This is a genomic window from Acinetobacter bereziniae LMG 1003 = CIP 70.12 (assembly GCF_000368925.1).
In the GTDB taxonomy this organism is placed as follows: Bacteria; Pseudomonadota; Gammaproteobacteria; order Pseudomonadales; family Moraxellaceae; genus Acinetobacter; species Acinetobacter bereziniae.
Window position 1 is genome coordinate 855,770 of record NZ_KB849755.1, and the last position, 42,722, is coordinate 898,491.

The window sequence follows — 42,722 nt, forward strand, 5'->3', positions numbered from 1 at the left end:
AAGATCTAACAAGAGATAAAAATGGTCAGCCTCAAAAATATTTACTAATTTTAGATAATGCTTCTATTCACAAAGGTCGAAAAATTGAGGAATTGGCTCGCCAGTACAATGCTAGGCTGATGTATTTGCCTGCTTATAGTCCAGACCTCAATCCAATTGAAAAAGCTTGGTCTATACTAAAAAGAAAAGTCAGACATATTGTTAGCCAACAACAGAAAACTATTCTTGAGGCTTTAGATATTGGGTTTAATCAAATGTAGCATAGTTTATTTAACTAGCTATATAACCCAACTAGAGGCATTGTGGTATGATTTCTTTCACCTTTTGGTATAGATCAAGTGCTAATCGAAGGAAAGAATGTTCTTATCTATCAACGAACTTAAACACTCTTTATAAAGAAAATTTATGAAATTAAATATTAGTTTTGATTGGGCTGTTCTAACATCCATATTTACCTTTTTGCTTTATTGGTGTGGCTATTGTTACTACATTGGATATCTTGATTTCTATGGAGTAAATTTAGACTCTTTTGATATCCCTGTAATTAGTCTAATCATTCAAGGCTTTTTATCTGGTTATAAAGCATGGATTACCTTAATTTTTATATTTTTAATTATTTCTTATGTAACTTCAATTTCTCTTAAACAATGGCTATATTGGATTATAAAGACAATTGGACTAACATTTAATTTTTTTATAATTTTATACAACTTGACATTTTACTACCTTGTTAAATTTATAAAAAAACACTCTATGGTTTCTAAAACAATCAATTTTACTAAAAGAAAAACCCCACAAATAGCTAAAAATATACTTTTAACTATATTTTGTTTTTTAAAAAGAACCTTTTCTAAAATTCAGAATAAAAGCACTAAAATTGAAGAATCTAATCATAAAATTTTAACAAGACTAAACCTAACCACCCCACTGATTAAAAGAGAAATTTATGGTGAAAATGATGAAGCAACTATCAATCAAAACTTTAAATTCGACTTATCTTTTTTTATACACTATACAATTTCAATTTTTTTGTTGGTTGGCGCTATGAGCGTTTTGAATATTGGGCAACAAATTATTAATGAAGGGAAAAATAAAGCTGAACAACATTTTATTGAGAGTAAAAGAGCCATCAAAAATAGCAATTTTTCTAATAGCCCTTACCAATTAGTGACTATAAAAGGTAATAAAGGTAATGAAAGGTTATTTCTCACTGATATATGTTTAAAGTCTATGTGCCTAGTAACGGATGAAAATAAGGTTGTTCAAATTTATGATGTTAAAGATTTAAAAATAATAAATCATATAGCATCATCATCACATAATTAGAATTTGATGTTTAACCAATCTTCTCTTTATCCTTATAGTGAACAGTAGCCTTATCTACTGTTCTTAATCGAGCAACTTGGTATTTTATTTAAGTCAAAAATGTATTCTTTTGAAAGTACTTCAAACCGTCCCCTTCACATATTCAATAAACGGATATTTAACATGGAGTACCGCTAGTCCACAACGGACATCATATTTTGCATCCATCACTGTACGAGTGGGTGTTTGGAGTTCAGACCACGAACGATTATGGAAATACCGACTAATTAAGACATTCATCCAGTCTACTAGTGCTTCGCTGTCTGTGCCATTTAACACATCTAGAATTAAACGCTGTACTGCACGTGCTTCATCATTTGTGATTTCACAGCAAATATTTCGATCAATCTTTGGTTTTTCTTCAAAGTTTTCATCACACATGTAGTAAGCAATCAGCTTTTCTTTGTTTTGTTTGCTCATTCGTACTTTTGCTTTACTCATTGCTACGGCTATAGGATTACTTGAGCGATATCCTCCTTTCGCAGTATTCTGCCAAGCCCCAAATTGTCTTAACCAGCCTTGTAATTCATACTTTGACCAGTCAACTGTTTGCATAATATGTACGGCTGTATTCACTGCTTTCTCCAAGTTTTCAAAGTATTCTTAAGTCATGTTTTGTGATGTCGAAATGATTCATAGTCCAGCCACCCTAGACTTAAATTTTGGATTTTTATCAATGTTCAACAATTGATTTTGAAAATATTCCAAGTTTTCATTTGAAACATTTGAAAAGCGACTGTATTGCAATTCTGAAAAAAGAAAGGTTTCCCCTGTTTCACCATCACGGACCTTGGAAGCAATGACTTCAAGCATCCCTTTAAATTGAGATTTTTCTTTGTTGTAATACTCATCCCGATAAAGAAATAGGATTACATCTGCATCTTGTTCTATGGCACCAGATCCACGTAAATCGGACATGAGGGGCCTTTTATTTGGTCTCTTCTCAACATCACGACTTAATTGGCTGAGAGCAAATACTGGACAATCAAACTCCATTGCGATTTCCTTTAATCCTTTAGAAATCACTGTTAATCGCTCATGCTCTGCAATATTAGAATTTAAGTGCGGGGTGGAAATTTTTTGTAGATAGTCAATAAAGATCGCACCAAGAAAGCCATACTTAGCCTTAACTTTTCTTGCATGTCGTCGAATATCAACTAAGGTGACAACCCCATCTTTGATTTCAAATGGTGCCCGCTCAATGAGTTTCACAGCCTCTGTAAAACCTGTCCAATCATCTGGTTTCATATCGGAGTCTTGGATACGTTTGAGATCAATATTTCCAACTGCTGCAGCAATTCGTCTTGAGATCTTGCCTGTTTTCATCTCAATTGATTCAAACAAAATAGGCTTAACGAGGTTTGTTGCAATATGGGTAGAAATATTCTGAGCAAATGCGGTTTTACCCATACTTGGTCGAGCTGCAATAATGACTAAATCGCCTTTTTGGATTTCACCAATTTTGTTATCAAGTGCGATAAATCCTGTATTTACTCCACGTACAGCATAAGTTCCATCTAACTTCTCAGATTGAATCTTATTGATCTCATCAAACAGGTCTATCATCGAGTTAATTAACGGTTCTGGATCCTCATCGCTGTTACCAGTGCTGATATCGCTCAAAGCGCTGCTCGCTCTTGCAATTGCATCATCTGCCTCACCATTGCTTAAATCATTGGCGATTTTCTGAATACGATTACCAGCATCTCGTAACTGCCTACGAAGCGTTAAATCTTGAAGTTTTTTAAGGTAGGTATGTACGTTACTGCTCAGTGTAACTGGTGCATTTTGAAATAAGTCCAGAATATATTTTTCATTGACTCCCTGTTTTTCTGAACCTAACGTTTTGAGTGAGCTAATGACTGTAACCTCATCAATTGGATCACCCTTTTCGTGAAGCTTTTTCATTGCGCGAAATAAAACAACATGAGTCTGAACAGTAAATATTGACTCATTTGCTATAGAAATCAACTCACAGCATTCTTGGTAAGTGAACATTGAAATCAAGAAAGCCAACTCACAAGATGGATCTGACAATTGATCGTCAATCACTCCTGAAATATTAAATTGAGCCTTCAATGGACACCTCCTAGACCCTGCCCGTATTTCACAGGTATTGGTTTTATATCAGGGGGCCGTGTGATGCTCTCCCCCTCATGCTGTTGATCATCAGAGCTTTGCTGATACAGCCTAGGATCTCGCTTTACCCATTTCACAAAATTTGAATACATCTGATTTGACCTAATTGACCCATTCTCAAGTTTTGTTTGGTAGTAAGCGTTTATCTCAGGCAAGATTTGATTAATCAATTCAGAAGTCATGGGCATCAAACCAGATTGTTTTAACCAAGCATTGAGCTGCTTAACATCTGGTATCCAAACTTTTAAAACTTGCTCAAGAGTATTTTCTTGATTTTCATTTTTTTGATTTTTTTCGTGCGTGGGGTTTTCTCTCCCACAATCAGGATTCAGGATTCCACATTCAGGAATCAGGTTAAGGGAATCAGGAATCAGGGCGTTTCTTACTGGTATAAAAACAGTTTCATAACTGTTTTTATCCTGTTTGATAACATTGTTAGAACCGTGTACATCAGTTTCATAACTGTTATTTGTGTTTGAATTAGTTGCTTGCTCAGTTAGGTTTATAGGATTTTCACCATAAAAATCATTAAGTTGATCTTTGGTAAGCAAAATCGGCTTACCAGTTACAAGCTTGTTTTTTGGGTTGCGTTTGTAGACGGTATACATGCCATTTTGATCAGGAAGGTCACTATCTTTTTCCAATCCATGTGGTTTTTGATGTTTTGAAAAGTTTATTATCTGGATAACATCTGTTCCATTACAGTTATATAACGCTATAAAACCTAGTTTAGAAATGTTCAATAACTGTTCTGAAACGTTTATTTCATCCGCTGGGAAAAGTGACATTTTGATTTTTTTGGCACGATTCTCTAAACGCCCCTCACGATCTGCTAATGTCCAAAGACCAACAAACAAAAGTCGAGCCTCGAAAGGCAACTCAACAAGTAGATCATTTGAGAAAAACGAGGGTTTAATATTTCTTGATCTAGCCATTACAATCTACCTTTTGTCTCAATGACTTTTTTTACGGCGCTTTCAAAACGATTAATCAAAGCGTATTGCATTTTATTGAGTCGCAGATCCTCAACAGACTCTTCAGCGGACCAGCTAGATTTTTCAAAATCTTTCTGAACACCTAAAGCTTTTTCCAACTCGGTCATTGCTTGTTTGTATTTCACTAATGCATCAGAATAGTTATCTTCAAGTTGTTGCACTTTTGAAGATTGATAGTCTTCTCGATCATCAAAACTTGTAGATGGTCTATAGTTGTGGTTTAATTGATCTGTATTCATTGTTGATCTCCTGGATTAACAGTAACTAAAAGCCTGAACCACGAACTCAGGCTTTTTTTTCATCTACACATAAATGAATCTTTTGGTTTAATTCCGCCAGTACGGTGTGAAGTAATTGAATGACTTTTGACATATCAATTGCTTCCCCTCGAGTAATTCGACCGTCAGCCATCATTTCTTTAAAGAGCGCGCATACATCTCCACCGCCCATACCAATACTTAAAACTAGGTCTGTAAGTTCTGTATCTCTGCATTCAGGGATGTCAGGTAACTTTATTGCGACTTTTCCGTGTTCAGCACACAATGCTTGAAGGATTCGGTAATCACCCGTAATCGCCATCATGGCGGAGGCTTCCATAAGTGTCAGGTGATGTGTTTCAGTATTTGGGTTCACCTTGCTATTAAGTACCGCAACGCTACGGACACCCATTCGTGTAGCAAGTGCAGATGCCCCACCTTTAAACTGACGTACTGTGTGATAAGCAGCGTCCAATATGTTCATAATCGGTTCCTTTGAACGTGTTTATTAGGCGATAGCTTTATTACTATTTTGGTTATCAGTTTTACTTAAAGTGTATGAAGCAAAATGACGCATCAATTCAAGTTCAGAAACCTTTCCACCACTATTTTTAACCAATGCTTTACGCAGCGCTCTACGTGGTTCTTTATACCCATAAAGTAAATGTGTCTTTAGATAACCTACTGTTGTTCCTGAATCTTTTGCATACTTTTCAAGTTCAATGTTGGTTAACTCAAGGACAAATGCACGAAATTCCATAGATTGATCCTCATTAATCAATCTAAATATTATCTTTTTGGTAATGTAAATACAACCTTTTTTATTGTTTACCTTTTTGGTGATTTAAGTAAACTTAGATGAAAATTAAGAAATCACCTTTAAAGTGATTTTTTATTAAATAAAGTAGAGTTTTTATGGATAGTAAAAGTATTCGTTATCAAAATACTCGCATACTTGTAGATTCAGTTGGCGGTATTTCGAGTTTTGCCGAGAAAATAGGCAAAGGTCAGTCACAAACAAGTCAATTCGCTGGAACCAATCCAATTAAAGGTATTGGTAATAAAGTTGCTCGTGAAATTGAAGAAACTTTTGGAAAGCCTCATGGATGGTTAGATGTACTGCATCAAGCAGATAACAATTCACTTTCTAACAATTTGAATCAGTCATATACCGATGGGAATAATGACAATTTAAGAGATTTGATTAACTCTTTAAATCATCTAGACGCTAAAGGTAAGCTCACACCAGAATTAATAATGGCTCTTAAAACAATTGTGAATTTAGCAAATTAAAACTTTTAGATGAAAATTTAAAAACTGTGAACCCGACACAGATAAATAACTGAATGGGTGGAGAAGTTATGATTGAAGTTTCTTTAATAGAGTTTGAAGAAGGGGCTGAAAAACCTTTGTTCGCACATCAATTTGAAAACCATCCGAGAATAGGTGAGTGGATAATTTTAGCAAACGATAAGACTTACCAAGTTTTAATGATTGTGAATTATGAAAACCCTGAAGCTGGCACTGTTGTATATGTAAAGTATCTAGGCAATGTTTTAGATTGTATTGATCGTCTTGGCTCTGGAACCTACATTTAATACTATTAAACTCACTTGGCAGCTCATCTGGATCAGTGATAAGTAAAGCCACCAACCCCCTTCCAACCATTGGGCCATTTTGAGTAATTTCTAAAACCCTTCCATCTTTGGTTACGCCAATCATTCCAATCAACTCCATTCACCCCACCCTGTGTGGGTTTTCTTTTGTCTATTAAATCATAAAACACAAAAAAGGTAATTTTTATCTTGCAATTTATTACCAATTAGGTAATATTTATCTCACGGACAACAAAAAGCCCCGGAACTTTGGACGGCTACGGGGCTTTGCAAAACTACGAGATAAGTATGAACATTAAACCAAACCAATTCAACTTTACGACTGTAACACTATTTACAGCTTGCACGATAGCTAGTATGACACTCGCCTGTCACCCTGCTGCAACACCTGTTGTACCTAGTCATTACGCTACTGCACCAAACATCTATGGTGTACAACACCTCAATCTCACATCTAAGGATACTGGTAGCACCACAATCCGATTAGATGACACCATTTTAAGAGCAAACTTTCAATTTGAAACTCACCCTGACAGTTACGGCGTAGTGGGCTCAGAATTTACAACGGTCAATATTATCAATCTATATGACATTGAGATCAGTGACCTAAAAGGTAATAAATACCGTGATTTCACCAATTACGATGACCACCGCAACATTAATAATTTAATTGCAACATACATCGAAAAAAACAAACTTACAGAGGTATAAGAATATGAATACTATCCCTAAACTACAAACTCCAGTTTCAACAGATTTCAAAGGTATAAAGCTTTCTGCTGAAGATCAGCTTTCTTTTGATGCTTGGTCCACTCACATACGCTATTGCAGTTACTTTGTCTTATCTATAGAAGGTGATATTCATCCAATGGGTAGTTGGGATGCACCATTTTTCAGTATCGAAGAATTAAATGCATTTGCACGAAACATTCTTACTATTCACCCTGAACTGGAAGATCATCTTTCTTGAACTTTTGGAAATATTACTGTTCGTATTTTAGACAATACTCCACATAATGCACACTGGCAAATTTGGCAAGAAAAGCACCGTGAGCGTATTGCTAAACTAGAACAAATTAACAAAGAGCGTGCTGAGCGTCATGAAAAGCGTAAGGTAGAACTTCTAAAACGATGGGAATATGTAAAATCATCAATGAATGATTGTTATTATTTTTGTGTGTTTAGAAAAGGACATGAAGTTTATCCCTTTGGTTTGAATCAAACGCCTTACTTCACTTATGAAGAGGCTGAACAGGAATATCGTGTAAATCAACTTATACATAGAGGTGAAGAGTTTTATATCGGTTTTGGAGGGTTTGACATCGATTTCATTATGGATGGTGAATGTTCCTCTGAAGCTGAACAAAAATGGATTGATCAACACAAATTACGCATCCAAGCCTTAAAGTCAACGGTGGCGGCATGAATAATATTGTCCAATTCTCAAAGACAAAAACCTTCTCTTCAACAAAAGAATCTGTCCAGCCACTTCTAGATTTGAGCGACCCTCAATTAGTAGCAGATATGGGGAGAGCGGATAAATTGGTGACGTACGATATCAATGCGATGAGTATTGATGAACTTCGTGATCATGTCCGATGTTCGATCATACAGCTCTATAAAGATCGTATGCACCATAAACAGGAATGTAATACGTTCAAAAGTATCTATCGCTTATTTGGTGCATTCCTAGAACGGCGTTGCAAAGAAGAGCTTAAGGTCTACCGTGATTCAAATGGTAAGAATTTAGCTGCTGAAGGTAAGGCACTCGCTTTTGACGAAGCATTAAATACCTTACCAATTACGATCGGCACTACTTATGCGACAGAAATGCGATGAGATTTAAGTATTACTCAATCACCCGGATACCTTATGTGTTCGGGTATCAAATGAAATATATTTTTAAAAATGTTGCTTTGCATGAAAGCTATTGCCCTTTTAATGATGCAATGTGTAAAGAAGCAAACTGATAATTGTTGTAGGAATACTAGAGGAAAGTTAATGACTGCTATTACAAATGTTGGTGATTTTGTTGTTGCATTACCACCACGTGATATTTGGCTAACAGATGAACAAGCAGCAACTTTTCTGAGTTATTCACTTGTTCATTTTAAAAGCCATGTGATTTGTTTGGGTGACTTTCCAGCACCTAGGTACATCATGGCAAATTCGAAAGGTCGTAGATGGAATTTAGAATCTATTTCTAAATGGTTAAGAAATCGTCCAGAAACTACAAAAAAAGTAGTTGGTAGACCTCGCAAAATTTAGCGGGGTTGATACTTAAAAATCTGTGGATAAAAAATAAAATACGCCAATTTTACGCCAAATCACAACTAAGTTATTGATTTTATTGTAAGGTATGGTACGCCCAGCGGACACAGGAATTTAATTATACACTATTGATTTTATTTAATTATATTTTTATAATTTTAAATTATACCCCCAAATATACCCTCATAAATAAATGTGAGTCGGATTCTATTCCCTGATAAACCTATTTTATCACAATATCCATTTAGCACACATATTGATCGTATCAATATCACCTATCAAAACAAAGCGACTTATTTTGACGCGTCCCTGTTTATCCACATCTTTTTAAATTTGAATTCAATCTGTGACAATTCTATCATTATTTTGATTTCGTAACGATTTCAAAAGATGAAAGATAAAATTATTGCACTCATTGATATAAACAATTGCTATGTCTCATGCGAGCGTTTATTTCAGCCAAATCTAAACAACAAGCCTGTCATTGTACTCTCAAACAATGATGGCTGTGCCGTGGCTCGAAGTCAGGAAGCAAAAGACTTGGGAATCAAGATGGGTGTTCCCCTATTCCAAATTAAAGACATTGTTGAAAAGCATAATGTTGTTGTTCTATCGAGCAATTATGCTGTTTACGAAGAAATGTCTAATCGATTCACAAGAACAATCAAAACATTTGTGAGTGAGAAAGATGTTGAAGTGTACTCAATTGATGAAACCTTTGTTGAGCTGACAAGTTACAAGAATCAAGATTTAAACTTACTTGCTCAAAACATTAAAGACGCCCTTTTAAAGTGGCTTGGGTTACCTGTATGTATAGGCATTGGTCGCAGTAAAACAGAAGCTAAAATTGCTAACCACATCGCCAAGAAAAACAAATATTTTAATGGTATCTGTAATTTGCATGAGATGGACCCATGTTCAAAAGAAGAACTATTTCAGCATATAGATGTTAGCGAAGTTTGGGGAGTTGGACGAAAGCACAGTAAAAAGCTTCATTCACTCAATATTAAATCTGTTTTTGATCTCGCTATTGCAGATCCAGCGTTCATACAAAGTCAATTTTCTGTAGTCATGAAGCGCACAGTCTTGGAACTGCAAGGTACAGCATGCATTGAGCTTGAAGAAGTTGCACCCGATAAAAAACAGATAGTTTCGTCTCGTTCATTCGGGCAACGTGTAACTGATAAAGATGCACTTTCAGAAGCAATGAGCAGTTATATTCAGAATGCAGTTAAAAAATTAAGGCGGCAAAGTGGATTGACTGGCTGTGTCATAGCATTTGCACATTCAAACCCTTTTGATACGAAGAAACCTTTCTACAAAGCGAGTGTGAGTGTTTCATTTCCTGAGCCTACTGATAGCGCAGCGCAGATTATTAAGAGCGTATTGAGGCAGATAGATAAAGTATTTAAAGAAGGTGTCGAGTTCAAAAAGTGTGGGGTGATTTTGACTTGTATTGAGTCAAAATCGAGATATGTGCCTGATTTGCTTGCTGACTACGATGCGATTCAAAGGAATGAAAGCTTGCAGTCTGTGTTAGAGCAAGTTGACGAGAAGTTTGGTAAGAAGTTGGCGATTGGACCATGTTTGTTGAAGGATAGGACTTGGAGCATGAGCCGAGAAAAATTGACGCAGAATTATTTTAGTTGGGATGGGCTGTTGACTGTGGGTGATTAATTTTGCATTATTCAAAAACTTCATCATTTCCATAATATTATGAAAATTACATCGCCATATTTTTTAGCATTATTGGCTATAGTTTTGTATGCTGTAAGCATGCTTGTATATGGAACCTTATGCATATTCAAAAATGCAACCGCAAATGATATTTCTGCATTTGGTTCTATTCTTGGAGGTGTTGGTGCATTTTTTGGTGGATTTGTAGCTTTAATTATTTTTTATGGATGGAAGAGGCAACATAATAAATCTATTGTAGCAAATGAGGCAAAACTCGCTTTCAATAAAATTCATAATGAAAGAAGTATTATTCATGGGTTAAAGTTTAAATTAAATAATTTAAGTGATATTTACGAGAGCGATAGAGCTTATTATATTAGGGATTTTTTAACAGAAATAATTAAGTTACAAGAAGAACGAAATAAAAACCTTAGTTCATTAGATGAGTTTATATATCTTGTTGAAGGATCTAAACTTCATCGGCTAATTCTTGAGTACTCTTTGCATCTTGAAAGCTTTCAAAAAATTAAGATTAGGGATTTAGGAGTAAGTCAGACTGTATTCGATGATCTAAAAGATTTTCTAGAAAATGGAAAAAACCACAATAGAAATATTTTAGAGGAACTTAAAACATATATTTTTGCATAAAAACATTAGTTTAGAGCCTTATTTTTCACATCATTCAAAGCGCTACACTCATTGTATTTAGCAACAGTATCAATGATCCATAGCGTAATTTCTTTGCCCTGCCCTGACTCAAGTTTTAAGAGTTTAGGGCAAGGCACAATCAGATTAGCTGGAATCGTCGGTGATAAGTGAGTTGATGTTGCGCAAGCCATCAGCATCAATACAAAGGTTGTTATAAACAGGACGCTCAATGATCTTTTGCACTTCACGTGTAACTGTTTCGACTTTGACACGTTGCTCTGATTTAAGTTGTTCATAATCTGCGCTCACTTTGTTTATTTTGTTTTGCTTGTCTGTTAGGGCTTTCAGGTGTTCCTGTTCAATTGCTTGAATTTGTGCCACACATTTCGCTTGAGCTTTATTGAGTTGACTTACTTTGCTATTCAATAGACCAAGACAAACAATCAATAAAAAAGCGAGAAGTCCGATTAAGATTTCTCGCCATGCTTTTACAGCTAAATATAGGTAGGTCATTTTAAAAATAACTCCATTTCAGCTTTGCGACGTTTAACCAGTCCAGCCAACACACGACCACCAGCTTTGGTCCACTTTGGGAATTCAGCAGCAGCGCCTTTGTAGTCTTTGGCATTTAGCTTTTTAAGCAAAGTTGATTTGCTAAGATTACCTTCGCCCAAGTTGTAGGTGAACGAGGCTAAAGCGTCAAATTGGTTTTGATTAAGAGGCACTTTCACCAAGCGATTGATAGCGTTTTCAAATACAACTAAATCATTTCGAAGATATTGTTCTGCCTGAGATTCGGTGCATACATCGCCTTTTTTAACTCGCACACCATTCGGGTATTTGATTGTGCCAAAGCCAATGGTCCAAACGCCCACACCATCGTCATAAGCTTTCAATCGTAGCCCTTCAAAGCCTTTGATTAGGTTGATTCCTGAGTTACTTGTCTTCATTTGATTTCACCTTATCTTTAACAAATTTTTCAGCTTGAGATTCAACAAATTGACTACCTAAAGTTCCTAAAAACGCCCCTAAGCCAAGAATTGCAAGCATGTTTAAGTCAGATATCCAAATGAGTGCCCCACCTGCGCCAAGTGTTGTGAAGCCGTTCAAGATCGCTCGACCAAGAACAACTCGCAATGTTAGTTTTTCAGTGCTTACGAGTACTTTTGCCATAGCAATTACTACTCCCATTAGAATTAATTGAAGTGCCACTTTTTCATGCTCTTGCATGTAACCCCCTAATTTTTGTCAATAAAAAAGCACCCAACTGGGTGCCTGTATTTGGTTAATTTCATACTTCTATCTGAACAACAGTGCCCTGCGGTGCAGATCTTTTGATTTCATTATTTGAGATAAATACTCGATCACCCGTTTTGTATTCAACTGAACTGGTGCACATCACTAAGCCTGAATTATCAGATACTAAGACTTTGTAATTTGGGTGATTTGATGAGGTGATTACCCCTACAAATTCTGGTGTTTTTGGTATTAAATCCATTAATCGTTTTAGTGCATTACTCATTAACTGTGCGCTCCACATTAATTGATTGGCTCACAATAGAATATGTAAATGAAACACTTACAGCATCAACTATGCCCCACCACTCCCCATTAAATGCCAATATCTCACCTGGTACACACTCGCCAATTTCATGAGTAATTGGAAACTCGAAATCATGAGTTTCAAAATTGCCTGACTTAGCTAGCTTAGATTTACCGAATCCCCCCATACTTACAGCATTGAATAATGGATTACTTACAGGCTCCAATAAAATGTCACCTGCAGTATTGCGTCTACGGATTTGACCAACATTGCCGTTTCTAGGATTTGTTAAAGTGATTGCGTTAAAATCCAGCAACTCATCAAAACTATCACCATGTTGAATCACAATGCTTTCAGGTAAATTTCGATCATAGTCATCTAAATTTAAGGTATCCCAAAAAGTCTTTTTATAAAGTGGTCTGATAGAAAGTGTATTACTTCCCTTTTCACTATAAACAAAGCCACCCCCAGCTTCAGCGATAAGCTTAATCGCATCGATTGGCGCAAGATTCGTATAGCTCAAGCTTTCAGTTTCAACAATCCAGCCAAGCTCATCGATAAGCTGCCAATCCAATACAGTCTCACTACTCACTCGATCTAGTTCAGCTAGAACAAGTTGCACAGAAGTTCGTTCATTCTCTTGTAAGTAAGAGCGTACCGGTGAATATTTACTTTCAAGAAGTGCCGTTTGACTGCGCCCAGATAAGTTGTATGTGGTATCAGCAAATTTTTGAGATTTTGAATACTCTTCATACATCATCATGTGAACATTTCCATTCACATTAATTTTCAGAACATCTCCTTTTTCGAGTTTTGTCATTTCAGGCTCTGTGACAGTAAGACTGTATGACCAACACCATCGGCTACGATCTGTGCTGTAAGAGCCATTAAGCACCTTAATTTCTTCATTAGTGCGCGTATTAACAATCGATACGTCATTCACGATATACCACCAATTTTTATTAACTATTGAAGAGATACAATCATCAACACCAAAATTTAATATGAGATTGTGGGCATCAATTTCAGTACAAGCACAAACAAAATTAAAATCTGTATCACCCTCAAACTGCGGTTTTTCAGGTTCTGGCCAAGGTGTAATAGAGTGCTTTTTATAATGTACTGGTTTGGCTTTATCCCAAGCAAAGTTACATGTCGTAACCAGCTCCAAGCCCTTATCCCAATTGATTTGATATTTCCTTTCAAAGTGCTGTGCCACATTAAAACTATAAGTAAACTGCTTACGTTTACGAACTAGCTCAACCCAATCTATAGACCTTTGAACAAGTAATTTATTGGACTCCTCAAAAACCAAAGATTTCGTTATTTTAATTCGCTCATTGTCTTGCCATGCTATGCATGAATCTGATTTCAATCCTGTAGATTCTTCAAAGATCAATTTAATAGAATGGCTGAGACTCGATGCTTGATCATGCTTTATCTTTGATTCATGAATAATGCTTAAACCATGGTCATAAAAAAAGGCACTATTGAGCGCCTTAAGTATTGGTTTTGAAAACTTGAGTCCTTTATTACTCAAGATTTGCTTAGTGAGTTGATAACTTGCACTAAGTTCAGCAAAGACACCTAGATTGAAGTTAATATCAAATTGTGCATTTAAGTTTGGGATGAAACTTGTATTAAAGTCAGCTTCAATTGTGCAGAACTGATCAATTCTAGTGGCTTCAATTATTGCAAGAAAACGTGTTGAGACTTCACACACCAGATGACTAATCTGACCTTGAAGCACTTCAATTTCAGCACCAAACCCATTCTGTAGTTCAGCATCAAGAAGATTTAAAGTGAAGCTCTCAGCAAATATTTCTGAATTAAATGCTGTGTTGATCTCAGCAATTAATGACGCTTCCTGAATCTCGTCTAAACCGAAATTTAATACAAGATTATGAGCATCAATGCTCTGAAGTTCATCTTTAAAATTAAGGTTAGTTTGCAATGGATCAGGTGGCGTATAGTTTGGCACATCTACACCCCTTTATTTATTGAAGCGTTGGTTTTAAAACAATGGAATTGAGCATTAATGTTGATCCAGCCACTAAAGTTGGATTGTTTAAAGTGATATGAGTGCCCACTTCAAAATCCGCAACCACTTTGCCTGCAGCAGAAAATAATCGAGCAAAAATAGCTGTACCGTTTCTCAGTACGATTGCTGCATCAGTTTGCTGTAGCTCAATACTGTCTGCATTTAATTTCTTCAAACATGGCTTGGGCAATGTCATTGTAACAAGACGCTTTGATTCATCAGCTTCAATTGTTGTATTAGCAGGCTTATCACTACTATAAAAAACAAAGGTAGCATTTTCGCTACCTTGATCAATATAATTTGTCAGAGCTTGAAGTTGAGTTAGCCCAGCTTCAATTGATGGTATTACTGCACTCATTTCGCTTTCACTCCATCAGCAATTACAGCGTTATACTCTCGTTTGGGATCAAAAGCCGTTACAAAGCATTCAATTCCTACAGCTAAGTTTCTAAAAGCATATGAACCATCGGACTTGGATAAAGTGGTCCATAAAAGCTGTTTATTACTACGCTTAAATACACAGACTTCTACACCTGGATAAATCACATTTAGCTTTTTGGTGCTCCCTTTGATTTGTCCGAAACCTTGGTCTGAGTTCAATACGGTTATAATTCGCTTGCTAGGTTTATTGAGGATTTTATAGCCCTTAGATATTAACTTTTGATAGTCAGGATCATAATTTCCAAAGAAAACTCTCATTAATCTAATAGCCAAGTTTTATCTCCTCAATAGGTGAGACTACGTATAGTCGCTGTCCATTACTTGCTGCACAGAATCCATGCAAAACCAGTTCTGATTTTTGCTCCACATCCTTTTGAGTTGTTGGTAAAGTTGTAGGTGAAAATGCTGGATTATTTGAAGATGCATATCTGCAAAAATATAATCCACCAGTTATGTTTCCAATAAATTGTCCATTTGCTCTCAAATATACCAAAGGTAAATTTGCGGTGGTTGTATTAAACGTATCTATTGAATCGGGTAAAAATGAGGATGCTGAATTATTATACTTAGCCAATGTAGTGTCCAATCCATCAGATTGCTCTTGAAAAAGAACACGATAATTCCCTACATAGGCAGCACCAGTTGCGGCGACAATCTGACCATCATTTGATCCAGTTGTATCTATTGATCCATAGGCATCACCAATCAATACAGGATAATTTAAACTTTCGTAGCCAATATTAAAGAAAGGAAGTAAAGCATTGGTTCTAATTCCATATTCACCAATTTGCGACCAAGTAAACATCACTAGATGGTATTTACTACCTACAATATTACCCTTGCCAAAGAAGGGATATCCTTGGGTATAAGTGTAGTCATTTGCAGTGCTGGAGGCATTTCTTGAAAATTCCCAAGCAAATGTATTAGGTGTCGAAATCTCTCTAGATTCTGCTAAAGAATAACTATCTGTTATTTTACCAGTTGTGCTGTCAAACGACTTACCAACACAAGGGGAAATTCGGTTACGGTAATTTGAATTATTTTGAAAGCACAATCTCAAGTATAGGTCAGACTCATCCATAGATTTTAGCTTATATACTTGAATATTTGCTTGCTCATAAACTAGCTGCCAACCTAGAGGTGCAATATATGTTGTAAAGCCCCCTGAGATAGTTGCAGGCGCATTGTCTACCGTTAATGTTATAGTGTTGTTTGTCACACTATCAATCACATATTCGCCAGTTAAATTAACAGCATTTAACTTAAGCACGCGATTAGCGACATATCCATGATTCACCCCATAAGTTAAGGCAACTTGATTGCCTGTAACCACTACACTTGAGACAGTCTGTGTGTTGTACCCTTGAGTAAGTATTTTCTTAAAGCGATCTGGGAAAAGGTTTTTTGAACCCACACAAAAATCCAATCCTACATCTGAAAAGTCAAACATTTTGGTTTGCGTTTGCTTCATAGCCATTTTTATTACTCATAAAAAAGACCGCTTAAAGCGGTCATATTTGAACTAAGTTTAAATTATGCGATCAATGTCACCTCGTAACATAACTTGGAATTGATCTGTAAGCTCAGTTGGTTCTGATTGTTTGACTGTGCGTATTGCCCAGACTGGGTACATTGCTGAGATCGAGTTAAAGCGCAATACATTACTATTCGCCCAACCTGTACCCCACCCCTCTTTTTTAATCACAAAATATGGGACCAAAGTAATCGGATTGATTGGCGCAAAATCAGCATTTGTGCTTCCTGTACCCACTTCACCCGAATATTCACCCACACATTTGAAAGTTGTACCACTAACAAACACAATCGCCCAACGTTCTTGGATTGCACCTTTATTCGTCATTTGGATCGGATAAATCGCATCATTGTAATTTGCTGAAATCGCACCACCCGATGCCTCATCTGACCAAACATTATTCCACGTCTGCTGAACAAATTTTTGAGTGTAACGCGCCTGCATTTCATCAATAACCAAAGCCGATCCTACAATGGTATTTTCTGCATCATAGTTATGTGTAAGTTGCTTAGTGAATGTTAGTTGCCCATTGATCTGAACATCACGCAACAAACCCATATCTTGATAGCGATATTGAGCAATAAAAGGTGGTGTAAGCGCATTTACTGCAAAGTCACCAGATAATGTGAATTTGCCATAATCATAATCAACCACATATTGATCAAATGGAACTTTTACCCCTTTTGAGTCAATCAATTCACACCAGGAGATACGAATATCGGGTAGCTGATACGTTTTACCTGCCACATGATCTGGCATTGCATAATCTTTGTTCGCACTGACAACGCAAATCCCCCCAATTCTGAAAATTGGCACTCGTCCATCAAGCGGTAATCGAGTTGCTGATAATCCTAAAATCTCTGCATCTAAAGGGATGTAGGTGTAAGCTACAGCGTTATACCGAGCAGATGATGCATCAATCCACACGGGTACGTTTAAATACGTCTTTGTTGCTTCCTCATACTCAAGTAGTGGTTCATACCATGGTTTAGCTTCAATCTCAGGTCTATTCGCCACAGTGATTTCTGTTTTAGTATAAAAGTAGATCTCTACAAAGCCAGTATCATAATTAATCTTGCCGTGTGCCCGACTTGTTTCAATCACCCCATTTTCATCTGCTGTTAATGTCAACTGACCAAAATCTAAAGATGAAATTACAACAGTTAAAGATTGTGGTCGAATTGGAATGATTGGTGTTCTGAAACTAAGTTTATTTACAGGTGGCAGATCAGTTGTTGTCGTTAATGATTGAAGTACAACAGTGTTGTCGATGTTCGGCGTCCACGTATCGAGTTCAACAACACCATTGCCGTAATAAATTACTCCCGATGCAATACCACTATTTGTTGCAGGATCTACATTTCGATATAAAGTGCCTGTGCGATCAAGAAAAGTATCACTGCCTATTTTGAAACGTACTGAGCCATTCAAAATTTGCTCATCGTATCCAGATGACAGGTCGAACTTAACTTTTTCTGCAATGATATTTTGCGTTGAAGAATTCACACTTGATGTATCACGATAGCTCACTTGAATATTTGTAGCAGAGTAAGCCCTTAATTCAACTTCTTTGCCTTGAATACTAGAGGCTTGTGGTGAATAAAATGACATATTTCCTCACTTATGCTGTTCCGTATACAGCAGTAGCGGTATAAAGAGTCTCGAAAACTCGTTTAATTAATTTGGGGGTGACTTCACACTGACCACTGGCATATGTGATTGAGCCTTGCACTTGACCTTGGTCATTGACCAAGTTTCCAACACTTGAACTAATTGGCGTATCTGTAAGGTCCACATAATCTGTCGATCCTTCAGGTGCGCTTACAGGGATCTTTAAACTCACACTGTTGGGTTGAATGGCTGATCCGGTACCAATGGTAAATACAAGTTTTTGCCCAGCATCTGGTTCAATATTTGTTCTATTTTGAGTTTGCTGTGGTCCAAAGTTATAGGTCACAACAAAACTAGTATTTTTCTGTGGCAATTTCACAGGGATGATTTCACCAATACCGGTTGTGTAATTAATTGAACCTGTTGCATCCCCTGTAAATTTACCTTGTGCATTGCTGACAGCTTTTTTAGCAACACCCTCAAGCAACCAATCTACAGTTACACCTGGAGCAATCCCCTCTTTTTCTAACTGAAAAGAGAACTTTGCTTTATTCACGGGCAAATCAGAACGTGTGAATGTGACGATTGGCGTTCCCCACAATAACAATATTGGTGAGCCAACATCTGGTAAGGCGCCTGCTGTAAGAGTCCAAGATCCTGTTTCATAATTGATTCGACCTGAACCAAATGAGGTGCTTGAACCTTTTAACTGCCCCGAACCATCATCTTTTAACTCATAGAACTTACCTTGAGCCATATAAGAAATGGACAAACTTCCTGGTGCAGGAATTGGAACTAAAACACCTGTCCAGTTTGTGCTTTGATTATTTTGCGTGACTGGAATGGAATAGCTTTGAAAATATTGGCTAGGTGCTGCAGCAGGTGTAAAGGTAATAGCTAGTGTTGTATTTCCAGTCCCTGCTGATGCTGTCCATTGAATTAAGCCGCGCTGATAATCAATTGTTCCAACCTGAGTGCCCTGTACATTTTTAAGCAATCCGCCCTGATCTATAACCTGCTGACCAAACAGAGCGAATGAAATACTTGAAGGCATTATACTAGAACCAATGTAGAGGTTTTGGCTTGTACTAACTGTTGTCACAAAATTTGCAGAAATTGCGCCTGAATTACCCGGCACTAAAACAACACTCTCACCTGCAGCATTTACATCAACAATTGGTGATTCAGTTTGCGCTGATGGAATAAGCTGAGTAAACACTTCGCCCACATTAACTGTGTATTCACCTAGTTGTGCATCTGTCTTTAGCTTTTTTGATGAATAGTACAGACCTGTATCAGCAACCAGTGTGTCACGTATAATGGTTTGGCTTTTCTCGCCTGAATACCATTGTTTAGCAGAAAGTCCGACATAATCTTGATCAAGCGGATCGTTCAGAGAATAAGTTGCAACTTTATACTCAACCTGTTTACCATCCACAATCATGATTGCAATACGAGTTTCAACTTTGGTAATTCGTACATATTGCTCATGTTGCAGCGCTTTCCCTTCATTCGATACAAGTACAATCGTATCACCCACAGAAGATTCAACCTCTTGCGGAAACATAACCGCTTGAAGGATCTTCATGCCTTGATAGTGTGTGTCCTGTGGAATACCCGCCATTTGACCACCTTTAGCCAAATAGTTTTCAATGCGGTTCTGTGCTGATTTACGCTGATCTGTCCAACTTCTTGTACTGAATAAAAGTGCTGACACATTCGGATCTTTCGGCAATTCAGATACAAAGACTGTGGCACCCATAAGTTTATCAGTATCAGCAGTTGTGACAGCTGGAAAAATCTTTCTTAAAGACACATTACCCATGGTTCGGTCAAGTTCGGATATATCATCAAATAGATTGTTGCTTAGACCGTCAACAATGATTTTTCCATTGTATTTGCCGCCACCATCATCATTATCAGTCATCCGCTCAGGTTCATAAATCACCAAGTCTTTAGTTTCAATCGGCATCGCTTAACTCCAAAAATCGCAAAGTCACGTTATATTCGTCATCATCCGAAATAGATGGATGCTCAAGCACTGGACTCGCCTCAATTGCTTTGTCTTGATGATTGAACAAGACATTAAACTTTCGTTTATCATGAAAATAATTAAATTGAAGTTCGAATTTTTCTTGCAGAACTGACCAATCTTTTAACTTGCTTACAACATGACGTTTAAGCCACGCCATGCTTTTATCAGCAGTCAAAGTGATTGGTCGTCCTGACTTTTTTATGCCCTCTTGAATGATGAGTGCACCGTCTACAGCACGATCCTGCTTTTGTTCAATAGGGTTCCAATCAAACTCATCAGACCATAAAAAGCCGTCAGACAATGTGACGGCTTCAGATGTACTTTTTCGAACTAGTTTCATGATTATGTACTCTTTTTAATAGTTTCCAACTCACTCAAAATTGAATTGAGGTTTGTTTCAGTTGAAGGAGATCCATAAACAGTTGCCTTATTCTTTCCAGTGCTAATTTCATACTTCACTGTCTTACTTGAATCACCAATACCCATTGTTGATGATGAATTTCCAGCATATTGAGTATATTTCTCCAATTGTTCTCGAACATAGTTTGCGTTTGAAGTACCTCCACCGCCTCCTGCAAATGATCCAACAACATCCAAACCATTTTTTGCAAGCCAAGAAGTTGATGCATTTCTATATCCATCACCCAACTTTGAGCCCTGAAGAATATTTTTGGCGATTTCGGCAGCTTTTTTATCGTCGTAACCCATTGCTTTAAGTTCAGCTTCAACTTCAGACTGATTAAATGCCAATCGAGTTTTTTCACCTTGGGTTGTTGAATGCATACCACCTTGCTGAGAATCCAAAGCCTTTGCCCAAGCCTCAGATGAAGAAAGGGCTTCTTCTCGGGCTACTTCACCCATGCGACGATAAGCATTCGTTACACCATTTGATACTCTTGAAGCGTGATTGTCAGCAGCTCTATTCATCTCATCAAACGATTGAACTGTGGCTTTGCCTGTGTTGTCTATTTGCACAGATAAACCAAGCGATGCAGCTTTAGCCTGAGCTATCGCGATTTGCGACTTATCACCAGTTGCAATCACACTATTCAACATTTGTGTGTAGGCTTGCTGAATACCCTCTGCTGTAGCTTGACCGCTTTTTTGAACAACATTGAACTGCGATGTTGCTGTTTCTGCTGCCAAGGTTAATTGCTCTTTCGTTTTTATACCAAGAGCATTAAATGCAGCCAAAACTGGATTTAAAGAACCACCTAATCCATTTGCTTTTTGCTCAATCAAACTTAAACCATAAGCTGCTTGTTCACCAGTGATTAAGCCTTGTTTCGCAAGTTGCTCAAGTTTGCCTTTTGCATAATCAAGCTCTTGACCAGTTTGAGCGGTATTAATCGCTTTATTCACACTCTCCGAAAGCGCTAATCCTGTATCAATACCTTGCTGCTTAAATTCATCAAGATGATCTACAACAACTTGAATATCATTAGATGCTGACTGAAATGTTTTAGAGAATCTGCCTTGCAGTTGTTGAGCATCTAGACCTGTTCTTTCTAAAGCTAAACCCATCACAGCTTTTGTTATTTCAGCACTTTTCTCAGCCTCTTTAGCAGTACCAGCGAATGCTGCTTTAGCATTGGTTTGGAATACAACTAAATCTTCATTAACCAAAGCGTTTCTAAGCACATCCTGAACATCTTTCGCAGTAGCTTTACCTGTTTGTTGTAAATAATTTAAAGCTGATACAGCGTTATTAATACCTGCTGTTGAATCAAATTTCATTGATTCGCTAACTTCTTTCAAAGCTTCTGCTGACTTTTTACCTGCAGTAATCAAGCCATTAAATTGCGTGACTAATTCTTGAGAGGTTTTGCTCAAACCATAAGATTTATTGATGCTCTCTTGTGCAAGTCTATTATTTTCAGCTTGCAATTCAGCTCTAACTTTTGCCTGGATGGCTTCATTCTTTTGCTGTTGCTCTAATTTTTCTATGGCATCACCATAGCCCATTAGTTTTGCAACACCCTCACCAATAGCTGTGCCAAATGGCTCAAAAACTGTTGGAACTAATACGCCGATTGCTGTAATTGCGACACCTAAAGAACCAAGACGCCCAATCATCGTCATAATTCCACCACTAGCACCTGTAGCAGCCTTTGAGATATTGGCTGATGTATTACTTGTAGCAGCATTGTTAGCGAGTTGAGCTTGAGTGTTTGCAATCACTGCTGTTGTTTCCTGAGTGATTGCAAGTGATGCCGCCTTTACAGCAGTTGCTTTGTCTAGGAACACTGATGCGATATTCAGTGCTTTGTATGCAACAAAAGCTTGCGTTGCGAGCTTGAGTGTATTGAAAATACTATCTAGGTTTTCAGCAACCCAGTTTAATGCTTCAGCAACTTTTGCACTTATACCTGTGCTTTGGTCTAGTTCACCTACAAATACCGTCCATGATGTTTTTAAATTCTCAATTGATCTACCAATTGTCACAGGGAATTGAGAAAATTCCTTTTGAATGGTTTCTGACTGACCAAGGATAGCTTTAGTCACAACCTCGGTTGTAAGCTTACCCTCACCAGCCATATTTCGAAGCTGACCAGTTGTTACTTTTAACCCATCAGCTAGTGCTTGTGTTAATCGTGGAGACTGCTCCATCATTGAGTTAAACTCATCACCACGAAGAACACCGCTCGCTAAAGCTTGTTGTAGCTGTGTAATTGATGCTTCTGCACTTTCAGCACTACCGCCTGAAATTTGAATCGCTTGGTTAATTGTAGTTGTTAACCCTAAAACATCCTTTTGCGGTATTTTCATTTCTTGCCCGATTTTCGTTAATCGAGCATACAAATCTCCAGTAGCTGTTAAATTTGAGTTTGTTGTTTTTGCAATATTAATGACATCATTTAATGCTTGCTTTGCATCACCATGACTTCCAACTGCGATTTTGATACGAGTATTTAAGTTATTCCACTCATCAGCGGTTTTTGCAATTTCCATTGCAGAAGTCCCAATCCCCAAAGCAGCAAGTGCACCAGCTACCGCACCGAAACCCGTCTTAAGTCCTGATAACCCGCTATTTAGTTTTTTACTAGCATTATCTGCTTGATTTAACTCAATGCTTGTTTTATTCAGTGAATCATCTAAGGAACTTATTTGGTTCGCTGTTTCTTGAGATTCGTTTCCAAGTTTATCTAATTGCGAGTTAAGCGAGCTAACATCTTGTTGGCTCTTCTTAGCATCATTGCTGAGATCGTCAGAAACAGCATCTGCTGTTGCTTTATTTGTTTCTTCTGAAGTCTTTTTTAGTCGTTCTGCTTCTTTTTTTATTGATTCCAGTACAGAATTAACTGAGCTTTCAGATTGCTTTACAGCACTTACTAGCCCTTTATTATCACCTTCTAGAATCAATTTAAATGTTAAGTTTTGACCAGCCATAACTTTTCCTTGGGTAATAAAAAAGCACCCTAGGGTGCTTTAAATGTACCATCTTTCGAGTTTCTACAAACTTCCATTAAATGTGTCGATGTTTCCGCACCACTTGATAAAACAGGATACTGTCCTAATTTCTGATAATGCTTTAAACCATTAGCTATACATTCTGTTTCATAGTCTTTTGTGGTTTTTTGGGTTTTTGCCCCACCATTGATATAGGTATCAATGAAAGCATATAAAACCAAAATTACAACAGCACCAATAACCCCTAACACACCTAAAAAAATTAAATCCCCAACGTCAGAAGGTTTATTGCTTTTACAGAGGCTAGATGGTTTAACCTGACTGCTTCCGCAATTCTCACAAACCCCAAGTCCTGTTCTGCGCCAAATCTCATAAATGATTGCAGGTATAAAAAAGAAGATAGCTAGAATTAAGGTAATTAAAAAATTACCACGTTTTTTAGCCCAACCAATATGACCGCAGTTGTTGCAGTTAACGCATTTATTTGCCATTGCCCACTCATTATCATATGAAACTTTAACTATAGTTCGCCACCCTAGGGCTCTTTTCAATACTTAAGACGGAATATATCTTGTACCACATCTCAAGCAGATCCATGTTCTTATATAGTTGCTTTCTGCATTTTTATCTTTCGCACTCATTCTTTTGTACAATTTAATTAGACCATAAGTCAACAATGCTAATAATGGTGCAGTAATAACAAATGTTCCCAACCCTTTGAAAAATGTTGGTGCAGAAAATACACTTACTACAGCAGCAAATAGTGGTATCCAAAGCATTAAAAACACTACAAATATAACAAGTTTTGGTACAGAGCTTTTTTTAGGTGGTGCACATGTAGCAGCTAGATTAGATTGTGACGTCGATGATCCTTTACCACCACCTGCAGTTATACGCCCACTACTGGACACCCCAACACCACTAAATCCACTCTTTCTATTTCGAGTGCCACCAGACCAAACCATGCTTAAAGTTTTGGTATTTGATGAATTGCAACTAGGGCAGTTCATAATCAACGCTCCCACTGAATTCTATAGATTTTACCCTCTAAAACAGTGATGGTGTATTTCAAGCCATCAATGCTGTAATAAAAGTCAGTGAAGAATACCAATTTACCTCGAGCATCTCTGCCTGAGTATTCATATTTACCATCTGGGCGTCCAAGTTTAGACATCATTGTCCCAACAGAATCATTATATTCAACAATATCAGTGGTAGTTCTAATGCTTCGAGCATCAACAGCAAAGGCATTCGCTGAACTTAAGAGTGCAAGTGTTAATAATAATTTTTTCATGAATATCCCCTCATTATGAGAACAGGATATATTTCGAATGTTTGTTGTGCAATGTGAATTTTAAATAGATTTCATCTCTTTATTATATTTTTCGAATCTTTTAGCGTCTGCATGATAAGACACTCGCATAGCACCACTAAAACTTAATATTGAATTTCTTTCATTACGTTGTGCAGCTTTTAAATATTCTATAAATGTGCCAAAGCTATAATCCAAAATATCTTTATGTCGATGCCCTTTGCTGATTAAAAACTGAAATGAATCAAACCAAGTATTTTCTGATTTATTATTTTGGCTTTTTGAATCCTCTTGATCAAAATATGCTTTATTTACATTAAGAACATTTCTGAAAATATCCAAAAATACATCAGCTTCATTGTTCATTAAATCTGAAAAATATTTAACATCATAGATCGTGGTAAACGAACAAAGCATTAAAGGCGAAACAATATGCTGTTTTACAATTGATTCAATATTTTCTTTTGAATAATCATTATTTAAATCTTTGCGAATAATTTCAGCAAACTGAGACCATTGATCCAAGTCTTTTACCGTTATTTGTTTTAGCTCTAAGTCATGAACATAAATGGATCTATTGGAAGCAAGAAAAAACTCATTCATTTTAAATTCCTAAATACAGGCACAAAAAAAGACGCATTTGCGCCCTATGTGCCTGTAATTAAATTATGCTGCTGGAATCGTGACTACATGACCATATAAGCCAAGCGTAGGATCTAAGCCTTTTTCAGCATCTGAAAGCGCTTGACCTGAAATTTCATATTGACCAAGTTCTTCGTGAATGAGTGGAAAAGTTGTTTCAGGTGACTTTTTAGTGCGCCACAAACGTACTGCCATATTTTTACCTGTAGCAGTATTAATTCCTTTAAAGAACAATTCATATTCTTTATTGAATTCACTTGCGATTGTGGTATGACTAACAACACCAGTTGTATAGCTAGCTGTAATGGGATCTGCGATCGCTTCATTAAAAATTACAGTTCCAAAGACTGCATCAAGCACATATTTATCGGCTGTAATTGCTGTTGAGCCTGCTTTAAATGAAACCTGAGTCAGACTATAACCATCAAGTTTGATTTCATTACCTGCTTTAACTGTTCCTAATGCCTGATCAGTAACAACCTTGCTTGCAATTTCAGATTTCATACCTGACAAGATGTATTGCATATTGGCTTCATCTACTTCTTCAAGTTGCCCTTTGAAATTAACACCTGTTGTCTTGGTTAATACAAAATCCGTGGTCCGTTGTCCTGATGTGCTTTCCTGGTGTTCAACTTGGTCTGTAGTGATTTCAAGCTCAAATTCAGGTACGTTACCAAGATGACGCATGCCACCAGCAACACCATTTGTAATTTCAGATAAGTAAAATTTACCTTGCAGCGAAATATATTTTTTAGCCATCTGTTTTGACCTCTTTTGGTTTTGGTTGCGCAGATGGCTTCACTTCTTCAATGATCTTATCTGCTTCTAATTGTTTAATCTGGTCATCTGATAGACCGCCCACAATATCGCCTTTTTCAAAGCGACCTACAGGCTGTAATGCTTTATATGTTTTCATAGTCACCATGATTTAATCATTTGTGCTTCAAATAAGAATGGGAAGAATGCACGACCTGACACTGTAGATTTTCCAACAGGCACACCAGCATCAACACGTAGAAAGCGTTTATAGCCCACAATATCTGGTTGATAGCCTTGCATTGCTCTAAGAATTTTTCTGATATACGGATCAGCTAGTTGACGTATAGACATTGTCTCGCTTTGCTGAGCAGATGCATCTGAAACACCAAGTGCAATTAACCATTGTTGGTATATCGCATTTGCCTTGCCATCTCCTGATGTATCAGAGATGCGATCACCCACATAAATAATGCCAATTCCCACATCACTCACAATAGATTCAAAGAGATCATCCACGCTGAATGGCGTAACGATTTCCTCAACCTCTGGTATTTCCGCTTTGATACGCTTCAAAATATCGTCTTCTAGCGCAAAATAATTATCAATGTTTTGCATCAGTTAAAACCTTGTATAAGTATTCCTCAATTTCAAAGAGTATTTCTTGTGAATCATCGACAGAAATTCCCATATACGGACGAGGTGGAATATATACAGCTTTGATCTTTCTCCAACCACCCATAGGTGTTCTAAATACTAAATACTTTCCTGATTTTGGCTTAATGGTTCCACCAAAATGTAAGATAGGTGCATATTTAACATTGGTGCCGACAGAGATTTTATTACCCTGAACTTTTGCAAAAATTGAATTATACAAACGCCCATTGTCTCTTAAAGTTTGTCCACCTTGAACCTTCGCTCGCCATGACTTTTGCCAAGGCTTGTCATCAGTACCAATGCCTGTTTTTATTCGTTGCTGAACATTAAAAACAAGCAGGTCTGAGATGTCATACCATAGCTTTGATGGGTCATCTACACGATCAAGGACTCGTCGCATAAACTCTTGCAACTTCTCCTGACCATGCATTTGGATTGAGTCCGCCATAGTTAAATACTCGGCATGTTATTCAAAACATCGTCACCAAATACACCACCACGATAAGTAGTACCTATTGGCGCAGATGCTTTAACCTTTTTGGGTCGTGTTACTTCCTGTGTCACTTCACTCTTAATTAGAAGTGTTGCTTTACCTTCTGAAACCCGCTTTAAAAAACTAATAGCATCCTCATATCGCTTTCTTATTTCTTCATTTGTGTTTTGTCGATGAAGAAGATAACGAGCAATATCACAGATATAAATTGTTATATTTTTAGGCGGTGACTCTAGCGGAACCTTGTACATCACACCAATGAAGCCATCGGCAATATCGGTTGCATCTTGTATATAGGATTCTACAGATTCATTTTCGGTGAGGTTTCTTTCTAATTGAGTGATGTGATTCAAGCCGTAACGCAACACCATGTCATCACGGCTTGCGTACATAGCACACCTTATTTTGTAGAGGTTAATTTCACCAAAGCTTTCGGCTTAGCAACCACAGGCAATTGGTTTGACTGGACATGCAAATCAAAACCACGATCGAACTTTTTGGTGTCTTGTTTTGCGTAATACGGTAAAGCAGAGGTATTCACTGTTTCATTGAAATCAGCAGGTGCCAAGGCATTCAAAAATACATCTTGTGTACCAGTTGGGTAAGCATGACCTTCTTTCACGCCGATTAATGGCACATCGCCAACTTTCTGGCGATTCACCATAAATTTGATGCCGCCAAATTCAAAGCCTGAGGTGTTTGATTTACCTAAACGCTGTTCAGCAGCAGACCAGTTTAAGAAGACTTCTTTCACATTTTTATGTGAAGTTAATGCATCGTAAAATTGACGATCTACCTCGGCTTCAACTGTTGAATAAAGTTCTTGACCTAAACCATCTTCGATGAGATCAATTACATCTTGGCACTTCGCCAATACGTTTGTTGTAGCTGTGCCAAGTTCGAAATCTACAGTTTGACCTGTTAAACCGAAGTCGGTGTAGTAATCAACAATCACTGTACCATCGGCATCCAAGACAATACCTTGCTTTGCTTTAGTGCGACGATAAGCAAGAGTTGTGTCGATTTTGTTTTTCATCATTTGCAGCTTATCAAGCACTTTACCTTGAACTGTTTCTGCAGCAGTTGAACCAAATGCACGCACACCAATCACATCAGATGCAAGAACTGTGTCTTCAAGTGGCATATGAGGAATAACCCACGATTTAGCTGTACGCTTTCCACTTGAGTTTTTAGGTGCAACACCGCCCCATTCAGTTGTCGGTACTAAAATTGAACTTTCTGCATAGAATTCCACAGAGAAATTGTTTGTAGTGCCTGGAATGCTGCGGAACAAATTAATGTCATTCGGATTACCAATTCGTGTTGGCAAATTAGTAATTGCAGCACTTAATTCTTCTGTTGTAAAAATCATTTCATCCATTTTTTCACCTTATGCTGAACGAACAGCTGTAATACCAAGTGTTTTAAGACCCGCAACAACTGTTGCCAAATCATCCGCTTCAACATTTGTGAGTTTTTCAGGCACAATTCGAGATTGATGCGCAAGGATAACGCCTTTGCCCTTTTCTGCAGCAGTCTTAACCCCACCAATGCAAATACCAACCACTGCACCTTCACCCGTAAATGCAATCGCATCGCCTGAAGCATTGAAAGATACTGGTTGACCATCTTTAATGTCTTGGCTAGCTGCTACGCTTACATTTTCACGACTTGGACGATGATTCCCCTCAAGCTCCCAAGCCAACCAGTCAGATGTCACACCAGCTTTTTCTACTGTTTTAACCATTTTGTATTCACCTTATTTTCGTGATGCTGCCATATCAGCTAAAGTTTTAGGCTGACCTGCATTGAATTGATTTTGATTACCACCATCCGCTTGGTGTTCTTTCATCCAAGTTGGAAGTGGTTGTTTTTGTGGTTCAGTTTTTGTTGAAAATTTACGTAGCTGAGTTGCAGAGAATACAAAAGCTTTTTCATCAAGCTCCTTCATTTCCTTAACTTCGTCATCTGTAAATTCTTTACCAACATCTTTGGCAAGTGCTGCAATCGCGTCATTACGCTTATCTGCTGCAAACTGAGTTACCTGCTGCTTTAGGGCTGCAAGTTCAATATCTTGCTCAGCAATGCGAGCTTTGGCTTGTTCTAAGTCCACATTTGTGTCCTCTTGTTGAATTAAATTTGATTTAGCTGAAAAGGCTTGGATTGATGTTTGAGTATCTGCGCCAATTCCACAGATAGTGATTTCGTGCACGCGAACATTTCTGAAAACATGCAATGGACCAGTAAACTCTTGCCCATTCACGAATACAGTCTTACCTGCTGAAATTTCTTCAATGCTTTCAGGGTCAGCCCACCAAGACATTTGGAAAGGGTATTCATCATCAATATCTGCAACAATTTCTTGGGCTTTCTTATTTTTTAGAAAATAACCTTGAGCCTGAAACTTATTAGAAATATCAAATGAGGTCGCAACACCAATGCGTAGACCACCAAAATGTTCTTCAACCAAACCAATTTTTGGCTTTAGTTGGATGTTCTGAAGATCAATAACAACACCGCTGCGCCCCCAGTAATAGTGGTTATCTATCCGACCACCGCTATACACTTCAGCATCAAACTTGCGTCGGCTTTTTTCATCTTCACCATTTACAGATATGGCTGTATTTAAGGCCGTAAATTGAAACTTGGTGCTTTCGTTTTCTTCCTGTTGCATTTTTTATGCTCCAATAAAAAACCACCCATTAAGGTGGTCTTGAATTTTCAATAATTTAAACACTGTATATTGTATTTCGGGCTATAAATAACCGAGTCGCTTTCTCTTCAGTACGCTTGAGAATGATTGATTCACTTGTCACATCAACAACTTGTAAATTCAAATCAGGTGCCAATAATGCACCATCTAAACCTTGAATTTTAGATAGATCAATCGCATGGCCTTTCATATCTAAGATAGTGATCGTTTTACCCGCACTCTCTGCGGTTTTAAACAATGTAGGCGTTTGAATACCGATCACATTACCCTTCTGCAAATTGAACGAATCAAAACCTTTGATAGAGTTACCTGTAAGCTTATTCTTTAAGCTTTTAGCCTTACTTAAAATAGAATCAAAGGCCTTAGAAATCTTGTTCCAAATGGAGTTCGATTTCTTGTCATGTGTCTTTCGAATTAAAACTTCTTTTGCTAGTTCAGACAATGACTCATCATCCTGCGCAAACTCAAATGTAATACGTGCATCACTCGGGTTTACATCAAGCTTAGAAATAGCTTCATCCAAAATCTTTTTATTTGAAGCATCAAGTGGCTTTAAGGCATCAATTACAGATTTATTAGCAGACTGCTCAATGACCGCATCCTCTCTAATCTTTAAGAGCTCTTGCGCTTCAGTATGATTGATAAATGGATCATCTAATTTCTGATCAATCACCTCATTTAAATAAGTATTTTGCTTAAACGGATGATAATCCCAATCATATTTGTTTTGAGGCAAATCAACCAATTGATCATCTGGTGTAATTCCAATTCGATCAGCCATTTTTTCAGTCAATGATTCAACTGTGCAGCGACACTGAAAACCATTCGGCGGATAGTATTTATTCCAAAAATCATCATCAATATGTCGAATTATGTCGTTCAATACTAAATGAGTAGGTCGAGTACGATTATCAATGATGGCTGAATAACGCAAATATGGACGTGATTCCTTATTTCCCTGCTGCTCCAACCACCGACCATAGGCATAAGCATTCTGAATATTGGTTCTATACACATTTGCTAAATGATGATCAGAAAGTTCAATACCCTGTTCTTCGACTTGCTTTTTAAAATCATTGAATGTACTTCCACTTTCAATGGATTTGGTTGCTAAGTTAAGCACTGTTTTAATCTGCTCAAGTGAAGCCAATCGACTAATTGTGGCAGCATTGGATCTTGCGTGAAGATCCATAGTGTAAAAATCATCAGGCAATACTACTTTGCGATTTCTGGCATACTCAAGAGAGGAACTATAATCCACGACGGTTACCCCCTTTTGTTTGCCTGCACATACCCAATAACATCAGCTTTAAACAAAGCCTTTGCAAGATTGATTTCAAACTCTTCCAAAGTTGCACCTTTACTGGCTGAGTAGAGATTTTGCATCAACTCATCTTGGGAGTTTGAATTTTCAACAATCTTTTCGATATCTGAATCACTCAATAGTTTAGAGCTTTGCTCTTTAATCAAACTATCAATTTCTTGCTGGCCTTGATTAGTCTTATTGACTGTTGCTGCGAAACTAAACGCTGTTTTCGGAATCGCTGTAAATTGACTAGGTAATTGCTGTGACTCTTTCAAATCACCATCTTGCAAGCCATATTCACGAGTCCAATATTGATTAGTAAATTCAGCACCAGCGTTTTTAAGATCAACATCTCGTTTTGCCTGTGCTTCATTGAGCGCCTTATCATCACCAATAATGATTTTATGGTGTGACCATTCATTCAGGGTGCACATTGCATTAATAATCATTTGAAGTGTTGGTGTTACAAGTCGAATATCGGATTTTAGTTTATCTTTTCTAACATTCTCATGAACTAAACCTAAAGCCCTAGATCCGTTACCGTCTGTACCACTTGTAAGTGTTTGCCCTAAAATTAACTTTTGAATTTGACGCAAAATTACAGTGTGAAAAGTATCGAAAGCAGCACCAGCATTACCTTGTGTATTGCTAAGGATCTGGACATCATCACCAGCATCAATGGAAATTACTGATTGTGCGTGTGCTGATAGCAACGCATTGTTCATTGCATCAATATCACCCTCATCATCAGAACCGTTACTTGATACCTTACCAAGCAATATAGGTGTTCCAAAACGCTCAAGGAACTTGGCCCAAAACTTAAATCCATTTTGTTTAAAAAAGAATAACCAATACAAAGAAGATAGTAACGCCTTACCATAAGGTTGTTTGTATGTTGCCTTTCTTCGAGTTAAAAAGAATTTGATAGTCTGGTCTATTTCTCGTTCTACACCTGTTGAATCTGGTCGGTAGATTAATCGTCCATCATTCTTTGGCTCAAACCACTCCATAGGCTTTTCGCCGATCCAAGTTAGACCAATGTAGCCATCTTTATAATCCCAATTGGCTTCTTGAACTGAGTATCCATAAAACAAGGCATTTAAGGAGCTTGTAGCAATCTCGCTAAACCACTCTTGCATCTCTTGCATGAGATATACAGCTTCAGGTGTATCACTTGGTTCAATGCGAAATGGAGTAGCAAGCAAGGCATCTAATCTTGTCTCAGTCGCCTGCCCAATCTCATCATCATCCAGCAATACATCAAGGTTGTGACGTTGAATCCCTGCCTTTCTGAGTGTTTTATCAATATCGGGTAGACGCCCGATATTATTAAAGAATTGAGTAACAGCCTCATGTGTATTTAGAGAACCGCCAGACAAAGCCTTATTCTTTACCTTGTCTTTTTTTGACTTTGCCATAATTTCCTCAATATGTTCTTGAGCCTGCGCCCTTTGGTTTTGCTCGCTTCTTGGCATCTAAAAGATAGTTGTAGCCATCACTCAATCCATCAACCTGATCATCGTATTTTGCATTTGGAAAATTTCGAAGCTCATCAATTAAGGTTTTATTCCAAGGACCGCGCAGCATCTTTACATTCCCGACATTCACTTGAGCCGCGAAAGGCTGTGCCCGTGTAATCTTGTCACCTGAAACTGTTTCCACAACAACGCTAAAGCCTGCCAGCATTGTGATAAAGCTTTTAGCTTGTGATTTACCAGCTTGACCAGGATCTTGGGGAAGTCGAATAACAACTTTCTTCCCATCTATCTCTGCGGTTTGCTTAATTGTTCTGTTGACACCATCTGGTCCCCACTGACCATGCACCATATCAACGATGTAAATAATATTGTCTTTACCCTTAACCATTCTTGGGCCTGCTGTGAAATCCCCTTCATTTTCAGAAGAAGCTAAATCCCAAGCACGTACTTCTTTAAGAATTTCAGAAGGAAGAGCGTCAACAATTTCAATATTATCAGGCTTAAAAAAACCACCTGCCGGTGGTGATGGTCTTTGCCGATACTGCCCAGAAAAGACATAAGGTGCTGCAAGCTCCATTCGATTAAGTTCTTGAATGGTGTGTTTTTCAGGCCATAGTGCCGATCCATCTGGTTGAATAGCTGACAGCTCTAAATGCTCCCAGACTTCGCCATTACCACCATCTAGTAACCATCCCGCCAAATCTTCCTCATGTAGGCGCTGCATAATCAAAATAATAGGTGTATCAGGTGAGTTGGTACGAGATTCAAGTGTATTCTGAAACCATTCAATTACGCTTTTACGGATCGTATCTGACCTTGCTTCACTTGCTTTATGAGGGTCATCAATAATAATGGCACCGCCAAAAGTATCACGAAGCTTTCCTGCACCAAATCCTGTAATCGTTCCTCCAGTACCTTGGGAGTAACAAACACCACCATCCGATGTTCGCCAATCATCTTTGGCTTTACTGTCATCACGTAATGTGAGATTTGGGAACACCTTTAAATACGCTTCTTCTTGTACAAGATTGCGAGTTTGAAATGCATTGTTAGCTGCGAGAGTTGCAGAATAACTAACATGAATAAACTCACTATCAGGAGCCTTACCAAAGCACCACGCCATAAAGTTAATTACAGCTAATTCTGTTTTAGAGTATCGTGGTGGGATATTGATAATTAATCGCTTAGTTTCGCCACGAAACACTTTCATTAAAGCATCACAAACGACCCTATGGTGCCAGTTGTGCATCCATTTGTATTTGCGTCGCTCCTTAAACATGTATTTGGAGAAAAAATACAGATCCTCTTGTGCTTCAACCTGTATTGCCAAGTCTCTCGCATTAGAATTCATTTAGAATCTCCTTGCGAGCCTCCTTAAACTCTTCAATTGAAACACTCGCTTTTATATCAATAGGTGCGCCATCTTTACCTGTATGCTCATGCTTCACTTTCTCGCTCAGCATTCCCAAGTGCTTCATCATCAACTCAAGTGATTTGTTAGCACCACTCTGATCAAACTTGTATTGTGGAGCCACATTGCCATCTGGACCCTCAATAAAAACAGGGAAACCATCACGGTCCAATACTTCTTCTGACTGCATACAGCGCTCTGCAACCGATTTGAGATTTTTAAGCACATAATAAGCATCAATACCAAGCTCTTTAATGTGCTGAGACTTCAAGAAATCAATTCTTTCCTGAACTTCAGGTCGACTAAATACAACCCATCCATGCTGACGTGCTGACTTCTCACTAAACTTCGCTCTAATCGCTGCTTTAGTGATATTTAGATCAATCAAATACTCATGACAAAACAATTCATGTTGCTTGTTTTTAAGTGGCTCACTCCCTTTCGGAAGCTCAATTTCTTCCATAAAGGAATCTCCAATAAAAAACCTCCCGAAGGAGGTTTTGGTTATTAACCAACTAACTGCTTACGAAAGGATTTATTGATCATTTCTTTTATATCATCTTCTAAGTTAGCTTCAAATATTAGAATAATACTTGCGAATTCAAATTCATAAGACGACTTATCATATTCTTTACTATTAAGATAAAGATCTAGATTTCCGCTTTTGCTAATGTTTTGAAATACCAATTCATAATCATGGCAAATATTAGTTAGTATGTATTCTTTTGATTTCATTATTATCTCTATAATTAATTTAGAAACAATAAATTATCAACTTATCCAAGTAAGATCAATCACAACCGACCTTGACGTTTATACTTACGTCTTTTGGCTTGGCTGATCTTATTGGGTTTTGATTTTCCTTTTACTGGCTCTCGCCACGTAATTGAATCCCAATCACTTGCACGTCTCTGTGCAGGTTCGGCAAACGCTGCGCTCATACCCAATGCTGCTAATACAATTCGACCTAAACGCATGGCTTTCTCCCAGACAAAATAAAACCCCTTTCGGGGCTAAGTAAAATCTATATTTGATCAATCATCTAAATATTTCTGAACTAATTTATCTATATCGGATGCACGCTCTCCCAATGCTTCCTTGGTGTCATGTGGGATACGTGGGTCTGCATAATAAAAATAAAATTCATGCTGATAATTGCAAACATAAAACCCAATACCACACCAATGAGAATGCAAATGAATGTTTTCATGCTAAGGCTCTAATTTTCCACATTTCCCATGCAAAAGTTATCTCATGTGAAACATTGGTTTCGAGTTGCGAATCAAGATACTTCTTTTTTGGAAAGAATCGATCAGCATCTTTGTTATATTTAATTCGATCAAAGACTTCAGATGGGCAAGCTTTTTTAAACATTTTTAATTCCTTCTTTTTATTCATCTGTATTTACCCATGCATCTTGAATCTCAAACAACAAAAAAGCCCACATTTCTGTGAGCTTAAATCTATTGTTGGTCTGTACTGTATAGAATGACCAGTCTATAAAAATACTACCTTATATGCCGTTATTTTGTCAATTAAGCTTTTCGCATATCTTTTCGATAGATATCCGCGTAGAAATCAATCTCATCTTTCATGTCATTCAACAAACTCTCAACCATAAACTCCAAGTATGCATAGTTCTTACGGTATGTTTCAGGCTTCACTTCTTTCAAACCAAAAAACTTAAATTTTTCTTCAGTCGTAAATCCATTAATTCCACGCAAATTAAAGAACAAAGCCATCTTTGCTACTTTGAATGCAAATGATTTAAGGTCGAATCTGATGCGTTGCACATCCTTTGCCAAAGCCTCATATAAAATTGCTGCCAAATGATGATGTAAAGTGTGATAAGCCATTGTGTTATCTCTATAATCACCCCACACCAAAAGCTCACAATATGCCTTTGTTGCCTTATCTTCAATTGAAGCTATTGCACCGCAGCGATCCTCCCAATTAGGCGCATCACCACCAGTCGACGCAGTAGAGATCTCATAGTTTGCTGTTTTCGCTCTCATTTGCTGTCCCATCCATTCCAAATTCGATAACTTCTCTGCCACTGCGTTCATAATTGCCCCTTAATTCATACCTAGAGTTTTTAAAACTAATTTATGTTTTAACTCTTTGTTTTCTTTCTCGAGCGCATTGATCTTTTCAAGAAGATCGTTTTTGTCCTGTGTAATTCGTTCCAAGTTAGTAAGCCCAGAACATGAAATCATGGCTCCAACTTGTTGATTGGATAACAGCTCAATTCCATACTTAATGGTTTCCTCCTTAAACTTACTTCCCATTAACTTCTCTAACTCAGCTCTTTGCTTTCTAACTGATTCAATATCCATAACTCTTAAACCTCTAAAATCTCAATCCCATGCACTGACATCATCAAGTGCTTTTTGATTCGATACTCAGCAAGACTTCTTGAAATCTTGCTTTTGACATCTTCAACTACTTGGCACCCATTTTTGATATATACAAAATCCGCTACATAACGAAGCGCTGGCTTCTTCCGTGGTTCATTGCTAAATCTGACTGACTCAGCTAATACAAACACGTATTGCGTCTGTAGCTCTCTGATTTCCCCTGCACGCTCAAGAATCTTCAACTCTCGATAACGTCTAGCTTCTTTGACTGAATCGAACTTTAGACCATCGCATTCGATAGTCTTGTTCTTGTATTTTGATTGTCTTGATCTCGCCACTGGCTTCGACTGCGTTTGCCACCCTTTAGGAATTTGCATTTAACCCCCCAATCAATTTAGTTAATGGCTCTTTGAACAAATGAGCTAAAACCAGAACCGTCATGCAAATCCAAAATATTGAATCACACATGCTCACCTCGCAGGGCTTTTTCCAAATCTCGAATAATGCAATCCGTTACGACACGAACACCTTTGTCATACAAATCCATTTCTTTGAAATTGGTCATTGATTCTTTTAACTCAATTAATACTTGTTCAACTGCTTTGAGTTTTTTGTCTTTCTCTTCAACCTCAGCCTGTCGGGATTGCATCTTTTCGCTTGCACATGTTTGAAATGCAACAAACCACATCTTGAGCCAATGATTAGCTGTATCACGCATCACTATTGCATCTGCTCGACCATTATCAAATTCAGGATTGAGCTCATATTCCATTGAGAAAATATTGAACGAAAGAACCTTGTGATGATCTTTAAGATCGGTTTTTTCTAAATTTACCAATATCTCACGCTCAAATAACCAAAGAGTGCGTTTTAGTCCTGTTTCTTTTGGCTCAAACTTATCCATGACGTTCTGCCTCCAAATCCTTGACAATCGTACTAGGGCTAACGTGATTGCGAATGTCTGTGACGTGGTCTGTGGTGTCATGTTTTGCAATGGCGGTGCGGAGGTCGTCTATCTGAATAGGGTGAAATCCAGCAGCCCTAAAATACAAACCGTCGTTGTCTGTTAAATTCCATTGATCATGAAAGCCATTGTGAAACATGAATTGAGGTGATTCACGAAAGTAATAACCACCTTGATAGCTTTCAGCATTGGAAGGTGCTTTGGAAACAATCTCTCTCATCTGCTCAATCGTTAAGTTGTTGTTTATCGTTGTCATAGTGTCACCTCATAATTCGACTTAATGCTGTAACGTCCACTTGTCTGCTTGTTGTAATGAATTGGATAACAAGCCTTGCATGGTGCTTCGTATTGTTTTTTCTCACCCATCTTGTTTTTTCTTATACGATGAAAGAAAAACTCATCATCGAGTGGATAATATTCATCACAACAAATACAAAGTTTTTCTGTGCCAAGTTCGGTTTCAATGTATTTAGGTTTTGATCGACTCACAGCCCACCTCCTAACACCAAACCAGATGGACGAGAATTCCCTTTGATATCAAAATCAACAGCTTTCATTTTTGCTTTAAGTGCAGACTGTTGATTACTGATCGCTTTCGCTTCTTTGCAAAACTCACAACGGCATTTGTGTTTGTTGTATGCGTAAACAGTGCCGTGATTAATTATTGGTTGGTACTTCAAGCCTTCTAAATCTTCGCACCAGTCCATCGTGTATTGATCTCTCATGACAACCCTCCAATACGGCACATAAATTCAATCTCAATACCGCCATAACTTGGTTTATCAAATGTTTTAAGCTCTTTGCGAATAACAGATTCAATATGCTTTCTTGTTTTGGTGTTGAATTTGAATGCTCGCTTCAAAAGCAATTGACCATTGTTGTTAGCCATTACTGTGAACTGCATTTGTTGTTCATTAATTTCAATTACTTGCACTTGAACACTCATACCGACTCCCCTTGCATCATCCGTTGATCACCCCAGTTACACTCAACCAGTGTCAAACCGCCCTGTTGGAATCTTGACCATAGACGATCGCCTAAATCTTCTTTGAGTTGTTTGAGAGTGAAATTTGATATCAGCATTGTTGATTTCATTGCGTCATAACGTGAATACAAAACTTTGTGAACAAGCTCTTTGCGCTTTTCACGGTCATGCAGTCCATATTCATCAAGAATGAGTAAATCGTACTGAGTGAACTCATAAATCAATGATTGCTCTGATTGATCTTTAGTGTCCTTATCCCATGCATTCATGATCTTCTGAGCCATGAATTCACTTGTGATATAACGCACATAAATACCCTTGTTCAGAAGCGTTCTAGCTGTTGCACAACTCAGATGTGTTTTACCTGTACCTGTTTTGCCCGACATGATGAAATTGCGCTTATCACCTGCGATCATTAACTTGGCAAAAGCTACACTTTGAGATAGCGCATTTTCTTGACCAGGTAATGCTGGATTCACGTTGTAATTCTTAAATCCAGAATTTTGATGACGTTCAGGAATCATGGCACCTGCAAAATGATTATCACGAACCATTTTGTGAACTTCTTTGTGATGCTCTTGGTTTACTTGTTCAACATAGGCTTTTGCACATAAGGGGCAAATTTGATTTGGTCCTGCCTGTACTTTTTGAACATTGTGTTCAGCGCAATAAGCACTTACTTTTTGAAACTCCATTGAGGTCATAGCATTCATATGAAGTCCTCTGGTATTTCAACGTGTTCAACTGGTCCGCTAAATTGAGGAATATCAGCCCATGCATCATTGACGTTTAGATTTGAAGGTCGAACATTTGAATTTGATTTTTTGTTTTTAGAAAAATCACCTTTCACCCATTTCACGAAGTTTGAATACATCTTTGAGTCACTGACTGAATCAGATCGAATTTGTCTTTCGTAATGAGCATTGACTTCAAGAAGTGTGTTTTCCATTTCACTTTGAGTTAATGATTTTTCACCTGCTCTCTGTAACCAAGAATTCAAAGAATCTAAATTTGGTTTCCAAAGATTTAAGATTTCATCAACTGAGTTTTTTGACGAATTTTCTATTGTGTGTGTTTCTTTAATATTTTCTTTAAGTGTTTCTTTAATAGTGCCCCGTTCAACGGTACTAGTCTCGTCACCATTAAAGGTACTAGTCCCATACCGTTCAACGGTACTACCCATAATTGGTACTAGTCCCGTTTGTTGGTACTGGTTAAGTGTCAAAAAATACTCATTAAGACATCCAGTTTTTCGAACAACACTGATTAATTTTGCATCTTCAAGTTCGCTAATACTCGACATAACTGTGTCGCGTTTTTTAATTCCGCAATACTTTTGAAACTGAGTAATTGCAATAGTGTGAGAAGTACGATCAAACCCTATAGTTTGACGCACAATAAACATAAGGCATTTGAATGCTTTGTCCTTTAACTGCGCCATGATTAGGTCATCAATTAAAGAATTAGGCATCTTTGTATAGCCCTCATCTTTGTTTGACATGACTTGTCGCTCTTGTTTTGGAAACGAGATAACTTCACCTTGTGGGCTATCATGTTTGTGTGCTAAATTTGTCATATTCAATCCTTGCAAGTGTTTGAATTACTAAAAGCCTGATCTTGACCATCAGGCTTTTTTAATGTCTGGACTTCCATAGCCCAACTCTTCCTTTCTCTCACTAATTTCGTGATGGAAAAGGTCATCCACTGATTCAACTCTGTTGATGTAGCATTTCATCATGTGAAACATTGAAGCTGCTGTTTCACGGTCTAAGCTTTCATAAGTTTTAGGAACAACCTTGAATCCAAGAAGGCTCAATAAGACGCAAGCGTTTTCAATTTCAGTCAAGCCATTGCTTTTCTTGTCATTTTTCATTCTTGAGAGTGTGCTTGGATCCACTCCTAAGCGCTCTGCTAAAACACTGTTGTTTGCCTGTGCAAGCGCATTAAATACACGTGTTATGTCATTTCTAGCGCTTGCAGACATTTCAATTAATAATTTGCTCATGGTGGTTCCTAAGCGACTAAGGTTGTTTTTTTACTTACTGGAATATTTGATTCCACATTTAAAAACTTCTGGTATCCATCTGGAACGCCATCTTTTCTCCAAAGAGAAACAGTTCCTTTAGAAAACCCAAGTAAGTCTGCTAATTCGCTGTCGTTTTTGCAGCTATACCGATGAAGCAGATGGTCAACGGTGAATTTAAAAAGGCTCATAGAGTTAAACCTTACCCAATTAAAGTTTAACCTATTAAACAATATAGTTTAAGACCTTGTCAAACAAAATGTTTAAAATATTAAACAATACATAGTGGTTATTTGAGATGAACAAGAGTGTTGTTGAAACGGTTGCTAGTCGCATAAAAAGCAGAATGGATGAGCTTGGCATTAAGCAAGTCGATTTAATTAATAAAGGTGTGGCAAGTAAGGGGACAATTTCCTTGTGGCTATCTGGTGGTGCAGAACCAACAAGAGAAAGACTTGTTAAGTTGGCTGAACAGTTAAAAACAACTGAAAAATGGATATTAACAGGTGGCGACATGAACAGTCGCTTTGATGACTCAATAGACCTAAATCCTGTTGCATCAGTTATTTATGCTCCTGTAATCTCATGGGTACAGGCAGGAGTATGGACAGGTATGGAAAATGTCGAGTTAGTGGGAGATGAAGAAAGGCTTCCTTTGGTACCAGGTGCAAGTGCAAAGAGTTTTTATTTAAAAGTGAGAGGTATTAGCAATGCTCCTTATTTTTTAGAAGATGAAAGGATTTGTGTTGATCCTGAGATTTGTTTTGATGATGTACAAACTGGTGAGATGATTGTAGTTAGACGAGGCAATGAAGCAACATTCAAAGCCTTATTGCGCAGTGAAAATAACTTATACTTGAAAGCTTTAAATAAAGAATGGCAACCAAATGTGATGCTGATTGATGAGGATTGTACTTATATTGGCAAATATGTTGGCTCATTTAAGCCTGCTGAGAGATTCTCACTAATCTAAATAAAACTAAATTAAACTTTTACCGCCTTTAAGGCGGTTTTTAATATTTAAAATCTAATAAATCAAACATTAATAAAAATATTGTTTAATTTCTTAAACTTTTCTATTGACTAAAATGTTTAATCCATTAAACTAAATCTCACACCCACTCACCAGAGATAAAAATGGATATTCAAAATTTACGTTTACAACTCCTTCAGTTTTCAGGCGGTCAAATAGAACACGCTCAAGCAATGGAAAAATACGTTTTTGAAGGTACTGGCTTAAATCAGCAAATGGGCGAAGCAGTAAAAACTGCGGATGTTGGTGAAGATCCAGTGGATGAAAAGTGCGGATGCTTGATCTGCTTAATCAAAGAATTTCAAAAAACCTTTTTAATTTTAAATAAAAAAGCGCACTGACCTCGAACCCAATGCGCTTTTCCAAACAACAGGTGAATTATGAAACAAACCGCATCCCATAGTCAAACACCGCAGTTCGGTGTGAACAAAAGTGCTACATCTGCACGACTGTACCAACACCCAACCTTAGAAGAACAACGTCCTACTGGTTGGAAAAATATCGTTAGCAACATTTCAATGATCACCGTTTTGGCTTTCTGCTTTGGTGGTTCTACATTTCTTTTGCTTAAAGGCTGTGCCGACGAACAAGAACGTCAAACCGCTGTCATTCAAGCTCAAATTGTCAAGGGTGGGAAATAATCATGGCTGATAAAAATCAAACAATTACTAGCTTCAAAGGTTTTGATAAAAATCTTCAATGCCGTGGCTTCCAATATGAAATTGGTAAAACTTACCACCATGAGGGTGAGGTAAAAGCTTGTGGTTCAGGTTTTCATGCTTGTGAATACCCTCTTGATGTTTTTGGTTATTACGCACCAGGTGAAAGCCGATTTGCAACTGTTGAGCAATCTGGTGATTTAAGTCGTGAAGATGATGGTGACAGTAAAGTTTCAAGCCGATCTATCACAGTGAAAGCTGAAATTGATATTCCATTCTTAGTCAAAGCTTCTATTGAATATACAACAAGCAAATGCAAACCAGTGGATAAGAAATCCCCTGCTTTTAG

At 37.6% G+C, this 42,722-nt stretch carries 64 protein-coding genes; 15 read left to right on the forward strand and 49 right to left on the reverse strand.

What is annotated here, in order from left to right; translation table 11 throughout:
- The coding region (locus F938_RS05865; RefSeq protein WP_005030246.1) for a transposase at positions 1-260 on the forward strand (260 nt) is incomplete at its 5' end.
- A 145-nt stretch (positions 261-405) separates the two neighbouring features.
- Positions 406-1,326: a hypothetical protein gene (locus tag F938_RS05870; protein ID WP_005030248.1), complete on the forward strand. Its 921-nt coding sequence runs from the start codon at positions 406-408 to the stop codon at positions 1,324-1,326.
- A gap of 120 nt (positions 1,327-1,446) precedes the next feature.
- On the opposite strand, the gene F938_RS05875 is transcribed toward F938_RS05870, so the two are convergent.
- From F938_RS05875 to F938_RS05900, 6 genes are read right to left on the reverse strand one after another with little or no spacing between them, the layout of a single operon-like run.
- Positions 1,447-1,941 (reverse strand): hypothetical protein, encoded by a 495-nt coding sequence (locus F938_RS05875; RefSeq protein WP_005030250.1) that lies wholly within the window; start codon positions 1,939-1,941, stop codon positions 1,447-1,449.
- A gap of 57 nt (positions 1,942-1,998) precedes the next feature.
- A complete protein-coding gene (locus F938_RS05880; protein ID WP_005030252.1) occupies positions 1,999-3,444 on the reverse strand; it encodes a replicative DNA helicase in 1,446 nt (481 codons plus the stop codon).
- Positions 3,441-4,439 carry a hypothetical protein gene (locus F938_RS05885; protein WP_005030255.1) on the reverse strand — a complete coding sequence of 333 codons (999 nt, stop codon included), beginning with the start codon at positions 4,437-4,439 and terminating at the stop codon, positions 3,441-3,443. The genes F938_RS05880 and F938_RS05885 overlap by 4 nt, the downstream gene beginning before the upstream one ends.
- On the reverse strand, positions 4,439-4,738 hold the full coding sequence (locus F938_RS05890; protein ID WP_005030258.1) for a hypothetical protein: 300 nt from the start codon (positions 4,736-4,738) through the stop codon (positions 4,439-4,441). Before F938_RS05890 ends, F938_RS05885 begins: the two co-directional genes overlap by 1 nt.
- 46 nt (positions 4,739-4,784) lie before the next feature.
- On the reverse strand, positions 4,785-5,240 hold the full coding sequence (locus tag F938_RS05895; protein WP_005030260.1) for a phage regulatory CII family protein: 456 nt from the start codon (positions 5,238-5,240) through the stop codon (positions 4,785-4,787).
- Positions 5,241-5,264: 24 nt separating this feature from the next.
- Positions 5,265-5,516, reverse strand: coding sequence for a hypothetical protein (locus F938_RS05900; RefSeq protein ID WP_005030262.1), 252 nt, complete (start codon positions 5,514-5,516; stop codon positions 5,265-5,267).
- Between the two features lie 155 nt (positions 5,517-5,671).
- On the opposite strand from F938_RS05900, the gene F938_RS05905 reads away from it, so the two are divergent.
- The 9 genes from F938_RS05905 to F938_RS05945 all read left to right on the forward strand — a co-directional run bounded on the left by F938_RS05905 (position 5,672) and on the right by F938_RS05945 (position 10,968).
- Positions 5,672-6,049 (forward strand): hypothetical protein, encoded by a 378-nt coding sequence (locus F938_RS05905; protein WP_005030264.1) that lies wholly within the window; start codon positions 5,672-5,674, stop codon positions 6,047-6,049.
- 68 nt (positions 6,050-6,117) lie between these two features.
- A complete protein-coding gene (locus F938_RS05910; RefSeq protein WP_005030266.1) occupies positions 6,118-6,354 on the forward strand; it encodes a hypothetical protein in 237 nt (78 codons plus the stop codon).
- 306 nt (positions 6,355-6,660) lie between these two features.
- Complete coding sequence (locus F938_RS05915) at positions 6,661-7,083, forward strand: hypothetical protein (RefSeq protein ID WP_005030268.1); 423 nt, start codon at positions 6,661-6,663, stop codon at positions 7,081-7,083.
- 4 nt (positions 7,084-7,087) lie between these two features.
- Complete coding sequence (locus F938_RS05920) at positions 7,088-7,342, forward strand: hypothetical protein (RefSeq protein WP_005030270.1); 255 nt, start codon at positions 7,088-7,090, stop codon at positions 7,340-7,342.
- A 183-nt stretch (positions 7,343-7,525) separates the two neighbouring features.
- A complete protein-coding gene (locus tag F938_RS05925) occupies positions 7,526-7,798 on the forward strand; it encodes a hypothetical protein (RefSeq protein ID WP_005030273.1) in 273 nt (90 codons plus the stop codon).
- Complete coding sequence (locus F938_RS05930; RefSeq protein ID WP_005030275.1) at positions 7,795-8,211, forward strand: hypothetical protein; 417 nt, start codon at positions 7,795-7,797, stop codon at positions 8,209-8,211. The genes F938_RS05925 and F938_RS05930 overlap by 4 nt, the downstream gene beginning before the upstream one ends.
- 162 nt (positions 8,212-8,373) lie before the next feature.
- Positions 8,374-8,640 carry a hypothetical protein gene (locus F938_RS05935; RefSeq protein ID WP_005030278.1) on the forward strand — a complete coding sequence of 89 codons (267 nt, stop codon included), beginning with the start codon at positions 8,374-8,376 and terminating at the stop codon, positions 8,638-8,640.
- A gap of 393 nt (positions 8,641-9,033) precedes the next feature.
- A complete protein-coding gene (locus F938_RS05940; protein WP_005030279.1) occupies positions 9,034-10,320 on the forward strand; it encodes a Y-family DNA polymerase in 1,287 nt (428 codons plus the stop codon).
- Between the two features lie 39 nt (positions 10,321-10,359).
- Positions 10,360-10,968, forward strand: coding sequence for a hypothetical protein (locus F938_RS05945; protein WP_005030281.1), 609 nt, complete (start codon positions 10,360-10,362; stop codon positions 10,966-10,968).
- A 144-nt stretch (positions 10,969-11,112) separates the two neighbouring features.
- Here the strand turns inward: F938_RS05945 and F938_RS05950 are convergent, their stop codons facing one another.
- From F938_RS05950 to F938_RS06155, 43 genes are all read right to left on the reverse strand, one after another.
- On the reverse strand, positions 11,113-11,481 hold the full coding sequence (locus tag F938_RS05950; RefSeq protein WP_005030283.1) for a hypothetical protein: 369 nt from the start codon (positions 11,479-11,481) through the stop codon (positions 11,113-11,115).
- On the reverse strand, positions 11,478-11,918 hold the full coding sequence (locus tag F938_RS05955; protein ID WP_005030285.1) for a lysozyme: 441 nt from the start codon (positions 11,916-11,918) through the stop codon (positions 11,478-11,480). The genes F938_RS05950 and F938_RS05955 overlap by 4 nt, the downstream gene beginning before the upstream one ends.
- Positions 11,905-12,198 (reverse strand): phage holin family protein, encoded by a 294-nt coding sequence (locus F938_RS05960; RefSeq protein ID WP_005030287.1) that lies wholly within the window; start codon positions 12,196-12,198, stop codon positions 11,905-11,907. Before F938_RS05960 ends, F938_RS05955 begins: the two co-directional genes overlap by 14 nt.
- A gap of 61 nt (positions 12,199-12,259) precedes the next feature.
- The gene (locus F938_RS05965) at positions 12,260-12,490 is read right to left on the reverse strand and encodes a hypothetical protein (protein ID WP_005030288.1); all 231 of its coding nucleotides are present in this window, start codon (positions 12,488-12,490) and stop codon (positions 12,260-12,262) included.
- Complete coding sequence (locus F938_RS05970) at positions 12,483-14,492, reverse strand: hypothetical protein (protein WP_005030291.1); 2,010 nt, start codon at positions 14,490-14,492, stop codon at positions 12,483-12,485. Before F938_RS05970 ends, F938_RS05965 begins: the two co-directional genes overlap by 8 nt.
- A gap of 16 nt (positions 14,493-14,508) precedes the next feature.
- The gene (locus tag F938_RS05975; RefSeq protein WP_005030293.1) at positions 14,509-14,910 is read right to left on the reverse strand and encodes a hypothetical protein; all 402 of its coding nucleotides are present in this window, start codon (positions 14,908-14,910) and stop codon (positions 14,509-14,511) included.
- Positions 14,907-15,266: a hypothetical protein gene (locus tag F938_RS05980; protein WP_005030296.1), complete on the reverse strand. Its 360-nt coding sequence runs from the start codon at positions 15,264-15,266 to the stop codon at positions 14,907-14,909. The genes F938_RS05975 and F938_RS05980 overlap by 4 nt, the downstream gene beginning before the upstream one ends.
- On the reverse strand, positions 15,256-16,470 hold the full coding sequence (locus F938_RS05985; protein WP_005030297.1) for a hypothetical protein: 1,215 nt from the start codon (positions 16,468-16,470) through the stop codon (positions 15,256-15,258). The genes F938_RS05980 and F938_RS05985 overlap by 11 nt, the downstream gene beginning before the upstream one ends.
- Positions 16,471-16,521: 51 nt before the next feature.
- Positions 16,522-18,138: a hypothetical protein gene (locus F938_RS05990; protein WP_005030300.1), complete on the reverse strand. Its 1,617-nt coding sequence runs from the start codon at positions 18,136-18,138 to the stop codon at positions 16,522-16,524.
- A gap of 10 nt (positions 18,139-18,148) precedes the next feature.
- Positions 18,149-20,110, reverse strand: coding sequence for a hypothetical protein (locus F938_RS05995; protein WP_005030301.1), 1,962 nt, complete (start codon positions 20,108-20,110; stop codon positions 18,149-18,151).
- Positions 20,100-20,513 carry a hypothetical protein gene (locus tag F938_RS06000; RefSeq protein ID WP_005028978.1) on the reverse strand — a complete coding sequence of 138 codons (414 nt, stop codon included), beginning with the start codon at positions 20,511-20,513 and terminating at the stop codon, positions 20,100-20,102. Before F938_RS06000 ends, F938_RS05995 begins: the two co-directional genes overlap by 11 nt.
- Positions 20,514-20,515: 2 nt before the next feature.
- A complete protein-coding gene (locus F938_RS06005) occupies positions 20,516-23,563 on the reverse strand; it encodes a tape measure protein (protein WP_005030304.1) in 3,048 nt (1,015 codons plus the stop codon).
- Positions 23,564-23,592: 29 nt separating this feature from the next.
- Positions 23,593-24,075: a Pmp3 family protein gene (locus tag F938_RS06010; RefSeq protein ID WP_005030306.1), complete on the reverse strand. Its 483-nt coding sequence runs from the start codon at positions 24,073-24,075 to the stop codon at positions 23,593-23,595.
- Between the two features lie 63 nt (positions 24,076-24,138).
- Positions 24,139-24,594 carry a hypothetical protein gene (locus tag F938_RS06015; protein ID WP_005030308.1) on the reverse strand — a complete coding sequence of 152 codons (456 nt, stop codon included), beginning with the start codon at positions 24,592-24,594 and terminating at the stop codon, positions 24,139-24,141.
- 2 nt (positions 24,595-24,596) lie between these two features.
- Complete coding sequence (locus tag F938_RS06020; RefSeq protein WP_005030310.1) at positions 24,597-24,878, reverse strand: hypothetical protein; 282 nt, start codon at positions 24,876-24,878, stop codon at positions 24,597-24,599.
- 60 nt (positions 24,879-24,938) lie between these two features.
- Entirely contained in the window at positions 24,939-25,499 is a 561-nt protein-coding gene (locus F938_RS06025) for a hypothetical protein (RefSeq protein WP_005030312.1), read from the reverse strand.
- Positions 25,500-25,562: 63 nt separating this feature from the next.
- Positions 25,563-26,297, reverse strand: a complete 735-nt coding sequence (locus F938_RS06030) for a phage tail tube protein (protein ID WP_005030315.1) — start codon at positions 26,295-26,297, stop codon at positions 25,563-25,565.
- Complete coding sequence (locus F938_RS24470) at positions 26,290-26,454, reverse strand: hypothetical protein (protein ID WP_167539459.1); 165 nt, start codon at positions 26,452-26,454, stop codon at positions 26,290-26,292. Before F938_RS24470 ends, F938_RS06030 begins: the two co-directional genes overlap by 8 nt.
- 2 nt (positions 26,455-26,456) lie before the next feature.
- Positions 26,457-26,912, reverse strand: coding sequence for a phage tail terminator protein (locus F938_RS06035; protein WP_005030321.1), 456 nt, complete (start codon positions 26,910-26,912; stop codon positions 26,457-26,459).
- Positions 26,899-27,399 carry a phage virion morphogenesis protein gene (locus F938_RS06040; RefSeq protein WP_005030323.1) on the reverse strand — a complete coding sequence of 167 codons (501 nt, stop codon included), beginning with the start codon at positions 27,397-27,399 and terminating at the stop codon, positions 26,899-26,901. The genes F938_RS06035 and F938_RS06040 overlap by 14 nt, the downstream gene beginning before the upstream one ends.
- 2 nt (positions 27,400-27,401) lie before the next feature.
- Complete coding sequence (locus F938_RS06045) at positions 27,402-27,836, reverse strand: gp436 family protein (protein ID WP_005030325.1); 435 nt, start codon at positions 27,834-27,836, stop codon at positions 27,402-27,404.
- A gap of 8 nt (positions 27,837-27,844) precedes the next feature.
- Positions 27,845-28,825: a major capsid protein gene (locus F938_RS06050; RefSeq protein ID WP_005030327.1), complete on the reverse strand. Its 981-nt coding sequence runs from the start codon at positions 28,823-28,825 to the stop codon at positions 27,845-27,847.
- A gap of 9 nt (positions 28,826-28,834) precedes the next feature.
- Positions 28,835-29,191 carry a hypothetical protein gene (locus F938_RS06055; RefSeq protein ID WP_005030329.1) on the reverse strand — a complete coding sequence of 119 codons (357 nt, stop codon included), beginning with the start codon at positions 29,189-29,191 and terminating at the stop codon, positions 28,835-28,837.
- Positions 29,192-29,203: 12 nt separating this feature from the next.
- Positions 29,204-30,118, reverse strand: a complete 915-nt coding sequence (locus tag F938_RS06060) for a hypothetical protein (protein WP_005030332.1) — start codon at positions 30,116-30,118, stop codon at positions 29,204-29,206.
- Positions 30,119-30,173: 55 nt separating this feature from the next.
- On the reverse strand, positions 30,174-31,418 hold the full coding sequence (locus F938_RS06065; RefSeq protein ID WP_005030334.1) for a phage head morphogenesis protein: 1,245 nt from the start codon (positions 31,416-31,418) through the stop codon (positions 30,174-30,176).
- 5 nt (positions 31,419-31,423) lie between these two features.
- Positions 31,424-32,881 (reverse strand): phage portal protein family protein, encoded by a 1,458-nt coding sequence (locus F938_RS06070; protein WP_005030335.1) that lies wholly within the window; start codon positions 32,879-32,881, stop codon positions 31,424-31,426.
- Between the two features lie 7 nt (positions 32,882-32,888).
- The gene (terL, locus tag F938_RS06075; protein WP_005030338.1) at positions 32,889-34,292 is read right to left on the reverse strand and encodes a phage terminase large subunit; all 1,404 of its coding nucleotides are present in this window, start codon (positions 34,290-34,292) and stop codon (positions 32,889-32,891) included.
- Entirely contained in the window at positions 34,282-34,815 is a 534-nt protein-coding gene (locus tag F938_RS06080) for a terminase small subunit (protein ID WP_005030340.1), read from the reverse strand. Before F938_RS06080 ends, terL begins: the two co-directional genes overlap by 11 nt.
- A 44-nt stretch (positions 34,816-34,859) precedes the next feature.
- Complete coding sequence (locus tag F938_RS06085) at positions 34,860-35,087, reverse strand: hypothetical protein (protein WP_005030342.1); 228 nt, start codon at positions 35,085-35,087, stop codon at positions 34,860-34,862.
- Positions 35,088-35,146: 59 nt separating this feature from the next.
- A complete protein-coding gene (locus F938_RS06090) occupies positions 35,147-35,329 on the reverse strand; it encodes a hypothetical protein (protein WP_005030344.1) in 183 nt (60 codons plus the stop codon).
- Between the two features lie 229 nt (positions 35,330-35,558).
- On the reverse strand, positions 35,559-35,726 hold the full coding sequence (locus F938_RS06095; RefSeq protein ID WP_005030346.1) for a hypothetical protein: 168 nt from the start codon (positions 35,724-35,726) through the stop codon (positions 35,559-35,561).
- A 161-nt stretch (positions 35,727-35,887) separates the two neighbouring features.
- Entirely contained in the window at positions 35,888-36,418 is a 531-nt protein-coding gene (locus tag F938_RS06100; protein WP_005030348.1) for a hypothetical protein, read from the reverse strand.
- 9 nt (positions 36,419-36,427) lie between these two features.
- Complete coding sequence (locus tag F938_RS06105) at positions 36,428-36,688, reverse strand: hypothetical protein (protein WP_005030350.1); 261 nt, start codon at positions 36,686-36,688, stop codon at positions 36,428-36,430.
- A 5-nt stretch (positions 36,689-36,693) separates the two neighbouring features.
- On the reverse strand, positions 36,694-37,086 hold the full coding sequence (locus tag F938_RS06110) for a DUF1064 domain-containing protein (protein ID WP_005030352.1): 393 nt from the start codon (positions 37,084-37,086) through the stop codon (positions 36,694-36,696).
- 83 nt (positions 37,087-37,169) lie between these two features.
- On the reverse strand, positions 37,170-37,613 hold the full coding sequence (locus F938_RS06115) for a hypothetical protein (RefSeq protein ID WP_005030353.1): 444 nt from the start codon (positions 37,611-37,613) through the stop codon (positions 37,170-37,172).
- Positions 37,606-37,929: a hypothetical protein gene (locus F938_RS06120; protein WP_005030355.1), complete on the reverse strand. Its 324-nt coding sequence runs from the start codon at positions 37,927-37,929 to the stop codon at positions 37,606-37,608. Before F938_RS06120 ends, F938_RS06115 begins: the two co-directional genes overlap by 8 nt.
- Positions 37,926-38,162: a hypothetical protein gene (locus F938_RS06125; RefSeq protein ID WP_005030357.1), complete on the reverse strand. Its 237-nt coding sequence runs from the start codon at positions 38,160-38,162 to the stop codon at positions 37,926-37,928. Before F938_RS06125 ends, F938_RS06120 begins: the two co-directional genes overlap by 4 nt.
- Positions 38,159-38,398, reverse strand: coding sequence for a hypothetical protein (locus tag F938_RS06130; RefSeq protein WP_005030359.1), 240 nt, complete (start codon positions 38,396-38,398; stop codon positions 38,159-38,161). Before F938_RS06130 ends, F938_RS06125 begins: the two co-directional genes overlap by 4 nt.
- Positions 38,395-38,619 (reverse strand): hypothetical protein, encoded by a 225-nt coding sequence (locus F938_RS06135; protein ID WP_005030361.1) that lies wholly within the window; start codon positions 38,617-38,619, stop codon positions 38,395-38,397. Before F938_RS06135 ends, F938_RS06130 begins: the two co-directional genes overlap by 4 nt.
- Positions 38,616-39,371 carry an ATP-binding protein gene (locus F938_RS06140; RefSeq protein WP_005030363.1) on the reverse strand — a complete coding sequence of 252 codons (756 nt, stop codon included), beginning with the start codon at positions 39,369-39,371 and terminating at the stop codon, positions 38,616-38,618. Before F938_RS06140 ends, F938_RS06135 begins: the two co-directional genes overlap by 4 nt.
- Positions 39,368-40,234, reverse strand: a complete 867-nt coding sequence (locus tag F938_RS06145) for a replication protein (protein WP_005030364.1) — start codon at positions 40,232-40,234, stop codon at positions 39,368-39,370. The genes F938_RS06140 and F938_RS06145 overlap by 4 nt, the downstream gene beginning before the upstream one ends.
- Before the next feature lie 48 nt (positions 40,235-40,282).
- Complete coding sequence (locus F938_RS06150) at positions 40,283-40,663, reverse strand: hypothetical protein (protein ID WP_005030367.1); 381 nt, start codon at positions 40,661-40,663, stop codon at positions 40,283-40,285.
- An 8-nt stretch (positions 40,664-40,671) separates the two neighbouring features.
- Entirely contained in the window at positions 40,672-40,872 is a 201-nt protein-coding gene (locus tag F938_RS06155; protein ID WP_005030370.1) for a helix-turn-helix domain-containing protein, read from the reverse strand.
- A gap of 107 nt (positions 40,873-40,979) precedes the next feature.
- Here F938_RS06155 and F938_RS06160 point away from each other — a divergent pair, with 107 nt between their 5' ends.
- From F938_RS06160 to F938_RS24475, 4 genes are all read left to right on the forward strand, one after another.
- Complete coding sequence (locus tag F938_RS06160; RefSeq protein WP_005030372.1) at positions 40,980-41,654, forward strand: S24 family peptidase; 675 nt, start codon at positions 40,980-40,982, stop codon at positions 41,652-41,654.
- A 164-nt stretch (positions 41,655-41,818) separates the two neighbouring features.
- The gene (locus tag F938_RS06165) at positions 41,819-42,055 is read left to right on the forward strand and encodes a hypothetical protein (protein ID WP_005030375.1); all 237 of its coding nucleotides are present in this window, start codon (positions 41,819-41,821) and stop codon (positions 42,053-42,055) included.
- Positions 42,056-42,094: 39 nt separating this feature from the next.
- A complete protein-coding gene (locus tag F938_RS06170; protein WP_005030379.1) occupies positions 42,095-42,355 on the forward strand; it encodes a hypothetical protein in 261 nt (86 codons plus the stop codon).
- Between the two features lie 2 nt (positions 42,356-42,357).
- On the forward strand, positions 42,358-42,722 hold a 365-nt coding region (locus F938_RS24475), incomplete at its 3' end, for a DUF7666 domain-containing protein (protein WP_005030381.1).

Coding starts and splice junctions, on each gene's coding strand:
- F938_RS06130 (WP_005030359.1), bottom strand. CDS start 38,398: ATGAGAGATCAATACACGATGGACTGGTGCGAAGATTTAGAAGGCTTG.
- F938_RS06110 (WP_005030352.1), bottom strand. CDS start 37,086: ATGCAAATTCCTAAAGGGTGGCAAACGCAGTCGAAGCCAGTGGCGAGA.
- F938_RS05885 (WP_005030255.1), bottom strand. CDS start 4,439: ATGGCTAGATCAAGAAATATTAAACCCTCGTTTTTCTCAAATGATCTA.
- F938_RS05940 (WP_005030279.1), top strand. CDS start 9,034: ATGAAAGATAAAATTATTGCACTCATTGATATAAACAATTGCTATGTC.
- F938_RS06120 (WP_005030355.1), bottom strand. CDS start 37,929: ATGACAACGATAAACAACAACTTAACGATTGAGCAGATGAGAGAGATT.
- F938_RS06100 (WP_005030348.1), bottom strand. CDS start 36,418: ATGAACGCAGTGGCAGAGAAGTTATCGAATTTGGAATGGATGGGACAG.
- F938_RS05935 (WP_005030278.1), top strand. CDS start 8,374: ATGACTGCTATTACAAATGTTGGTGATTTTGTTGTTGCATTACCACCA.
- terL (WP_005030338.1), bottom strand. CDS start 34,292: ATGAATTCTAATGCGAGAGACTTGGCAATACAGGTTGAAGCACAAGAG.
- F938_RS05975 (WP_005030293.1), bottom strand. CDS start 14,910: ATGAGTGCAGTAATACCATCAATTGAAGCTGGGCTAACTCAACTTCAA.
- F938_RS06000 (WP_005028978.1), bottom strand. CDS start 20,513: ATGAAACTAGTTCGAAAAAGTACATCTGAAGCCGTCACATTGTCTGAC.
- F938_RS06015 (WP_005030308.1), bottom strand. CDS start 24,594: ATGAACTGCCCTAGTTGCAATTCATCAAATACCAAAACTTTAAGCATG.
- F938_RS06155 (WP_005030370.1), bottom strand. CDS start 40,872: ATGAGCCTTTTTAAATTCACCGTTGACCATCTGCTTCATCGGTATAGC.
- F938_RS06040 (WP_005030323.1), bottom strand. CDS start 27,399: ATGGCGGACTCAATCCAAATGCATGGTCAGGAGAAGTTGCAAGAGTTT.
- F938_RS05895 (WP_005030260.1), bottom strand. CDS start 5,240: ATGAACATATTGGACGCTGCTTATCACACAGTACGTCAGTTTAAAGGT.
- F938_RS05950 (WP_005030283.1), bottom strand. CDS start 11,481: ATGACCTACCTATATTTAGCTGTAAAAGCATGGCGAGAAATCTTAATC.
- F938_RS05930 (WP_005030275.1), top strand. CDS start 7,795: ATGAATAATATTGTCCAATTCTCAAAGACAAAAACCTTCTCTTCAACA.
- F938_RS06150 (WP_005030367.1), bottom strand. CDS start 40,663: ATGAGCAAATTATTAATTGAAATGTCTGCAAGCGCTAGAAATGACATA.
- F938_RS05995 (WP_005030301.1), bottom strand. CDS start 20,110: ATGCCGATTGAAACTAAAGACTTGGTGATTTATGAACCTGAGCGGATG.
- F938_RS05925 (WP_005030273.1), top strand. CDS start 7,526: ATGAATGATTGTTATTATTTTTGTGTGTTTAGAAAAGGACATGAAGTT.
- F938_RS05960 (WP_005030287.1), bottom strand. CDS start 12,198: ATGCAAGAGCATGAAAAAGTGGCACTTCAATTAATTCTAATGGGAGTA.
- F938_RS06165 (WP_005030375.1), top strand. CDS start 41,819: ATGGATATTCAAAATTTACGTTTACAACTCCTTCAGTTTTCAGGCGGT.
- F938_RS06020 (WP_005030310.1), bottom strand. CDS start 24,878: ATGAAAAAATTATTATTAACACTTGCACTCTTAAGTTCAGCGAATGCC.
- F938_RS05900 (WP_005030262.1), bottom strand. CDS start 5,516: ATGGAATTTCGTGCATTTGTCCTTGAGTTAACCAACATTGAACTTGAA.
- F938_RS06010 (WP_005030306.1), bottom strand. CDS start 24,075: ATGGCAAATAAATGCGTTAACTGCAACAACTGCGGTCATATTGGTTGG.
- F938_RS06055 (WP_005030329.1), bottom strand. CDS start 29,191: ATGGTTAAAACAGTAGAAAAAGCTGGTGTGACATCTGACTGGTTGGCT.
- F938_RS05945 (WP_005030281.1), top strand. CDS start 10,360: ATGAAAATTACATCGCCATATTTTTTAGCATTATTGGCTATAGTTTTG.
- F938_RS06050 (WP_005030327.1), bottom strand. CDS start 28,825: ATGGATGAAATGATTTTTACAACAGAAGAATTAAGTGCTGCAATTACT.
- F938_RS06105 (WP_005030350.1), bottom strand. CDS start 36,688: ATGGATATTGAATCAGTTAGAAAGCAAAGAGCTGAGTTAGAGAAGTTA.
- F938_RS06170 (WP_005030379.1), top strand. CDS start 42,095: ATGAAACAAACCGCATCCCATAGTCAAACACCGCAGTTCGGTGTGAAC.
- F938_RS06115 (WP_005030353.1), bottom strand. CDS start 37,613: ATGGATAAGTTTGAGCCAAAAGAAACAGGACTAAAACGCACTCTTTGG.
- F938_RS06035 (WP_005030321.1), bottom strand. CDS start 26,912: ATGCAAAACATTGATAATTATTTTGCGCTAGAAGACGATATTTTGAAG.
- F938_RS05955 (WP_005030285.1), bottom strand. CDS start 11,918: ATGAAGACAAGTAACTCAGGAATCAACCTAATCAAAGGCTTTGAAGGG.
- F938_RS06060 (WP_005030332.1), bottom strand. CDS start 30,118: ATGCAACAGGAAGAAAACGAAAGCACCAAGTTTCAATTTACGGCCTTA.
- F938_RS06140 (WP_005030363.1), bottom strand. CDS start 39,371: ATGAATGCTATGACCTCAATGGAGTTTCAAAAAGTAAGTGCTTATTGC.
- F938_RS06090 (WP_005030344.1), bottom strand. CDS start 35,329: ATGCGTTTAGGTCGAATTGTATTAGCAGCATTGGGTATGAGCGCAGCG.
- F938_RS06145 (WP_005030364.1), bottom strand. CDS start 40,234: ATGACAAATTTAGCACACAAACATGATAGCCCACAAGGTGAAGTTATC.
- F938_RS06135 (WP_005030361.1), bottom strand. CDS start 38,619: ATGAGTGTTCAAGTGCAAGTAATTGAAATTAATGAACAACAAATGCAG.
- F938_RS06030 (WP_005030315.1), bottom strand. CDS start 26,297: ATGGCTAAAAAATATATTTCGCTGCAAGGTAAATTTTACTTATCTGAA.
- F938_RS06070 (WP_005030335.1), bottom strand. CDS start 32,881: ATGGCAAAGTCAAAAAAAGACAAGGTAAAGAATAAGGCTTTGTCTGGC.
- F938_RS06025 (WP_005030312.1), bottom strand. CDS start 25,499: ATGAATGAGTTTTTTCTTGCTTCCAATAGATCCATTTATGTTCATGAC.
- F938_RS06085 (WP_005030342.1), bottom strand. CDS start 35,087: ATGAAATCAAAAGAATACATACTAACTAATATTTGCCATGATTATGAA.
- F938_RS05985 (WP_005030297.1), bottom strand. CDS start 16,470: ATGGCTATGAAGCAAACGCAAACCAAAATGTTTGACTTTTCAGATGTA.
- F938_RS05905 (WP_005030264.1), top strand. CDS start 5,672: ATGGATAGTAAAAGTATTCGTTATCAAAATACTCGCATACTTGTAGAT.
- F938_RS05870 (WP_005030248.1), top strand. CDS start 406: ATGAAATTAAATATTAGTTTTGATTGGGCTGTTCTAACATCCATATTT.
- F938_RS05965 (WP_005030288.1), bottom strand. CDS start 12,490: ATGAGTAATGCACTAAAACGATTAATGGATTTAATACCAAAAACACCA.
- F938_RS06080 (WP_005030340.1), bottom strand. CDS start 34,815: ATGGAAGAAATTGAGCTTCCGAAAGGGAGTGAGCCACTTAAAAACAAG.
- F938_RS05990 (WP_005030300.1), bottom strand. CDS start 18,138: ATGTCATTTTATTCACCACAAGCCTCTAGTATTCAAGGCAAAGAAGTT.
- F938_RS05890 (WP_005030258.1), bottom strand. CDS start 4,738: ATGAATACAGATCAATTAAACCACAACTATAGACCATCTACAAGTTTT.
- F938_RS06095 (WP_005030346.1), bottom strand. CDS start 35,726: ATGTTTAAAAAAGCTTGCCCATCTGAAGTCTTTGATCGAATTAAATAT.
- F938_RS06045 (WP_005030325.1), bottom strand. CDS start 27,836: ATGTACGCAAGCCGTGATGACATGGTGTTGCGTTACGGCTTGAATCAC.
- F938_RS05920 (WP_005030270.1), top strand. CDS start 7,088: ATGAATACTATCCCTAAACTACAAACTCCAGTTTCAACAGATTTCAAA.
- F938_RS06160 (WP_005030372.1), top strand. CDS start 40,980: ATGAACAAGAGTGTTGTTGAAACGGTTGCTAGTCGCATAAAAAGCAGA.
- F938_RS05915 (WP_005030268.1), top strand. CDS start 6,661: ATGAACATTAAACCAAACCAATTCAACTTTACGACTGTAACACTATTT.
- F938_RS05910 (WP_005030266.1), top strand. CDS start 6,118: ATGATTGAAGTTTCTTTAATAGAGTTTGAAGAAGGGGCTGAAAAACCT.
- F938_RS24470 (WP_167539459.1), bottom strand. CDS start 26,454: ATGAAAACATATAAAGCATTACAGCCTGTAGGTCGCTTTGAAAAAGGC.
- F938_RS06005 (WP_005030304.1), bottom strand. CDS start 23,563: ATGGCTGGTCAAAACTTAACATTTAAATTGATTCTAGAAGGTGATAAT.